This window comes from Clostridium polynesiense (assembly GCF_000820705.1).
GTDB lineage: Bacteria > Bacillota > Clostridia > Clostridiales > Clostridiaceae > Clostridium_AA > Clostridium_AA polynesiense.
In genome coordinates this window covers 1-57,671 of the sequence record NZ_CCXI01000154.1, presented here as the reverse complement: position 1 = coordinate 57,671, position 57,671 = coordinate 1, and the positions used below count along the sequence as shown (strand labels likewise).

At 35.4% G+C, this 57,671-nt stretch carries 59 protein-coding genes (1 of these 59 running past the window's edge); 3 read left to right on the top strand and 56 right to left on the bottom strand.

Annotated features, from left to right (window positions below; translation table 11 throughout):
- A protein-coding gene (locus TA89_RS16740) for a DMT family transporter (RefSeq protein WP_040215039.1) crosses the window boundary here: on the top strand, positions 1 to 693 show its 3' portion. The gene continues 213 nt to the left of window position 1, outside the view; 693 of the gene's 906 nt are visible here — the last part of the coding sequence; its start codon lies off the left edge, out of view; the stop codon is at positions 691 to 693.
- Positions 694 to 942: 249 nt separating this feature from the next.
- Here TA89_RS16740 and TA89_RS16735 read toward each other — a convergent pair whose 3' ends face one another.
- Positions 943 to 1,473 (bottom strand): dihydrofolate reductase family protein, encoded by a 531-nt coding sequence (locus TA89_RS16735; protein WP_040215038.1) that lies wholly within the window; start codon positions 1,471 to 1,473, stop codon positions 943 to 945.
- Between the two features lie 177 nt (positions 1,474 to 1,650).
- On the opposite strand from TA89_RS16735, the gene TA89_RS18430 reads away from it, so the two are divergent.
- Positions 1,651 to 1,821: a hypothetical protein gene (locus TA89_RS18430; RefSeq protein WP_156120049.1), complete on the top strand. Its 171-nt coding sequence runs from the start codon at positions 1,651 to 1,653 to the stop codon at positions 1,819 to 1,821.
- Positions 1,822 to 1,934: 113 nt separating this feature from the next.
- Here TA89_RS18430 and TA89_RS16730 read toward each other — a convergent pair whose 3' ends face one another.
- From TA89_RS16730 to TA89_RS16575, 32 genes are all read right to left on the bottom strand, one after another.
- On the bottom strand, positions 1,935 to 2,261 hold the full coding sequence (locus tag TA89_RS16730; protein WP_040215036.1) for an NUDIX domain-containing protein: 327 nt from the start codon (positions 2,259 to 2,261) through the stop codon (positions 1,935 to 1,937).
- A complete protein-coding gene (locus tag TA89_RS16725) occupies positions 2,225 to 3,061 on the bottom strand; it encodes a potassium channel family protein (RefSeq protein ID WP_242850177.1) in 837 nt (278 codons plus the stop codon). The genes TA89_RS16730 and TA89_RS16725 overlap by 37 nt, the downstream gene beginning before the upstream one ends.
- A gap of 207 nt (positions 3,062 to 3,268) precedes the next feature.
- Positions 3,269 to 3,964, bottom strand: a complete 696-nt coding sequence (locus TA89_RS16720; protein ID WP_040215034.1) for a tryptophan synthase subunit alpha — start codon at positions 3,962 to 3,964, stop codon at positions 3,269 to 3,271.
- A 3-nt stretch (positions 3,965 to 3,967) separates the two neighbouring features.
- On the bottom strand, positions 3,968 to 5,245 hold the full coding sequence (locus TA89_RS16715; protein WP_040215032.1) for a PTS ascorbate transporter subunit IIC: 1,278 nt from the start codon (positions 5,243 to 5,245) through the stop codon (positions 3,968 to 3,970).
- Positions 5,246 to 5,264: 19 nt separating this feature from the next.
- Complete coding sequence (locus tag TA89_RS16710; RefSeq protein ID WP_040215030.1) at positions 5,265 to 5,549, bottom strand: PTS sugar transporter subunit IIB; 285 nt, start codon at positions 5,547 to 5,549, stop codon at positions 5,265 to 5,267.
- A gap of 1 nt (position 5,550) precedes the next feature.
- Entirely contained in the window at positions 5,551 to 7,611 is a 2,061-nt protein-coding gene (locus tag TA89_RS16705; protein WP_052447584.1) for a BglG family transcription antiterminator, read from the bottom strand.
- A gap of 469 nt (positions 7,612 to 8,080) precedes the next feature.
- Positions 8,081 to 9,061, bottom strand: coding sequence for a helix-turn-helix domain-containing protein (locus tag TA89_RS16700; protein WP_040215028.1), 981 nt, complete (start codon positions 9,059 to 9,061; stop codon positions 8,081 to 8,083).
- A gap of 252 nt (positions 9,062 to 9,313) precedes the next feature.
- Entirely contained in the window at positions 9,314 to 9,982 is a 669-nt protein-coding gene (locus tag TA89_RS16695; protein WP_040215025.1) for an MgtC/SapB family protein, read from the bottom strand.
- 27 nt (positions 9,983 to 10,009) lie between these two features.
- Positions 10,010 to 10,780 carry a response regulator transcription factor gene (locus tag TA89_RS16690; protein WP_242850179.1) on the bottom strand — a complete coding sequence of 257 codons (771 nt, stop codon included), beginning with the start codon at positions 10,778 to 10,780 and terminating at the stop codon, positions 10,010 to 10,012.
- Between the two features lie 21 nt (positions 10,781 to 10,801).
- Positions 10,802 to 12,013: a type 2 periplasmic-binding domain-containing protein gene (locus TA89_RS16685; RefSeq protein ID WP_040215020.1), complete on the bottom strand. Its 1,212-nt coding sequence runs from the start codon at positions 12,011 to 12,013 to the stop codon at positions 10,802 to 10,804.
- Positions 12,010 to 13,791: a sensor histidine kinase gene (locus TA89_RS16680; protein ID WP_040215018.1), complete on the bottom strand. Its 1,782-nt coding sequence runs from the start codon at positions 13,789 to 13,791 to the stop codon at positions 12,010 to 12,012. Before TA89_RS16680 ends, TA89_RS16685 begins: the two co-directional genes overlap by 4 nt.
- Before the next feature lie 22 nt (positions 13,792 to 13,813).
- Complete coding sequence (locus TA89_RS16675) at positions 13,814 to 14,608, bottom strand: sugar phosphate isomerase/epimerase family protein (protein WP_040215016.1); 795 nt, start codon at positions 14,606 to 14,608, stop codon at positions 13,814 to 13,816.
- 11 nt (positions 14,609 to 14,619) lie between these two features.
- Positions 14,620 to 15,711 (bottom strand): ABC transporter ATP-binding protein, encoded by a 1,092-nt coding sequence (locus TA89_RS16670; protein WP_040215014.1) that lies wholly within the window; start codon positions 15,709 to 15,711, stop codon positions 14,620 to 14,622.
- Between the two features lie 20 nt (positions 15,712 to 15,731).
- Complete coding sequence (locus tag TA89_RS16665; RefSeq protein ID WP_040215012.1) at positions 15,732 to 16,556, bottom strand: carbohydrate ABC transporter permease; 825 nt, start codon at positions 16,554 to 16,556, stop codon at positions 15,732 to 15,734.
- Entirely contained in the window at positions 16,546 to 17,448 is a 903-nt protein-coding gene (locus TA89_RS16660) for a carbohydrate ABC transporter permease (protein WP_040215010.1), read from the bottom strand. The genes TA89_RS16665 and TA89_RS16660 overlap by 11 nt, the downstream gene beginning before the upstream one ends.
- A 69-nt stretch (positions 17,449 to 17,517) precedes the next feature.
- A complete protein-coding gene (locus tag TA89_RS16655) occupies positions 17,518 to 18,834 on the bottom strand; it encodes an ABC transporter substrate-binding protein (protein ID WP_040215009.1) in 1,317 nt (438 codons plus the stop codon).
- Between the two features lie 393 nt (positions 18,835 to 19,227).
- A complete protein-coding gene (locus tag TA89_RS16650) occupies positions 19,228 to 22,578 on the bottom strand; it encodes a GH36-type glycosyl hydrolase domain-containing protein (RefSeq protein ID WP_040215007.1) in 3,351 nt (1,116 codons plus the stop codon).
- A 40-nt stretch (positions 22,579 to 22,618) separates the two neighbouring features.
- Positions 22,619 to 24,766: a beta-glucosidase BglX gene (bglX, locus tag TA89_RS16645; protein ID WP_040215005.1), complete on the bottom strand. Its 2,148-nt coding sequence runs from the start codon at positions 24,764 to 24,766 to the stop codon at positions 22,619 to 22,621.
- Between the two features lie 26 nt (positions 24,767 to 24,792).
- Complete coding sequence (locus TA89_RS16640) at positions 24,793 to 25,770, bottom strand: LacI family DNA-binding transcriptional regulator (RefSeq protein WP_040215003.1); 978 nt, start codon at positions 25,768 to 25,770, stop codon at positions 24,793 to 24,795.
- 22 nt (positions 25,771 to 25,792) lie between these two features.
- Positions 25,793 to 26,617: a carbohydrate ABC transporter permease gene (locus tag TA89_RS16635; protein WP_040215000.1), complete on the bottom strand. Its 825-nt coding sequence runs from the start codon at positions 26,615 to 26,617 to the stop codon at positions 25,793 to 25,795.
- 19 nt (positions 26,618 to 26,636) lie between these two features.
- Positions 26,637 to 27,536 (bottom strand): carbohydrate ABC transporter permease, encoded by a 900-nt coding sequence (locus TA89_RS16630; protein ID WP_040214998.1) that lies wholly within the window; start codon positions 27,534 to 27,536, stop codon positions 26,637 to 26,639.
- A gap of 88 nt (positions 27,537 to 27,624) precedes the next feature.
- Positions 27,625 to 28,872 carry a sugar ABC transporter substrate-binding protein gene (locus TA89_RS16625; RefSeq protein ID WP_040214995.1) on the bottom strand — a complete coding sequence of 416 codons (1,248 nt, stop codon included), beginning with the start codon at positions 28,870 to 28,872 and terminating at the stop codon, positions 27,625 to 27,627.
- A gap of 411 nt (positions 28,873 to 29,283) precedes the next feature.
- On the bottom strand, positions 29,284 to 30,474 hold the full coding sequence (locus TA89_RS16620; RefSeq protein ID WP_052447583.1) for an MFS transporter: 1,191 nt from the start codon (positions 30,472 to 30,474) through the stop codon (positions 29,284 to 29,286).
- A gap of 320 nt (positions 30,475 to 30,794) precedes the next feature.
- Positions 30,795 to 31,196, bottom strand: coding sequence for a PTS sugar transporter subunit IIA (locus TA89_RS16615; protein ID WP_040214993.1), 402 nt, complete (start codon positions 31,194 to 31,196; stop codon positions 30,795 to 30,797).
- Positions 31,189 to 31,998, bottom strand: a complete 810-nt coding sequence (locus tag TA89_RS16610) for a BtpA/SgcQ family protein (RefSeq protein WP_147590166.1) — start codon at positions 31,996 to 31,998, stop codon at positions 31,189 to 31,191. The genes TA89_RS16615 and TA89_RS16610 overlap by 8 nt, the downstream gene beginning before the upstream one ends.
- The gene (locus TA89_RS16605; RefSeq protein WP_040214991.1) at positions 31,991 to 32,956 is read right to left on the bottom strand and encodes an IF-2B domain-containing protein; all 966 of its coding nucleotides are present in this window, start codon (positions 32,954 to 32,956) and stop codon (positions 31,991 to 31,993) included. Before TA89_RS16605 ends, TA89_RS16610 begins: the two co-directional genes overlap by 8 nt.
- Positions 32,957 to 33,001: 45 nt before the next feature.
- A complete protein-coding gene (locus tag TA89_RS16600) occupies positions 33,002 to 33,727 on the bottom strand; it encodes an amidohydrolase family protein (protein ID WP_040214989.1) in 726 nt (241 codons plus the stop codon).
- Positions 33,728 to 33,756: 29 nt separating this feature from the next.
- Positions 33,757 to 34,590 carry a PTS system mannose/fructose/sorbose family transporter subunit IID gene (locus tag TA89_RS16595; protein WP_040214987.1) on the bottom strand — a complete coding sequence of 278 codons (834 nt, stop codon included), beginning with the start codon at positions 34,588 to 34,590 and terminating at the stop codon, positions 33,757 to 33,759.
- Between the two features lie 14 nt (positions 34,591 to 34,604).
- Positions 34,605 to 35,357 (bottom strand): PTS mannose/fructose/sorbose/N-acetylgalactosamine transporter subunit IIC, encoded by a 753-nt coding sequence (locus TA89_RS16590; protein WP_040214985.1) that lies wholly within the window; start codon positions 35,355 to 35,357, stop codon positions 34,605 to 34,607.
- 20 nt (positions 35,358 to 35,377) lie between these two features.
- Positions 35,378 to 35,866 (bottom strand): PTS sugar transporter subunit IIB, encoded by a 489-nt coding sequence (locus TA89_RS16585; RefSeq protein ID WP_040214983.1) that lies wholly within the window; start codon positions 35,864 to 35,866, stop codon positions 35,378 to 35,380.
- Between the two features lie 80 nt (positions 35,867 to 35,946).
- Positions 35,947 to 36,681 (bottom strand): amidohydrolase family protein, encoded by a 735-nt coding sequence (locus tag TA89_RS16580; protein WP_040214980.1) that lies wholly within the window; start codon positions 36,679 to 36,681, stop codon positions 35,947 to 35,949.
- A complete protein-coding gene (locus TA89_RS16575) occupies positions 36,668 to 37,432 on the bottom strand; it encodes a GntR family transcriptional regulator (protein WP_052447582.1) in 765 nt (254 codons plus the stop codon). The genes TA89_RS16580 and TA89_RS16575 overlap by 14 nt, the downstream gene beginning before the upstream one ends.
- A 130-nt stretch (positions 37,433 to 37,562) precedes the next feature.
- Here TA89_RS16575 and TA89_RS16570 point away from each other — a divergent pair, with 130 nt between their 5' ends.
- The gene (locus TA89_RS16570; RefSeq protein ID WP_040214979.1) at positions 37,563 to 38,768 is read left to right on the top strand and encodes an MFS transporter; all 1,206 of its coding nucleotides are present in this window, start codon (positions 37,563 to 37,565) and stop codon (positions 38,766 to 38,768) included.
- 173 nt (positions 38,769 to 38,941) lie between these two features.
- Here TA89_RS16570 and TA89_RS16565 read toward each other — a convergent pair whose 3' ends face one another.
- The 23 genes from TA89_RS16565 to TA89_RS17855 all read right to left on the bottom strand — a co-directional run.
- On the bottom strand, positions 38,942 to 39,709 hold the full coding sequence (locus tag TA89_RS16565) for a DUF3307 domain-containing protein (protein WP_040214977.1): 768 nt from the start codon (positions 39,707 to 39,709) through the stop codon (positions 38,942 to 38,944).
- The gene (locus tag TA89_RS16560; protein WP_040214975.1) at positions 39,702 to 40,388 is read right to left on the bottom strand and encodes a SatD family protein; all 687 of its coding nucleotides are present in this window, start codon (positions 40,386 to 40,388) and stop codon (positions 39,702 to 39,704) included. The genes TA89_RS16565 and TA89_RS16560 overlap by 8 nt, the downstream gene beginning before the upstream one ends.
- Before the next feature lie 199 nt (positions 40,389 to 40,587).
- A complete protein-coding gene (locus tag TA89_RS16555) occupies positions 40,588 to 40,974 on the bottom strand; it encodes a hypothetical protein (protein WP_147590164.1) in 387 nt (128 codons plus the stop codon).
- The gene (locus TA89_RS16550; RefSeq protein ID WP_040214971.1) at positions 40,974 to 41,411 is read right to left on the bottom strand and encodes a hypothetical protein; all 438 of its coding nucleotides are present in this window, start codon (positions 41,409 to 41,411) and stop codon (positions 40,974 to 40,976) included. The genes TA89_RS16555 and TA89_RS16550 overlap by 1 nt, the downstream gene beginning before the upstream one ends.
- 61 nt (positions 41,412 to 41,472) lie before the next feature.
- Positions 41,473 to 42,066, bottom strand: coding sequence for a hypothetical protein (locus tag TA89_RS16545; protein ID WP_040214969.1), 594 nt, complete (start codon positions 42,064 to 42,066; stop codon positions 41,473 to 41,475).
- A 29-nt stretch (positions 42,067 to 42,095) separates the two neighbouring features.
- Positions 42,096 to 43,805, bottom strand: a complete 1,710-nt coding sequence (locus tag TA89_RS16540) for a Tle-like phospholipase domain-containing protein (protein ID WP_040214967.1) — start codon at positions 43,803 to 43,805, stop codon at positions 42,096 to 42,098.
- A 24-nt stretch (positions 43,806 to 43,829) separates the two neighbouring features.
- On the bottom strand, positions 43,830 to 44,612 hold the full coding sequence (locus tag TA89_RS16535; RefSeq protein WP_040214966.1) for a hypothetical protein: 783 nt from the start codon (positions 44,610 to 44,612) through the stop codon (positions 43,830 to 43,832).
- Positions 44,596 to 44,904, bottom strand: coding sequence for a hypothetical protein (locus tag TA89_RS16530; protein WP_040214964.1), 309 nt, complete (start codon positions 44,902 to 44,904; stop codon positions 44,596 to 44,598). Before TA89_RS16530 ends, TA89_RS16535 begins: the two co-directional genes overlap by 17 nt.
- Positions 44,905 to 44,917: 13 nt before the next feature.
- Entirely contained in the window at positions 44,918 to 45,250 is a 333-nt protein-coding gene (locus TA89_RS16525; protein ID WP_040214962.1) for a hypothetical protein, read from the bottom strand.
- On the bottom strand, positions 45,251 to 45,712 hold the full coding sequence (locus tag TA89_RS16520; protein WP_040214960.1) for a hypothetical protein: 462 nt from the start codon (positions 45,710 to 45,712) through the stop codon (positions 45,251 to 45,253).
- Positions 45,713 to 45,878: 166 nt separating this feature from the next.
- Positions 45,879 to 46,322, bottom strand: coding sequence for a hypothetical protein (locus tag TA89_RS16515; RefSeq protein WP_040214959.1), 444 nt, complete (start codon positions 46,320 to 46,322; stop codon positions 45,879 to 45,881).
- Between the two features lie 16 nt (positions 46,323 to 46,338).
- Positions 46,339 to 46,755 (bottom strand): DUF5082 family protein, encoded by a 417-nt coding sequence (locus tag TA89_RS16510; protein WP_040214957.1) that lies wholly within the window; start codon positions 46,753 to 46,755, stop codon positions 46,339 to 46,341.
- Positions 46,756 to 46,765: 10 nt separating this feature from the next.
- A complete protein-coding gene (locus TA89_RS16505; RefSeq protein WP_040214956.1) occupies positions 46,766 to 47,218 on the bottom strand; it encodes a hypothetical protein in 453 nt (150 codons plus the stop codon).
- On the bottom strand, positions 47,202 to 47,705 hold the full coding sequence (locus tag TA89_RS16500) for a hypothetical protein (RefSeq protein ID WP_040214954.1): 504 nt from the start codon (positions 47,703 to 47,705) through the stop codon (positions 47,202 to 47,204). The genes TA89_RS16505 and TA89_RS16500 overlap by 17 nt, the downstream gene beginning before the upstream one ends.
- Positions 47,706 to 47,728: 23 nt before the next feature.
- Entirely contained in the window at positions 47,729 to 48,925 is a 1,197-nt protein-coding gene (locus TA89_RS16495; protein WP_082023992.1) for a T7SS effector LXG polymorphic toxin, read from the bottom strand.
- Positions 48,926 to 48,954: 29 nt separating this feature from the next.
- Positions 48,955 to 49,134, bottom strand: a complete 180-nt coding sequence (locus tag TA89_RS16490) for a hypothetical protein (protein WP_040214950.1) — start codon at positions 49,132 to 49,134, stop codon at positions 48,955 to 48,957.
- Positions 49,135 to 49,154: 20 nt separating this feature from the next.
- Entirely contained in the window at positions 49,155 to 49,442 is a 288-nt protein-coding gene (locus tag TA89_RS16485; RefSeq protein WP_040214949.1) for a hypothetical protein, read from the bottom strand.
- A complete protein-coding gene (locus TA89_RS16480) occupies positions 49,435 to 50,556 on the bottom strand; it encodes a hypothetical protein (protein WP_040214947.1) in 1,122 nt (373 codons plus the stop codon). The genes TA89_RS16485 and TA89_RS16480 overlap by 8 nt, the downstream gene beginning before the upstream one ends.
- 68 nt (positions 50,557 to 50,624) lie before the next feature.
- The gene (locus TA89_RS16475) at positions 50,625 to 50,918 is read right to left on the bottom strand and encodes a WXG100 family type VII secretion target (RefSeq protein ID WP_040214945.1); all 294 of its coding nucleotides are present in this window, start codon (positions 50,916 to 50,918) and stop codon (positions 50,625 to 50,627) included.
- A gap of 150 nt (positions 50,919 to 51,068) precedes the next feature.
- On the bottom strand, positions 51,069 to 55,598 hold the full coding sequence (essC, locus tag TA89_RS16470; protein WP_040214943.1) for a type VII secretion protein EssC: 4,530 nt from the start codon (positions 55,596 to 55,598) through the stop codon (positions 51,069 to 51,071).
- 12 nt (positions 55,599 to 55,610) lie between these two features.
- Positions 55,611 to 55,865, bottom strand: a complete 255-nt coding sequence (locus TA89_RS16465; protein WP_040214941.1) for an EsaB/YukD family protein — start codon at positions 55,863 to 55,865, stop codon at positions 55,611 to 55,613.
- A 12-nt stretch (positions 55,866 to 55,877) separates the two neighbouring features.
- Positions 55,878 to 56,936 (bottom strand): AAA family ATPase, encoded by a 1,059-nt coding sequence (locus TA89_RS16460; protein WP_040214939.1) that lies wholly within the window; start codon positions 56,934 to 56,936, stop codon positions 55,878 to 55,880.
- A gap of 14 nt (positions 56,937 to 56,950) precedes the next feature.
- A partial coding sequence (locus tag TA89_RS17855; RefSeq protein ID WP_052447581.1) for an FHA domain-containing protein occupies positions 56,951 to 57,671 on the bottom strand: 721 nt, incomplete at its 5' end.

The following is a 57,671-nucleotide window of genomic DNA, read 5'->3' as shown; positions in this document are numbered from 1 at the left end:
GGCTTAGGAGTTGGCAGTCTCCTGTTAACATCTTATTTCTACTTTACTACCTTGACCCTTACCTCCATATCTGTGGCGGTTATATTAATGTATACCGCTCCAACTATGGTGATGATTATGTCTATATTATTTTTCAAAGAAGCCTTTACCTATAGAAAACTAATTTCTCTCCTCTTAGCCTTTGGCGGCTGTATATTGGTTTCAGGAATAGGGACAGGCAGTTCTATAACCTTAAACGGCTTTATCATGGGTTTGGCTTCAGGTTTATCCTATGCTTTATATAGTATTTTCGGCACAGTACTTTTAAAAAAGTACCATCCATATACTGTGACTCTTTATGGTTTTTTTACGGCTGCCCTAGCCTCCATTATAATTAGCGATATCCCAGGAATGGGGAATGTTATTTCTTTAACTTCAAACAAACCCAGGCTACTTATATTAATTATTGCTATTGGGTTTTTTACTGCCTTCGCTCCCTTTCTTCTTTATACCCTAGGGCTTAGAGATGTAGAGGCAAGCAAAGCTTCAATCATGGCTGCCATAGAGCCTATGGCTGCTACTATCATTGGCTTTATCTATTTCAAAGAGCCTCTAAGCGTTTCTTCCATGTCAGGAATATTCCTGATTATTGGCGCCATAATCCTAACCAACATTTCCCCTAATAACGCTAATGCAGAGGTGGTAGATGAATAAAGAAATTATTTTTATATACTACAATCTAGCTACCTTTTAGTAATTTTATACTTATTTTCCATTTTATAGCTAATAGTTTCATGAAAATTGTTCTTGTGTTACTCCCTAATTCGTCGGGATGAAAATAAAAATAATAACCCTCTTCTCAGAAGGTTATTATTTTTGTCACTATCCCTTTGCAAATTTTATAGAAAGTCTTAGGTGAATTGAACTTGTATAAAAGACAGGGAAGTTAAAGTAACATCTTAACTATCTCTTCACATATCTTAATATTACAATTCCATTATCCACGGTATTTTCCACAAGCTTAAGCCTTACAGAAGGATTATCCTTAAAGAATAAAGGTTTTCCGCTGCCTAAGATTATGGGGATTATACCAATAATATATTCATCTATTATATCAGCCTTTATAAAGCTGTCTACCAGTTTTCCTCCTCCAAAAAGATATATATCCTTTCCTTCCTTCTCTTTTTCCTCAAGTATGGTTTTGCATATATCTCCGCTGATAAAATGAATATTTTCATAATCTTCATCTTTCCTAGAAGTAGCAACATATATCTTCTGATTCTTGAATTCTTTGTGCATACCCAGATCATAGCAGTTTCTGCCCATAACCACTATACCTGTGCTATCAAAGAAGCCTTGAAAATCAAATGCTTTTTCATTGCAAAAATCCCTGGAAGCTCCGTTATCTTCTGTTATCCAGCTGTATCCGTCATCCTCTGAGGCTATATATCCGTCAAGGCTCATAGCTAGGTTTAAGATTATTTTTCTTTTCATAAAGCACCGCCTTTTTAACTACTTTTTCTCATTTTACATTATAATTTTAAAATTGTAGTGCTTTCCCACTCTAATTTAGATATTTTACATTATATTTACATTTTAATGATTAAGTCCTAATTAATATAAATTATGTTATAATATCCCTGTAATATTTTATTTTAAGGAGTGAATTTCATGTATACTATGCTTTTTCTTTACCCTATCTGTGCGTTAATTTTGTATGTGAACAGCATAACTATATTAAAGAAGATAAAGAAAGATGAGCCAACCTGGGAAAATACATTAACAAGCTGTATCTGTATATTAGTGCTGATTTTTATCTCATTTTATTTAAGAATGATGTAAAGCTACACAGCATCTTTCCAGAAGCATGTCTTTTATCTTGTTCATGGAAGGAAAAAACTGCTCCCTCAAAATATATTCATTCCACTCTTCTTCATTCTTTATAGAAATCCATATTAATCTAATATTTTTCTATGGCTTACAGTTTCACTTCCGGGAGCTTCTACACTTCCCTCAATAGGGGTCCATAAAAAGGTTATATATCTTTTATACTCATCTCTTCTATTTTCCTTTTCATCAAACAGCACCTCTTTTATTTCTATCTCTAGCCCTGTTTCTTCCTTTATCTCTCTAAAAACACATTCTTCTTCACTCTCTCCCTGCTCCAGCTCTCCTCCTGGAAGCATCCAGTATTCTTCCTTTCTCTTATAGTTATATTGTCTAAGTACAAGTATACAGTCATCCTTTAGAATAACTCCCTGACATCTTGCTTCTCTTTCCATGCATCCTCCTCAGATATACATTCATTTTCTTTTAAGGACTTTAAAGCAGTAAACATATCCTCTAAATCTTTTTCTGTGAGTGAATCAAAATCTCCCAGCTTATTTTTTACACCATTTATTATATATTCCCTGTAGCTCTCTGTATAAGTTTTATTGTGTTTTCTGATAAAATACGTAGAAATTGTTCCTGTCAGCATTCCGACAAAGGCAATTCCCGTAATCATCAATATAGCAGCTATTATTCTTCCCGTAGTTGTAGAGGGTGAAATATCTCCATAACCAACTGTAGTGGAGGTAACAAAGCTCCACCATAGAGCATCTTCAAAAGAAAGCTCTTCTGCTATAGTTATTGCATAAGCTCCTGTAAATATAGTGATTAAAGTAACATAAACTATATAATTAAAATTATTGGTCTGTATAAATTCACTAAACTTATTTTTAAATTTTGCTGAAAATACTAGTACTCTTGCAAAACGAGTGAGCTTGATTAATTTACTCAACTTTATCACTCTTATGATTTTAACTGCCCTAAATGCCTTGAATAAAGAGTTAAAGGGTATTATAGAAATTAAATCTATTTTATTTCGCTTAATGAAAGCAATTTTGTTTTCTGAAGAAATTAGCCTTGCAAAATAATCTATACAGAACAGTATCCATATGCTTGTATCAATAAAATTAAGCATACTGTATATTACTGGTGATATTTCATATAGACTTTCTACAAGCACTATAGAAGCTGCAACTAAAGCAAGCATTCCCATAACTAAATTGTAAATCATTCCCATTCTATAACTTCTCATAATTTAAGACCTCACTTACGGATAAACCCTGACTTTTTCTAATAGTAATCAAAAACAATTCAACTCCTTAAATTATCTTATTATTACAATTATAGTATTTAATTTTTTATAATCCTGTCGGAGAATGTCGCAGTTTAAATTTAAATATCAGCACGTAAAAAAGCTGATATGCATCTTTTGCATATCAGCCTTATTATTTAATTCAATTTATAACACTTCTTTAAGTTCCTTTACATAGTTTCTGCAGCCTTCTAAGCCTTTTTCCTGAAGAATCTTAATAAAGTGAGAACCTATGATAATTCCCTCTGCTCCATTAGAGCATACTTCTATGGCATCCTGTGGAGTTTTTATTCCAAAGCCCACATAAGCTGGAAGATCACTGAAGCTTTTTAGGGTTTTAATGGTTTCTATATACCCTGTAGGTACTCCTTTAAAGGAGCCTGTTTTTCCTACACCACTCATGACATAAGAAAATAATTCATTTTCTTTTGCAAGGCTTTTCATTTCCTCTTCTGTCATACCCTCACTATACAGCTGGATAGGGCTCGGAAAATCCTTTTTGGTAATTAATTTATCTACACATAATAAACCATGGCAAAGTCCTCTTGCGCTATCTAAAAGGTTAAAGGCTTTTACTCCTTCATAATATGTCATTAAAACCACTTTAAAGCTAAAGTTCTTTTTAATATATTCAAGGATGCTTACAAGCTTATGGACATCAGGAGAAGTTTTTAACACCTCCAGATGAGTATCCTTTATAACCCCTCCATCCATGAAGGGATCTTTAACAGGGATACCAAGCTCCACAATATCTACTTTTTCCTCCTCAAGAACCCTTAAGGTTTTTAGAAATTCCTCCTCATTTGGATATAAGAAGGTTAGGTAAATCACTAATTTCTTCATAACCTAAATACCTAAAATCTTAAGCAGGAATCCTAAAATCGGTCCATACAAGGCATAGTCTGTTTCACTTAAAATACGCATTATAGGTGCATAGGAACCTATCATAGGAAGTAAAAGTGCTTGTCCAATAATTAATATCAATCCATTTACAAAGGAACCTATAAATGCTCCTCTTACACCTCCTGTAGAGTTTCCGAAGATAGCTGTTACAGCTCCTGTAAAGAAGGTAGGTATAAGGGCAGGAAATACAGCTACAGGATAATTAAGTGCTCCTAATATTCCCATTCCTATAAATCCGGCCATAAGGCTTACCAAGAATCCAAAGATTACAGAGGTTGGATAGTTAGGGAATAATAATGGGATATCAAGTCCTGGAACAGCATTTGGTATAACCTTATCTGCAATACCGTGGAAAGCTGGTATTATTTCTGATAAAAGCATTCTTACACCGGTAATTATTACTGTAATCCATAAACCAAACTGCAGACCGTTTAAAATTGAGAAAGTTATAATGTCAACTCCATTGCTCACCTGAGACATTACCCAGTAAGGTCCTGATATTAATGAAATAACCAAGAACATTAAAGTCATAACTACGGTTAAAGCTATAGTCATCTCTCTTAAGAAGTTTAAGCTTTTTGGAATTTTTATTTTTTCTAAATCATTTTCTTTATTTCCAAAAATGCCTCCAAGCTTTGCTGCAAGCCATACACCACTGGAGCTGGAGTGAGCTAAAGTAAAGCCTTCTCCACCTTTGACATTCTTCATAAGAGGAGCAATGTATGCACAGCTGAAGGTCATATAAGCTCCCAATAATATTGAACCAACTGCAACTATTGATATGAAGGATAAATTAGTTCCAAATTTTAATAGTGCTGCAATAAGTCCGGAATAAAAGAAGGATACATGAGCTGACAAACGCACATATTTATATTTAGTAATTCTTGCAAGCAATAGGTTCATTGAGAATCCAAAGGTAAAAATCAATGCCATTTCAGTTCCTATTTCTGCAAGGCTCTGCATTTGAGCATCCCCAATTGATTGAACGTTTACATTTAAATTAAATATCTTTATAAGCATAGGCTGCAGCGGCAAAAGCGCTGTTCCTAAAGTTTGTCCACCAGTATTTATCAGCATGAAACCTATCATAGTCTTAATAGTACTTGCAACTATTTTAGTAAAGGATTCCTTCTGAAATAACAATCCAATAAGTACTACAAGACCTATAACAAATACCGCCTGACTGAGGACGTTATTTATGATATACATCAAAATATCCATTATACCTTCCCCCTCTTAATTAAATTGTTTTATTTTGTTCTATGATTGACATAAGTTCTGTTCTTAAGTAGTCCTTATCCATCATGTTATCAATTTTTATAACTTTGGCTGTGGAGCTTCTAAGTAGGTCAGCAAAATCTGATGTTGTAATAACGATATCGTAGGCATCGGCATTTACAGAACCTATATCCGAAGCATCCACAGTAGCCTCTATAGATTCTTCTTTAAGTATCTGCTGAGTAAATAATCTAAGCATCATGCTGCTTCCTACTCCGGCACCACAAACTGTTACAATATTTAGCATATTACTTTACCTCCTTTATAATATTTATAATTTCTTCAGATGAGTCTGCATTTAATATACCTTCTATACAGCTTTCATCTTTTAGAATATTTACCAATTCTGTTAGTGCAGCTAAATGTGTCTGATGGTCTATAGCGCATAAACCTATAACAATCCTTACAGGATCATTGGTTTTATGTCCAAAAACCACAGGATTTTTTAAGGTAACAATGCTTATTCCTATGTCCTTAACTCCATTTTCAGGACGGGCATGAGGCATTGCAATTCCTGGGGCTATAACTATGTATGTTCCATGCTCCTCCAAATTATCAAGCATAGCCTGTATATATCTTTCCTCTACTAAATCATTTTTATAAAGAAGAGTTCCGCTTTTAATTATCGCCTCTTCTCTTGTTTTAACATCTGCATTTACTTCTACTAAATTTTCATTTAAAATCTCAATGAGCATTGGCTCTTTTCTCCTCTCTAAGTGCTTTTTTTCATTTTTATAATGGGGCTGTAAGTATTTAGCAAGTTCCTCTGCTAATCCTGTTTCATCAGAAATATTTCCATATTTTTTAATGATATTAATAATCCTTTTTATATTGAATTTAGATGATATGTTATTTAAAACACAGCTTAAATTTGCTATATCCTCTTGAGACAAAATTGGGTTTACCTTAATTATTTCTACCCCCTCTGCCTCTATATCTACTGTAGTTATTATTAAATCCAGTGCTTCCCTTTTAACAAGCTTGTCTATATTTCTTGAAGAAAAAGCTCCTACAATGTTTATCTGAAACCTGTTCGTAAGCTGTGACAGCAGAATCTGAGAAGTACTTGTACCAGTAGTGCAGACTATAGCAGCTGTGGGAATCTTTTTGTTTTCCCTATTCTTTCTTTCCACCGCTGCTGCAAAATACATGGTGAGAAAGGATGCCTCTTCTTCTGTAAAGGATATATTTAATCTGCTTTCAATAAGGTGAAGATTTTTAATAACGCTTTTGTGTATGTGAGAAAACTGTTCCTTTATCTGGGTGAGTATAGGGTTTTCAAAGCTTAACCCGTTTAGAATCCTGTAATAAGCCGGTCTTATATGCATCAAAAGCCCTTGAAAAAGCTCATTGTCTTCTATAAGTTCCACCTGCAGATCCTTTTCCACCGCAAGAATGAATTTTCTAAGGTTAAGCTGCATATATATCCAGTTATGAAAAATGCCGTCCTGATCCTTAGCTCCTTGGGTACTGCTGCTTATAAGCTGTGAAGATAAATAAATCAATTCATCTTTAGGTATGGAGATATTAAACTGTTTATCAAATCTATCCTTTAAACTGCAAAGTGCCTTGTACTCTCTGGAATCTTCTATTATAAGCTGTTCCCAGTGTTCATCAATAAAACATCCCTTCTGCATACGGCTTAAAGCAATAGCAAAGGACAATCTTATATGATAATAAGAAATATCAGAGATTGGAGTTCTAAGCCTTACCTCTAAAAGATCTATAAAATCCTCTAGACTTTGAATACCATCCTTAGAAAGAAGATTGCCAAGTACAATAACAGAGCTTTTTAAGGTATTTCCTTCTTCAAGGAGTATTTTCAAAAGAGCCTTCCTTATGTTTATTTCCTTCCCAACAATACACAATCCCTTATAGGGATATGTTTCAAGGTTTAAAGAAAAGTCCTTCATCCATTCCTTTATATAAGCTATATCCGTTATTACGGTGTTTCTGGATACCTTCAGAATATTTGATATCTCATCAATGGTTGAATAAGTATTCTGAGTAAGTACATATATACTTATCCTGTTTCTTCTCTCCTCAGGAGATAAATAAAGTATCTGATCCTGCTGCAGGAGTCTAAGAATCTCTCTTTTTTCCTCATTGGTACATAAACACCGTAAACCTTTTCCTTTTACCCTTTCTAAAGGTTTCATATCCTGACTTACAAGAAACTCGTCTATGGACTTCAAACTTGAATATATTGTTCTGGTACTTACAGAAAATATTTCAGCCAATTCCTTTACGGATGTAAAAGTATTATGGTTTATTAGGAATAAAAGTATATCTCTTAAACTGATATTCATATCTCTCCTCCTTGATATCATTATAGTCATTCTACAAATTTCTCACAAAACCAATTAATTTCAACATGATATGAAGTAAGTTAGCAAATTATCTTCAACATAGTGTGAAGTGATTTAACAAATCAAAAAGGGCTGTTATTTTTAAATAATAGCCCTTTAAAAATATATTATTTTTTCATTTTTTTCTTAAGTCTTTATAATTCGCCAGCCTGCTATTATTTTTAATATTATATCAAAGCAACATAGCAAGCAAATCCATTGATTATTAAAATAATATTTTATTCTTGTAATTCATAATAAAACTCATAAAAGCTAATTATATGTCGATATATCTGAATATTAAAACTCGTTGCTTCCATCAGATTTTTCTGTCCCCACTTCCAAGTAAAGAGGATAGTTAAACTATATCCTCTCTACTTCTGCCGCAGGTTTTATTGCTAAAGATATGAGATCCTATCCCTCGTCCTATTTATTTTTGCTTATTAAAAGAACTGAAGATTACTGTAATAGCTGGGTACAATACTCCGGCTACAGGCCATATAATCCAACTGTATCTCCAATTATTCGTTATAAAGCTATATGCTAAATATACTGCAACTATAATGGACCAATATACTGTTGAAATAACATTCCCAGCAGATTGCTTTTCTTTTTTTAGTTTGGAATAATCCCCCTCCTGAAGAAGCTTTTCAAAACTTGCCCAAACTATACCGCCACGGATAAAGAAAATAACACCAATCCCTGCAAGTATAATGGTAATGGAAAGCATAATCGTCATGAATACATCGCTTTCGCTGATAATCACACCTCCAAAAAGCGGAAGTAAAGATAATATACACATACAAGTGCCGATGACATTATTTTTTGTATAGGTATCTTTATACTGTGCTTTACGTTCCTTCACCATTCCGCTGACACCATATTCAGTTTCAAAAATTTCTTTTTCTAAATAATCAAAGGAAGCGGTTTTGCTGCCGCTTGAAATAAAAGTCGCTACAGCTATAGATACAAAAATCAGTAAAACAATCATTCCTATTCCACCTGCTGTATTCTCTGACAATCCATATTTCGGAGTTTCACTCATAGCTCCCAAAATCAAAAGGCAGATTGGAGAAATAATACATAAAAATACCGCATAAGCTATTGATTTTGCTGTGACAGCTTTTACATTAAGGAAGTTGAATGCTTCTTCCATAGATACACTTCGAACTTTTGTTGTTTCCACTGTGTAATCAAGGTGTTCTATTTCTTCCAATTCGTCCTTCAGTAAATAATCTGTGCTTACTCCAAATAATTTGGAGAGGCGTACCATCTTATCAAGATCGGGAACAGATTGTGCTCCTTCCCATTTAGAAACGGATTGTCTTGTCACATTCATTTGTTCTGCCAATTCCTCCTGAGACCATCCACTCTTTTTACGAAGTTGAATTAGTTTATCTGCAAAAATCATAAATATTACCTCACTAACATTATTCCGAATTTTATATACTCGGTGTATCTTAAGTATACAAATTTTTCCCGTTGCACACCACCAATTAGCACTATTCAATATGTCAACCAGCAGTTGCAATCTGTTTTTTTAATAAAAAAACCATTTTCCCCACAGAAAAAAGCACCTGCCTATCACCGCTGCATACAGTGAACTGCAAGTGCTTGTAATTTCAGTATTTCGCTATCTGATTTCTCTACTTAAATTTTACCTTTATTTACATACCTCCACCCTTAATATATCACGTTCCTTTGATATAATATCAAGCCATTTTGACTCATTGTATCCCGGGGGTATTATAATTTCCGCAGTTAGCAGGAGGTTGTCTCCATGCTCTTTCTCTATTTCTATTTTTGAAAGTTCTATATTATTGTATCTGAGGTTTTCCTGAATTTTCTCTATCACACCTTCCCGATTTTTCAAGGTTATGCTTATAATTTGCAAAAAAGGTCTCCTTGTGAAAACGGTTTCTTTATGCATGATAACTTGGGTAAGTACAATTAACAAAGTGGTGAGTATACCCATTATGTACATACCTGCCCCTACAGCCATTCCTATACCGGAGGTTGCCCATATCCCTGCAGCGGTGGTTAAGCCGCTTACAGCCTGATTCTTCACAAATATTATCCCTGCCCCAAGGAAGCCGATTCCGCTTACAATCTGAGAAGCAATACGGGAAGCATCAGTGGTGATAGTATCAAAAAAACCATATTTTGATATTATCATTATTAAAGAAGAACCTATGCACACAATAGCATGGGTTCTGATTCCCGCTTCCTTATTTCTGTTTTTTCTTTCATAGCCGATAATACATCCGCAGATACAGGAGATTATAATTCTCAGAAAAAGCTCAGATTGCCATAACAGCTCTTCCATTGTCATTTATATTCCTCCTTGTCGAGATTCATATTAGGATCTCTTTTGAAATTCCTTTGGATTAACTCCTGTAATTTTTTTAAAAACCAAACTGAAGTATCTATAGTCGCTGTATCCTACCTCTTCAGCAACCTGATATATAGGAATAAGCTTATCCTTTAGAAGCTCCAGTGCTTTTCTAATCCTTACCTGAGTGAGAAATTCCACAAAGGTTGTATTTATTTCAGTTTTAAATAATTTTCCTAAATAACTTTCACTTATATGCAGTTCTCCCGCTACATCCTTTAATGAAATGTTTAACTTATAATTATCTGTAACATATTCTATAGCTTTTCTTAAAAAAGCATTAAGATTTTTTACATCAAAGTCTTCCATTAAATCAATATTATTACTGGCTAACTTTGTTCCATAAGCTTCTTTTCTTTCCAAGCTTCTTTTGCTTTCAATATTTTTAATGGTCTTTTTAATAGTCATTTCCATTTCTTCATCATTGATTGGCTTTAATATGTAATTTTGAACCTGAAGTTTTATAGCGTTCTGTGCATATTCAAATTCTCCATAAGCAGATATAACTATAAACTCTGATCCTACTCCCTTTTCCTTTAAAGCTTCAATGAGCTGCAGCCCTGTAAGGCTTGCCATTTTTATATCCGTTATTACAATATCCGGCATTATATCCGGTATTTCCTTAAGAGCAGTCTCCCCATCACCTGCTTGTCCAACTACAACACAGTTCCACTTATCCCAAGGGTTAGTAAGTACTAATTCCTTTCTGAGAAGGCTTGAATCATCAACTATATACACCTTATACAAGCTAATTCCTCCTTATTCCCATTCCCCTTCTATTACAGAATTTATTTTATCCTGAAGCTCCTTAATGCTTTCTTCTGCATCCTCGCCGTTTTGCATTATATTATTAATAACTGTTTCCACAAGAAGCTCCACCTTGGAATTCTGTGATACCGCCATGGAGCTGAAGCTGTTATAGGGATATTCTGCTATATGATTCTTAGAATCAGAATTTTTTATTAAGGGAATGCCTCCCTGCTGCTCACCATTTTTAATTGATATTTTCAAAAGTTCAGTAATAACCCTCCAGATGCTGTCATATTCTTCTTTTGAGTTTTGGCGAAGCATATATAGGTTGCTTCCCTGAAGGGGGAAGGATTTATCCTCATTTATCTTCAAAACCGCCGTACCTATTGGAAAGGAGGCTCTGGTGTTTATTTTATCCATATAATAACTGTTTGCAGCTATTATTGGGATTTCCCTTTTTAAAAAAGGCTCCAGAGATAACACCCCATTTTCTCTGTAAAAAACAAAACTCCCATTAGCATGCCTTTCCTTTATTTTATTTATCATTTCTACCTTATATGGCAGGTTAACGGTAACACTTCTATACTTACTGCTGTTTTCATCGGTGGAGTAGGGTTCTTCATAAACCACTAAATCTGTAAACACCTGACCGGAAGGAAACAAAACCGGATTTTTTTCTGAAAGCTCCATTAATTCCTCAAAGCTTATATTATCTTCAAGCTGTATCCTGCTTTCATCATAAAATATAACCTGAGAATTTCTTATGTATGGCACGCTGTATATATTTCCATTATCCGAAGTATGAGCCATAAATATAGGATCTATGCTGTTTAAGAATCTGATATCAAAATCCTCAAGAAGGTACTCATCCAGCTCCTTGACCAAATCAAGATTCCTTAAGGTATGTAGCTGTTCTGCTCCCATTGATACTATATGATACTGCATATTAACAGACTTTGAGTATATTAGCTTCAATATAGCATGGGAATCGGATAGAGCAAAGCTAGGCTTAATATAATATTCCTCAGAGCCTTTATTAAACTCTTCTATGGCACTCTCCATAAGCTCTTTTTTTCCATTATCTCCGTCTAAGGATACAAGCATAGAGATTTCTTTTTTAATAAAAACCTTTGATTTTCTTTTATATTCCAAATAAAATAAAGAGCTAAAAGCACAAAGTATAAGAAGTATTATCATTATGACTTTATTTCTTTTCTTCATGCTTTATCACCTCTGCTTAACCTTATATCATCCTCTTTCCGGTAAGGAAGTGTAACTGTAATCCTTGTATAATTACCTTTTTCACTTTCCAGATGAATTCCATAGTCCTTACCGTAAATCAGCTTTAACCTTTTTTGAACGTTAATTACTCCAACGCCTTTATATATTTCCGATTCCTCAGAAAAATTATTAACATACTCTATGTATCCATCCTCCAGGCCTACTCCATTGTCATATATTTCGAAAACAACCTTGTTATCAGAGGTTTTAAAGCCCTTAATAATAATGATATTTTCTCCGTTTTTTTCCGCAAAGCCATGGATTATAGAGTTTTCAACGAGAGGCTGAATTATCAGATTAGGTATCCTTGCCTCCATTATATCCTTTTGAATATCCATCTGTACCTGAAAGCTGTCCTCATAGCGTATCTTTTGAAGTTCCAAATAATCCCCTGCAAAATCCATCTCTTCTTTAACAGAAATGAAGGCTTCATTGTAAGTAATGCTCCTTCTCAAAAGATTCCCAAGATAAACTACAAACTTAGATATTTCACTATTTCTGTTTAGCTTTGCCAGCGCCTTGATTTCATTGAGCATATTATAAAGAAAATGAGGATTAATCTGTGCCTGAAGAGCTTTTATTTCTGCTGTTTTTTGAAGGCTGCTTTGTTCAACCACTTTGCTTATAAGGCGGTTTATCTCATCTATCATCCTGTTAAAGCCCCTGGTTAACAGCGACATCTCATAGGTTTGTCTATTATCTTCCTTAAGCCTTAGGTTCATGTCTCCCTGAGCTATCTTTTCCATAGCTTTAACCAGAACATCTACAGGATTATACATCCTTTTAGCAAGGAAATAGGCAGCTGCCATAGATATTAAAGTTACAATAAACATAGCTATACAGGATATAGTGATGATAAGCTTCATAGAAACATAAAAATCCGAAGTATCAATATAAACATAAATTGAATATCCATAGCTTGAAGCGCCAAGAGCAGATTTATAGTGAGCTTTACCCTCATCCTTAATAAGCTCCCAAGTCTCTGACCCCTTTGCCCCCAGCAACTCCTCTGGAAGCACTTTTCCTTCCTGAATAAGTGAGGAGGTGTCTAAAAACACTATATTTTTTTCGCCGGTTAAAACCACATGGCTTTCTATATCCCCTAAGGAAAGCTCTTTAATTAAAGTGCTCCTTAATATATCGATTATGGCATAACCTATTATATTTTCTCTGTCATCTTGAATTGCTCGTCCAAGACTAAGGCTTATATTTTTTCCTGAAGCCGTATTTAAAACATTAGGAAAAAGAACCATAGAATCTTTATTTCTTCGGATTAAATGAAATATACCCCATTCTTTGTACACAGTGCTGTCATATATATTAATAGATTCTGTACTTCCTAAAGTCTTTGAAGAATCAGCATCTATAACCCTTATCTGAATCTTCCCTTCTCTTCCTGTCATTAAAGAACTTAAGATACTTTCTCCTTCAGCAGAAGAATTTCCCTCTTGATTAATCAAAGCCTCCTTAATGAAAGGGTTGTGAGCTATATTATCCAGAACATTTTCATATTCCTCCAGGCTTTGATCCAGCTTTACCTGTGATTCCTTAAGAGTATTTTCAAGGTTTATTTCATAGCTCTCTACTGACATAGCATAATTTATATAAAGTATTATCATTATACAGAGGGCCAGGGGTATAATCGCTATTAATAAGAAGGCTGTAAAGAGTCTTTGAAAATAAAATCTTCCTATTTCTGATTTTCTCCGAAGTAGCATGGATCTTTCTCCTTAAATGTGCTTATGCAAACATTTTTTTAAGTAATTTTAATTGTTCTTTTAATTCCTCAAAAGTTATTTTTACATGAGGCTCATATTCAAGAACTATGTCGGCATTTGGCGTATTCTCTTTATATTTTACAACAAATTCTTTATAGTCAAAAGTCCCTTCTAAAAAACTGTTGTGCAGATCCTTTTCTCCGTTATTATTATGAAAATGATACGCTTTTACCTTACTTCCGTGGTTCTTAAGAAAATCATCTAAATTTAATCCGTTCATATTAGCATGTCCAATATCTATTATGGATTTAGCCTCAGGAAGTCTTTCAAATAACTCTGAATACTCCTCATTAGTGTATAGAGGTATCTTTCCCTTAGGTATTGGAAGGTTTTCTATAAGCATATTTACTCCGTAATCTTCAGCCATCTTCATAAGGGTTTTTATATTCTTATAGCTTATTTCCTGAACTGCCTTCCTATCTTCTTCACTGTAGAATTTTTGAGTGTAGTGGAAAACTATATGATTCACCTTATGCTTTTTTGCAAGAGCAAATACCCTGTCATAGCTTTCTATCATCCAGTTATATTCTTCAGTTCCTTCAGGATAAGTGGCTTCAACCCCAATATAAGGACCGTGAAATGTAACTGGACAGCTTATATTATCTAATACCTTTAAAAGCCTTTCCCAATATGCTTCATTGTGGGTGAAGGCAATTAATTCTACACCCACATCCTCCATGGCTTCATTATTAATCCATTCTGCCAGCTCCTCCATCTTAGACATGCCCATAAGCAGTGAACTAACATAAAACTTCATTTAATCATCTCCTATTTGATTTCTGATGGATATCCTATAGAATTAGTTGTTTCACTATCAAAAAAGTGCAGCTTATTTACCTTTACATTCCAGTAAACCTTAGCATTACGGCTGAAATCTCCTTCAGACATTATGGATATAACCTCATCCTCATGAATATTAAAATAGAAACCTATACGATTTCCGTAATCCTCTATGTATTTTATCTCTACAGGCAATGAATATTCTCCCGGTGTAGCGCTTAAAACCACATCCTCCGGTCTTATACCCATTTTCAGTTTCTTTGAGCCAGAGTTATTTATATGCTTTAACCATATCTCAGGAAGCTTTATTCGGTTGTCCCCGATGATAAGTTCATTTCCCTCTATATTTACAGGAATTATATTCATAGAAGGAGAACCTATAAAGGTTGCAACGAAAATGTTTGAAGGTCTGTGATATACGTTATGAGGAGTATCAAGCATCTGAAGATCTCCCTGATTCATAAGAGCAATTCTGTCCCCTATAGTCATTGCTTCCACCTGGTCGTGAGTTACATATATGAAGGTTTGCTTGTACATTTCGTGTATTTTTACAAGCTCCTTTCTGGCATGTCCTCTAAGCTGGGCATCAAGGTTTGATAATGGCTCATCTAAAAGGAAAAAGTCTCCTCTTTTAACCAAAGCTCTTGCCAGAGCAACCCTCTGCCTCTGACCTCCGGAAAGTTCTCTGGGGTACCTTCCCTCCAGACCTTCTAAGTTTAAGATTCTAACAGCCTCATCTACCCTTTCCTTTATTACCTCTTTTTTCTCTTTATTTATCTTTAAACCATAGCCTATGTTTTCCGTAATAGTCATGTGAGGGAATAAAGCATAGTTTTGGAAAACCATAGCTATACTTCTGTCACCGCTGTCAATGTCATTAGCTCTTTCCCCGTTTAAATATAAATCTCCTGAGGTTATAGTTTCAAGACCGCTTATCATCCTTAATATAGTAGATTTGCCGCAGCCGGATTGTCCAAGGAGGATCATTCTTTCTCCTTTTTTAATATTAAGATTTAAATTGTTTATAACCTTAGTTTTTCCAAAGCTTTTGCTTACATTTTCAAATTTTATACTATACATTAGTTTAACCCCCTTATTATCTAACCCTTGATGCCTGACTGTGCAAAGGTATTAATTATGTATTTTTGGCAGAATGCATATATAGTAAGAGGCAGAATCATGGTTAAAACCGATATAGCCATAGCTACAGGGATATCAGTACCGCCCTCTGAACTTACAAACATCTGAAGTGCTAAAGATAGAGTGTAGTTATCTGTACTTTTTAGGATAAGTGCAGGCCATACATATTCATTCCATGAATTAATAAAGAAAATAATACCTATAGATAATATCGCAGGCTTGATAATAGGCACTACAATACTTCTTAATATTTTAAAATGTGAGGTTTTTTCTAGCTTTGCCACTTCTAAAAGGGACTTTGGTATTCCTCTCATATGCTGTCTTAAAAGAAATATTCCCGTAGCATCTGCAAGCTGAGGAAGAGCAACCCCTAATATGTTATCTCTAAGCCCCACTTCAGCTATAGTGATAAAGTTAGGAATCATAGTAACGGTAAAAGGTATAAACATGGTACTTATAAGAATAAAATACATGATTTTCTTGCCTTTGAATTCAAAAAAGGCAAAGCTGTAAGCAGCAAACACTCCTGTTATAAGCTTAAATACCGTAACTATAGTAGCTATGATGAAGGTGTTTAATGTGATCTTCACCAAAGGTATCTTTTCCAGCACATTTTTATAAGCATCTAAAGTAAACTCCTTGGGTATTACAGATAAAGTATTGCTAAAGGCATCACTTAAGGTTTTAAAAGATGTACCAATGGCATATATAATGGGATAAAGAGATAATGCTACAATAACCATAAAAATTAAGTGATAAATAAATTCATGTCTATTAGTTTTCATAGTATATACCCCTTTCAACATATTTGAATTCTAGAAATAAAAGTATAAGGAAGATGAGCATAGCCATAATGGAAAGGGCAGAAGCTCTTCCGGTGCTATAATAGGTAAATGCTTCCTCGTAGACTCCATAAATTATGTTGGAGCTTTGATGATTTGGACCACCTTGGGTAAGAACCTTTGTAGGTGTAAATACATACTGCATACCTTGAACTACACTTATTATAAGTACATATATAGCTGTTGATGATGTCAAAGGCATTACTATCTTTGAAAATATTTTTCTCTTTGGTGTCTTTTCTAATCTTGCAGCTTCAATAAGCTCAGGAGATACAGAGCTCATTCCGGAAAGGAGCACCAAAAAGTTATATCCAAAGGCTTTAAGCACCGCCACAAGGCTGATAACCAAAATAACTAGACCTGCAGTTTTAGACCATGAGGGCATGGTAATTCCAAAGCCTCTAAGTATTGTACCTATAGGTCCTGATATAGGGTTAAAAATAAACTGCAGTGATATAGCTCCTACCACCAAAGAAATCAAGCTTGGAATAAAGAGCAGTGTTTTATATATTCCCTTTCCTTTATTCATCACAAAGGTATTGATATATGCAAGAATATAAGGAAGGACAAAGTTTAAGCATATAAGTATAGCTACAAAGATTAAAGTATTCCAAAGCAGCTGATAAGTAAGAGGAGAGGTCAGCAAATCTATATAATTTTTAAGACCAACCTGCTGCTTATTAGGTGACACCATGTTCCATTTAAAAAAGCTTAAGTAAAAGGTATAAATGAGTGGCCAGAACATAAACACCACAAAGGCTGCAGTTGCAGGGAGTATAAAGCTCCAGCCTAAAATAGCTTCTCTTTTTTCCTGTTTAAATCTTTTGTGCTTCATCAGGAATTATTCTCCTTTCTACATGAAAAGGCAGGTAAACCTGCCCTTTCTTTATTTTTATTATTGTAATTATTGTTCTTTAAGCAATTTATTAAGCTGATCCTGGGCAGAGGTTAAAGCATCTTTAACGGAAACGCTGCCATCTAAAATCTTATCTCTGGTATCTGCAAAGAGCTGTTCTGCCTGAGTTCCTACATCTCCTGGGAAGGCAACCCATGAATAAATACCGCTCATTTCCTTAAAGGCTATTCCCATAAGCTGATTTTCTTCTATATAAGTTTTAAGACCATTAGGATCATTAGCTACATCTTCTCTTGGTGGAAGATATCCTGTATTTTTTGACCATTTAGCTAACCATTCAGGCTGCATTATGAATTTAATGAACTCCCAAGCAGCCTTCTGCTCTTCTTCCTTTTGTGCCATTATTGGAAGGAAGTTACCACCTGCAGGGATTCTTCTTTCTTGACCATCAAATAAAGGGAATTCTGCTCCTCTTAAGTCAAACTTAGCTGCTGTTGAAACTGTTCCGATCTTTGCACTGCTTCCGCAAAGCATACCAACTTTACCGTTTATGAAGGCTTGTATACCTTCATCTGCAGTTATGTGAAGAGCACTCTTATCTTTAAGTACCATGTCTGCTAAAAGCTGATAAGCTTCTACTCCTTTATCAGATGCAAAAGCGGCCTTTCCGTCTTTAGAAAGTATTTCAGCTCCATTACCTTCAAGTAATCCCTGAACAGCCCAGTTATCTGCATATTCCTGCATGTAGAAACCATATTCACCTGTCTTTTCAGTAATCTGCTTAGCTGCAGCTCTTACTTCATTCCAGGTTTTTGGAGGATTGTCAGGATCTAAGCCTGCTTTTTTGAAAAGCTCAGCATTGTAGTAGATTATTGGAGTACTTATGGAGAAAGGTATACCTATCTGCTTATCATCTACTCTTGCAAGACTTAAAATATTATCTAAATATGTATTTTTCAAATAGTCCTTGTCCTCTGGGAAATACTTATTAACTATTTCTTCAGGACTTGTATAATTAAAGTTTGCTGCAAAGTACTTTAAATAGTTGTAGCCTATCATTACGATAGATGGTGAATTCCCTGATGCCACTTCTGCCTGAAGATTCTGCATTAATCCGGGATACATGTCAGGATTATAAACTTCCTTAACAACTATCTTATCTTGAGATTTATTAAAGGCATCTACCATTTCAGTGATTACTGGAGCACCGAAATTTTCTGAGTATACATGCCAGAAGGTGATCTCAACAGGCTTATCGGAGCTTGCTCCAACATTTCCCTGTTGTTTTCCGCAACCTGTTAAAGCAGTGATAAAAATAGCAAAAACAGTTACCAATGATAAAACCTTGAATGTTTTTCTCTTCATAAATCATCCACCTCTTATTAATTCAATTAGTAATATACTTACTGAAATAAAGTAATTATGTTTTTTCTGTTACTTTGTTCAGTAAACATTTACAATTTAATTATAAAATATATCAACAGGATTTAAACTGCATTTTTCAGCAAATTTGTACAAAATTCAGCATAGTTTTTGTGATTATTTATAAAAATATAATATTTTCTTATATTATTTTCCATATTTATGTGTATTATATAGATATGTTGTATAGCATCATTACGAATTATATAGGTTTATTGTATACATATTAGTTTATTATCCATAAAATCTGAAAGACCAGTAGAGCTTAACACAAAGTGCAGGATTTCTCCTGAGAAAAATCCTGCACCATAATTTAATTCTTATATTTTCATACTCTTATGATATATATATTTCTATTATATTTTCTTGAACAATATATTTTTCTATAGCTTCTCGTTTAAATAACATTTCAGTCTTACCATAAATATTTCTGTGCTCCATTCCGGTAATTTCAAAACCATTTATAAGGACCTTATATATACTTCCTTTTTCCTTCCCAATATTATATTTAAAGCAAGATTTTTTACCAAATATATCAAAATTAAAACTCATCCCATTAAGCTTTTTAGGAAGTGTAGGGGATAGAATAAGAGACTTTTCACCAATCTGAACACCTAAAAGCTTTGTTATAAGCTGATTAATATATATTCCCGGTCCGCTGGAATATATTCTCCAGCCCCCCTTAACACCTATTTCTCCTTCTTTAACAGCATTATAATTTTCCTGAAAGTCATAGCGGTTGTTAAAGTCGGCATCTGAGCTGCTGAAGTAGCAGTTACTTTGACGGAGTTCGGCATTTTTCACTTTAGATTGAATAAGTATAGGATTTATAGTTTCTAATGCATCCCATCCTCTTTCCCCTAAGCCGAGCTTTGCCATGGCCTCGATGTACCTTATGTGAGCATGAACATACATAAGTCCTATTTCTCTTCCTACATTTGCAGCCTGTTCTGCCCGTTTAAAAATAGTGCTTACACCGCCTTTGTAATTAGCCGGATTACTCATGAGCCTTACTCCGTCAGGACACATAAGATTATCATCTATTATCCTTAGGTTTTTATCAGCCTGTTCTTTACTTGCCAGCTCGCTTATAATGCTTCTGATCATTGGAAGCAGTCTATATGAAATACCTGTAACCCTATCTTCCGGGTGAAGCATATATTCAAGACTTTCATCCTTCCGTACCCTTACAAACCCAGGAATTATTCCATTCCTTATAAGATACTTATTAAAATCTCCTTTTATATTTTCCGCCATTTTTGATAATTTTGAGGATATTTCACCGTTATAGCTTTTCAATTGCTTTCCTAGGATATTTAATATCTGATAGGTTAAAGCTACAGTCCAGCTGCTTACAAGTGATTTTTTCAGCTCATCACTGATCGGCTGGAGGGTGTCATCCCAATCACCTCCGGCATAGGATATTAAACTCGTTCCTTTTATAAATCTATCTTCAATGCTTTTTAAAGCTCCCTTCATATGATTAAATAGACTTTCTTTATGGAGAGATCTGCTGCCATCTTTATCATTATGATAGTGGATCTGTTCATCTAATATAGAAAAATCCTCCGTTACCCTCAAATACTCTCCCAGAATTTTTAACGGCCACAACACCACATCTCCATGGGAATCAAATTGCCTTATATTATAGCTATCAAACATAAACCACTGAGGCCACTCTCCGCTTTCTAAAAACTGATTTTCATAAACCCTTAGTATTACCGCTCTGGCTAACTTAAAATGTCCCATGGCCATAAAATATTCAAAGGGTCCCTGGCATACATCCCTAGTTCCCCAAGCTGCTCCCCCAGGCTGCTCTATTCCATGGGGACTGATAAAATGTATCATAGCATTATGGGAATACCACCAGAGAATCTCATTGAGCTTATTAATGCTCTGATTTTCCTCATTGGTTTTTAAGAAGAAGTGGTTCATAAGCTCTGAATAGTAATCAATATACATATCCCTTTCCTCTAAAAAATCCGGCACTGTAACAGCTGCATCTTCCTTTCTTTTAAGGTATCCTGAAATCACAACTTTAACCTTATTGGCAGCATTTGTTTTTATAGTCATAAGAGCAGGATTAAAGCATTTTTCCTTTTTAAAAAAAATCCTGTCATCGCTTAAGGTAAACTCTGTCCCTATTACCTTCATCTCATAAAAGCTATCAGGGTATACTTTCTTCATAATGTTATTCTCATCCGCCATTATCATTATGGAGTCTTCTTTCTTTTCCAATATAATATTCTCCTGAAACTCCATTTCTCCCATAACCAGCTGTTGGGTTATTATAAATTCATAAGCAATCCCTTTCTCCGATTCTATGACTAATGTAATATCCGTTCCTTCCATTGAAGAAAATACCGTAACTATCACTATATCCCCTGAAAGTTTGTAAAACCATCGGCTATAATTTAATCCCATCTCATATAGGGAAGGAAGAGCCAAAAGATGATAACTCCCTTCATGGTTTATATATATCCTTTGTCCAGAATTTTTAAATATATTAAGTAAACCTCTTGATACGGATAGGAGCTTGTGACTGCTTGTATTCCCTACAACCAGCTGAGAATTAAACACACCGTAAATAAAGTTTGTAGAAGCAATAATCTCCTCATTAATTCTCTCTTTGTTTATTCCCGTTAATATAATATGTCCATGAGGCCTCTCCATGAGAAGCTCTTTATCTTTCAGCACTACATGACTATGTTTATCTGTAAAGAAGGATAACAGCTTTCCTTCCTTCTCCTCCAAAAGCTTTCTTGCAGGAAAATATTTATCAATATCATCTTTTTCTAAATCCAGAGAAATAAGAGGAAGTCCAAAGTCCTTAGACCTTTCTATTTTCTCCTGACTCATTAGAGAACTTTTTTCATCTCTCTTTTGAAAAGTCTTATAGAAATTGCTTATTTCCTCCTGATATTCCGGTTCTCTGACAGCAGTCTCATGATTCTCTTTGATACATCCATAAAAGGTTACAGCTTTCTTTTTTCCTTTAAGAAAAAGTTTTTCCGTCTGAAGTCCAATGTATCCCATTTCAAACTGATAAATTGTTTCCGGAAGGTCCTCCTGCATTATAATCGGTTCATTGGTGAGTTTATATTGCTTTCCAAAAAACTGCATGGCATCAGTGCTGTACTTTATAACTTTTGCTCCTATTGCTCCCATCTGACTGTAAGGGTATCTTCCATTCTGCTCCATATTTTGTCTGGAACATAAAATATAGCTTCCATCTTTATTAAATACAGAATGACCTAAATATTGACTCACATACAGCTCATTGGTTAAGGTTCCTGCTTTTTGAGCAAGGCTGAGATCCTGTCCATATATCAGATCTACTTCCTTATCATTTCCATCAAGCTCAATATTATAAAAATATATATCCTCTTTGAGAGTAAGGTTTATGTTATATTTCACTCCTAGAAAATCGCCCTCATATGCCACTTCCTCTTCACCTATAGAAAATACACTGTTTGAATGAATTCCTAAAAGAGGAGCAGTTCTTTTTTTTCCGTCTTCATAAACACGGAGAAAAATATTATTAATAGAGCCATCAATAGAATTTCCTACATATTGATTTACTAAAATATCCTTCATTAAAATTTGATATATATCTCCTGAAGGAAGAAAATCAAATTTTAACTTTTCACTCTTTAAAGTTAAAACTTCAATATTATTATTTATCATGTGTAAAACTCCTAACTTATACTTAAATAGTTTTTACAATCTAAATCAATTTAAAGCTTTTCCATAATACCTTTGAAGAATCACCGCCAACACTAAGGATAAATTTCCCTTTCTGTGCTTTGAAATTTCCTTGAAGGTCATGATATTTTAGCATTTCCTCATCAATTTCAAACTCTACCCTTTTTTCTTCTCCTGCTTTTAACCTTATCTGCTTAAAAGCCTTAAGCTCCTTTACAGGTCTTGCCACATCTGCTGCAACATCTCTTAGATAAAGCTGAACCGTTTCTATCCCTTCCATTTCTCCTATATTTTTCAGCATCAAGAAAGCCCTTATACTTTCTCCTTTACTCATATATTCACTGCTCAGCTCTAAATCAGAATACTCAAATTCTGAATATCCAAGTCCATATCCGAAGGGGTATAAAGGTTCATTTGGGATGTCTAAGTATTTAGATGAATATCTGGAATTTTCCCCCTTCACATAAGGTCTCCCTGTATTAAAATGATTATAGTATACAGGTACCTGTCCTACAGAATAGGGAAAACTCATTGATAAACGTCCTGATGGATTTCTGTCTCCAAATAAAATATCCGCCACAGCATGTCCTCCTTCTGTACCCGGGAACCAAGCCTCTAATATAGCGGATGCCTCTTGATACCATCCTGTAATTTCTAAAGGTCTTCCATTGAACATTACAATAACCATAGGTTTATTGAGCTTTGAAAGAGTATGGATTAACTTTTCCTGTACACCTGGAAGCCTTATATCTGCTCTGCTCCCTGCTTCTCCGCTCATGGATTCCTCTTCCCCTAAGGCAAGAACAATAACATCTGCCTTTTCTGCTGCCGCTATAGCATCCTTGAAAAGTGAGGTATCCTGTGATGCTACATCACAGCCCTTTACCCTTATAATCCTTTCTTTAGGAAGCTTTTCTAAAAACCCTTCTAAAACAGAAACAGTCTCTTCAGGTTTTCCATATATAGACCATGGTCCAAGAATATTTTTTTCATCTGCAAAGGGTCCTATAAGTGCAATTTTTCTCTCTTTATTAAGAGGGAGCACTCCATCATTCTTTAAAAGCACCATGGAGCTTCCTGCTGCTTCTCTTGCAATTTTCAAGTGTTCTTCACAACAGCAGGTTTCCTCAGACTCTTTTATGCTGCTGCTTCTGAAGGGATTCTCAAAAAGTCCAAGCTTATTTTTTAGCGATAGAATTCTGAGCACCGCGTCATCGATAAGCTTTTCTGAAATTTCTCCATCCTCTATAAGAGACTTAAGGTTATTAACGTAATTGATGCTCATCATTTCTATATCTACGCCAGCTTCCATGGCTTTTTTTGCAGCTTCCCTGCCATCCTCTGCCACGCCGTGATTTATAAGCTCATCCACTGATGTCCAATCGGATATCACTACACCATCAAAGCCCCACTCTGATCTTAAGATATCTCTCAAAAGCTTAGAATTACAGGTAGAAGGTACCCCGTCAATGATATTAAAGGAAGTCATCACCATTTCCGCTCCTGCATCTACTCCAGCTTTATAGGCGGGAAGGTGATTTTCTCTAAGATTCCTATTGGATATATCTACGGTATTATATTCTCTTCCTCCCTCCGGCGCTCCATAAGCGGCAAAATGTTTTACACAAGCAGCTATATTACATTCTTCATTTAAATTTCCCTGATACCCCTCCACCATAGCTTTAGCAAAAAGGCTATTTAAATAGGTATCTTCTCCTGTGGATTCCATAACCCTTCCCCAGCGGGGATCTCTTACTAAATCAACCATAGGAGAAAAGGTAACCTGAACTCCTGATAAAGCAGCCTCTTTAGCAGCGATTTCTGCTGTTTTCTTAACCAAAGAAATATTCCATGAGCAGCTTAATCCTAGAGGTACAGGAAAGATTGTCCTATATCCATGGATTACATCTGCCATAAAAATCAAAGGTATCTTATGCCTGTTATTCTCCATGTATTTCTTTTGGATTTCAATCATATCCTCAGCATTTGCTATCCCTAAAACACTTCCTGTATTCCAAAGAATTTTCTCATCAAGCTTTGCAGCTTTCAAAGGTCCTGTAATCTCTCCTTCAGAAGCTTCTTTATAAAAGCTAGGTATAAGCTGCAAAAGTTGTCCTATCTTTTCTTCAATGGTCATTTTATTTAAAATATCTTTTATATTCATCGACATATTATAATCCTCCTAATTCAGGGATACTAACAGCTCTCACGAATTATAAGCTCAGGACTTAGAATCACCTTATTGCTGGTAGTTTCTCCCTTTAGACTATGAATTAAATTATTGGCAGCAATCATTCCTGATTCATAGGATGGACGCCTTAAAGTAGTAATTTGCGGACTTATATATTCACAGATAATGATATCATCGAAGCCTATTATTCCAATATCTTGAGGGACAGATAAACCTTTATCTCTGCAGGCCTTTATAGCACCAATTGCCATTTCATCATTGGCACAAAAATATGCATCTGCGTGATTACCGCTTTCTAAAAGCCTTAGCATAGCACTATATCCCCCATCTTCAAGAAAGTTACCGCAGCTGTTCCATGAAGGATTATTTTCAAGATCCAGCTCCTTAACTGCCTTCTTAAAGCCTTCAAGCCGCTTAATACTGTCATAGGTATCTTTTGGCCCCGTAATAATACCCACTCTTTTAAATCCCTTTCTATTCATATGCTCTACAGCCTGATAAGCTCCCCTTACATTATCAATAAGAACACAGGAAACATATTCATTAGGTAAATTTCTGTCTAATACCACGATTGGGAAATTATCCGACGCTAAGTCAGCAATCATTTTATCCTCAATACTGGCAGATAAAATAATAGCTCCATCAACAAGAGACTGAGACAGTATTCTTGAAACTGCATCTTTACCGTTACCGCTCTCAATTATAATCACCTCATATCCCTGAGCCTTAGCTACATCCCTCATACCTCTCAGAATATCTTTATATACCAAGCTGTCGAAATCATATAGTACAAGAGCTATTATTTTACTCTTTTTAGTCTTTAGGTTCCTTGCATGTCCATTAGGTCTGTAATCCAGTTCTTTAACAGCTTCTAATACTTTAACCTTTGTTTCTCTGCTTATAGCCCCTTTATTATTTAATACATAAGATACTGTTGATATTGATACTCCCGCTAGTTTTGCAACATCTTTTATTGTACTCATTATAATCCCCCGTTTTTTCTGATTATTTCATTCCCGTTATAGTTATTCCCTCCATAATTTGTTTCTGGAATATGGAAAATATTATAAGTATAGGAACAACCATAACAGCTGCTCCTGCCATCTGCAGTGCAAAATCCGAACTATTCTGTCCCTTTAATAAGGATAATCCCACAGAAAGAGTATAGTATCTTTCATCATTTGCAATAATTAACGGCCAAAGAAAGCTGTTCCATGCCCCTATAAAGGTCATTATTCCCTGTACTGCAAAAAATGACTTTGAAACAGGCAGAATTAGCTGAAAAAAGGTTCTGAATTCACCTGCACCATCTATACGAAAAGCTTCAATAAGCTCTGAAGGTATACTCTCCATAAATTGTCTAAACAAAAATATACCGAAGGCTCCCACCAGACCGGGGAGCACTATTCCTGTCATTGTGTTTGTTAAACCCAAAATATTTAAAATCAAATAAATCGGTATCATTGTTATCTGAGATGGTATCATCATCGTTGCCAGTACTATAACAAAAAGCCCTTTCTTAAAGGGAAATTCATATTTTGCAAAGGCATATCCAGCCAGGGCATTCATAAAGAGACCAATAAAGGAGAATACGACAATTATCATAGTATTTTTTAAGTATGTAAGAAATTTCATTTTAGTAAATAGTGTTACATAATTTTCCACAGTGGCATTCTCGGGAAATAAAGTTATAGGTATTTTCATAGCCTCTGCTTCCGTTTTAAATGAGGTTAAAATCATCCATAGAAACGGCCATACCATAATTATCCCGCCAGTCAAGAGTAATGCTATGAGAATGGCTTTTTTAATAGATTTTCCTTCTCTTTTCATTCATTTTCTTTCCCTTTCCTTAGTATTCTACAGTTTTTTTCTTAGTCTTAAACTGTACAGCTGTTGCAATCATGATGATTGCAAAAAGTACAAAGGATCCCGCTGCTGCATATCCAAAATTACTGTTTTTAAATCCATTCTGATAAATGAGAAGCGCCAGGGATAAGGTAGAATTTAATGGTCCTCCCTTTGTCATTACCATAGGCTCTTCGAAAAACTGTATCCATCCTATTAACGTGGTTATAGTTACAAAAAATACAGAAAAACTCAGCAGAGGTATCGTGATGGATATGAGCTTCTGCCATCCGTTGGCTCCATCTATTTCTGCTGCTTCATAATAAGACTTTGGTATTCCCTTGAGGGCAGCAAGAAATATAAGCATATTCATTCCTATAGCCTTCCATACAGCTAAAATAATCAAGGAAAGCTTTGCCCACTTTGAGTTCAGCAGCCAGGGAATCGATGGTACTCCGAAAAATCCTAATACTTGATTCAAAAGTCCATAACTATTGTTATATAAATATCCCCAAATAACTGCAACAGCAACAATATTAGTTATTGCAGGAGCATAATAAAGCATTCTGGCAAATCTAAACAAAAAATTTGTACCATAATTCAGCAGAATTGCTATTCCAAGTGAAAATACTATAACAAGCGGCACTCCTACAACCACATAAAAAGCCGTGTTATACAATGCCTGTAAAAAAGATTTATCATTAAAAAGCTTAAGATAATTTTTTATTCCTACAAAGTCTATATTTGAATAGTCAGCCAAGCCCTTTAAATTCATATCTGTAAAGCTTATCCCTAATGCTAATAAAATTGGAATAATAGAAAACACAAATAGTAAAATAATAGTAGGTGCCAGAAATAAATATGGATACTTATACTTATTTAATTTTTTTAAAAAGCTTTTCATTATTACCACCTCATAGAATCCCATAGCAGTATAGGGAGTACATTGGGTTAAGGTATAAATCCCTCTGCCTCCCTGACTTTAGCATAAATTACTGTTTTAAAAGTTCTTCCGCTTTTTTATTTACCTGATCCATCTCACTTTTTACATCTGCTCCAGTCACAGTAATCTTCTCCATTGCAGAAATGAGTTCTTGTGCTATACTTTCCCAAGAAGTAATAGCAGGAGCTGACTTAGAATCCTTCATCTGTTCTCCAAAAGGTGCAAGCAACTCATTGTTCTTTAAAGCTTCCTGTTCCCAGGCCTCAGTTCTTGAAGGCAGTGTATTAGCTGTTTCCAGCCATTTCATTTGTGTAGAAACTTCTGTCAGATAATTAATATAAGCAGCTGCCTCTTTAGCATTATCAGTGGATTTAAATATAGAAAGATTAGAACCTCCTACATAAGAAGTATTAGCTGTATTTCCTGGAAGCACCTTAACTTTCCACTTTCCTTCTAAATCTGCAGCAGTTTTATTTATACTGTTTATCATCCAAGGTCCACCTATAAACATTGGAAAAGTACCATCTTTAAATCCCTGAATAGCATCATAATCGCTCTGTGCAGGAGCATATCCATCTTTTATAAGTCCTGTAGCAAAGTCTACAGCCTCTACGTATTTAGAAGAATTAAACTGAGGCTTATTATCCTTAGAAAGAGGTTCTGCACCATTTTGCCATGCAAAAATTAAAGAAAACATCTGATCCTTAGTATCCAAAAGTATTCCATATTTATTTTTACCGGAATCAGAAAGCTTTTTTGCAGCTTCTTCTAACTCTTTCCAGGTCTTTGGTCCTTCAGGATATCCAGCTTCCGCCAGTAAATCTGTTCTATAAAATAACACCCTAGTTTCCACATACCAAGGTACACCCACATATGTATCATTGTAATATCCTGTTTTAATTGAACTTTCGAAGAAATTATCAGGGTTTAAGTTTTTATATTCTTTAGTTAAATCAGTTAAATCCATAAGTACACCAGCATCAGCAAATTCTGTAACCCAAGAAGTTCCCATTTGAACTACATCAGGCCCACTGCCTGAAGCAACAGCAGTTAAAAGCTTATCATGAGCTTGATCCCAAGGTATCGCCTGAACATCAACCTTCATACCTGGATTTGACTTTTCAAAGTCAGGAGTTAGCTTGTCCAATAATTCTCCTTCAGTACCCATTGCCCATACTGTAATGGTTTTGTCTCCGGAAGCTGCTCCTCCCTTTTTACCCGTATTAGAACTACATCCACCAAGGAAAACAGCACCAGCTAAAAAAATCGGCAGCAGTTTAGTTATTTTATTTTTCATGAAAGACCCTCCTTAAATTTTATAGAAACGTTTCACTAAAAAAGCAGTTTATTCCTTTTAATAGGGTTATATTACCATATGGATTTTCAGCTTTCAATAAACTTACTTATATGTTCAGTAAATGTTTACATTTGTTATTTTATTAGTATACAGAAACTTGATTAAATATATTTAATTATATTTTGTATCTATTAATTACAATACATTCAACCGAAACGTTTCATCATTTTCATTAAAATCCACCTTTCTTCATGGGAAATAAAATTCACCTTAAAATTAATTTTCCTCTTCAGCTGAAATAAATAAAGAGGACATATTAAATGCCCTCTCATCCATAATTCTCAATTATTTTCTCTCCCTTCCGACATCTGACCTCTGACCCCTCATTTCTGCTCTCTCCCATCTCACCTCTCACTTCTGACTTCCGACCTCTGCTCTAGGTTCTCCCTCTGCGGTCACAAAAAATATAAACATCCCGCTCACAGAAAATAAAATGCACCACAAAAGCATCATAGATACTCCTCTGTAATCTATAATATAGCCTCCTAAAAGATTACCTACCACTCCTCCTGCTGTAAGGGCCGCAGTTAAAAGAGCCTGTCCTTTAATTTTATGCTCCTCCTTCATTACCTCATTGGCGTAGTACACTGAAGCAGGGATATAAAGGGCAAAGGATAAGGCCTGAAGAAGCTGGCTTACATGTATCATCATCACGCTTCCGGCAAAATAAAAAGCCACAGATTTTATAGTAAAAAATACACCAGAAATCTTCAGAAGCCTATCTGCACTAATCTTTCTTACAACTTTGGAAAACAAAAACATAGCAGGAAGCTCACACATGGCAGCAATAGCTATGGACTTTCCCATATCCTCACTGTCTCCTCCTACGTGAGCCATTATCTGTACAAGATATGTATTTATCATGTTATGAAAGGCAAAAAGGCAAACCACACCAATAAGCATAAGGGTAAATCTTTTATATTGCCTAAAAAAATTCTTTCCTTTGTTGGAGGAGATATTTTCATTATTTTCGTGAGCCTCTTCTCCTGTATTCATCTTAAACATTATAAGAACTAAAATAATAAGAGCATATAAAGTTAAGGCAGCAATTAAAACTATATTTTCTCCCTTTATCTTTATAAGGTAGCCAAGTATATATGAAAGCACTGCAAAGGAAAGAGATCCTATACCCCTAGCAAGTCCATAGTTTACATTATATCCTTTATTTTCATAATATACGCTTATACTATTTATAAGAGGCATTAAAACTCCTGCAGCGGTGATTACTATAGCAAACAAACCTGCCACAGCAACCTTTACATTGGGTATAAAAAGTAAAATAACAAGAGGAACTAATCCCCCTGCTGCTATTAAAGCAGATAATTTCTGAAGGGTTATTTTTTTGGATTTATCTGCAAAGTCTGCTATTACAGGCTGAAGTACCACAGAAAAAACATTTGCCCACGCTATAAGGATACCTATTTCACTGGCGGAAAATTCTTTTGAAAGCAGAAAAACCGATGCATAAACTACCACAGAACAAAAAATCATCCAGTAATTACCCTGAAGGATTGCATATTTTAATGTTATTTGTTTTTTCAAATGAATCCCGCCTTTCTAGTTTTACATCTTTGATTACGCTTATATTACATAGTTATAAGCATCTATTAAGCTGATAAATTAATAATATCATATATTTTATTCCTTATAATCAATATATTGGAATTAAATCTTTAAATCATTCTATTTATCGTAATCTATCATATCTATATGGATAAAATTTAATACTTCAATGAAGTAAGATAAGCTTAAAAGAAGGGACTGTTGATATAAGCTCTTTCAAAGTTTCTATTATTCAAAAAACTTATAAAAATAAAGGACGAGATGAGCGTCCTTTACCTTTAATTATTATTAATTTTATTTTAATGTGCAGGATTTAGCTGTACTTGATACATTGTTTCCTTTGCATTATTAAGTGCTGAATTAATCAGAGATTCTGCATCCTCTGCAAAGGCTTTCCCTAATTCTAATTCAAGGAGTAAAGGGAAGTTAGTACCTGTTATTGCTTTTACATTGTGGTTTCCGAAAGCTGCCATAGCTGCTGCCTTAAAAGGTGAGCCTCCAGGGATATCAGTGAGGATAATAGTTTCTGAATCACCATTTTTGCTAACTTCAGCATTGATTTTTTCACAAAGCTTCTCGAAGGATTCTCCTGCTGAGAAAGCTAAGCTTGTTACACCTTCACTGTCTCCGTTTAAGAGACGAAGAGCACTGTGTAAACCGGGACCGAAATTTCCATGACCTACTATAATAATATTAATCATTATTACCCCTCAACTTTCTGGCTCTGTGTACGCCCTCCATAAATATTTTAGCTCTTTCAGGATCAATAGGATTTCTCATGTTACCATTTTTCACCCATGTTCCTACACTTACTCCATCAAAATACTGAAGTATTTTGTCTATGTTTTCACCGGTTGCTCCGCTGCTTAAGAAGATTGGAATGCCGTTTCCTATTTTTTTCCTAACCGCTTTGATGATCTCAATGCTTTCCTCAGCACTATGTCCTCCAACAAATAAACCATCTGCAAAGGCATTCATCACTGTATCCCATGCATTGTCAACGATGGATTTACCGCAGAGCTGCTCATAATGTATTTCCTGAACATCTGCATAAATAGGAACTTTAGACCCTATCCTCTTCTTAAAGTTCAAAATATCTACACACTGAGCCTTCATCAAACCTGCATAACCTACCTCACATCCGGTATAGGTATGTTCTACTCTGATAAAATCGGAATTTGCCGCATCTGCAACCGCCAAGCTTGCTACTCCATCCCAGTTTATAAGGATACCTTGAATCATATCTGGATATTCCCGCTTAAGTTCAACTGCAAGCTTTGTCATATAAGAAATGGTTTCAGGATTTGCTATCTGCTGAATTGGAGCATCATTTCTGTTTTGGATGATGTATCCGTCAAATCCGTTTTCTTTAAGCATTTTAACCTCTGCTTTTGATGCTTCTATTATTTCATCTATACTTTGTCCATTGTTTTTATAACTTCCGGGAGCGGGTTCAGGCTGTATCATGGCCAGTGCTACCGGAAAATTCATCTTATCAGCCATTTTGATCTTCCAACTTTCTATTATATTTTATTGCTGTTTCAAACATTGATTCTGCAGGTATAATTCCTTCCTCACAGATAATTGCAGTAATTAAATCCGGAGTTATTGATACTAATTTAATACCGCTGAAATCAATCTTTGATTTTGTCTCTTCATCCCAATCTGCTGCCAAACGTGCTGAATAATCATAAGGCATTGGAGATAGCCTCTTATAGCCATATACAGGTCTTACATCCACCTTAATCAGCGGGGTTAATGCATAAAAAGGAATATTTAAATACTTGCAGGCAACGGCAACCAAATCAGATCCTATGGTATTAAACACCGTTCCATCTGGATAAATGGTTTCAGCTCCCATAAATGCAGCCTGGCACTCTTTTAAATAATGCATCAGTGTGGTATCAGGAATGAATCTAACCTTATGTCCTGCTTTTAAAGCATCCTTTACAAAGGGCTTACCACCGTTTAAAGCTCTGCTTTCAGGTATGTATACAGTCAGCTGATGCTTTAAATCCTTTAAAAGCTGATTTACTGTGCTTGAATAATCGAAAATCATGATGGTATCCATGTTTTCACACATGCTCACAGTATATTGGATGAGTTTATTTGTATTTTTTTCTGATTCCTTTTCATAAGAAAGGATTGTCTGCTTAAGGGTTTTTCTTGCTTCCTCCTCCTCAAGCTTTAATAAAGTATCTATGTTTAAAATATAGATATTCAATGCATTATAGATTGCTCTGCTGTTCTGCCCTCTTGTTGATTTAAAGAATTCCGCTACAGCCTTTGTTTTTCTTACAATTTCATCCTTTGTATTTGAAGGATCATCTGCAATTGCTATAATCATTTCTCCCATTAGTTTTATTTGCTTGTTTGCTCCCAATACTCTGCTCAAAGTAATATCATCAAATTTACTTTGGACACTTTCAGGAAGCAGGGATCTTACTACTTCTTTTTCCATAATTCCTCCATAATTTTAGGGGGAGCCCTTAAGACTCCCCAAATATTAAATACCTAGAATTTCCTTTGCGTTATCACTAAATAACTGCTGTCTAAACTCTTGTGATAGATTCAATAAATCAAATGTCTCTAAAGAGCATTTGGTAATCTTATGAGGATAGTGTGTACCGAATATAAATTTAGAGTGATCTATATTGGCAAATGCCTTTCTAAGGATAGGAAACTCATACATACAGCTGGTTTCAACATACAAATTATCATGTTGAGGTACAAGCTCTACGCAGCCATATCCAAAATCGGTGGTTCCCATATGCAAAAGTACCATCTTAATACCAGGATGCCTTTCTGCATAGAAGGCCCATTGAGCAGGCATTGTCCTGGGACCCCAGCCGGTGAACACATTAACCAAAAGATTGTGTTTTTCTGCAATATCTAATATATTGTCTATTAACGGTTCTGTTTCAGGATAGTAGTTATGTACAAGTGAGTCCAGCTCTATCGCTTTTATACAGCCTGATTCTATTACTCTATGCAGTTCTTCAATACAATCCCTTTCTTTAGGATTTATTACTGCACAGCCTATTAGTTTGTCAGGATATTTTTTTACTGCAGAAATCATCGCATCATTTTGTTCTTTGATTGAGTAGCCGTCTATTGCTGAGATCATTCTGATATCTATATTATTTTTATCCATGTCAGCTATAAGCTGTTCTACTAAATATTCATCTTTTTCTCTGTCCCAAGGCAAATGACAGTGATAATCAATAACCATATGTACCTAACCAACTTTCTTATTATTTATTATCCTAAGAATCCTACTGCGAATCCTACAACTCCAACCAGCATTGTAACAAGCATTAATACCACTGGAGACATTTTCTTTTTATCCATTAAATATAGCATTAACAATGTATACAGTAATGGTAGTAAGCCCGGTATCATTCCATCCAATACGCTTTGTATAGCAACGGTAGTCTCACCTGCGGTGTATGCAAAAGGTATTTTGATAGTAACGAACTTATAAACGAATCCACCGATAACTACATATGCAGCGATGCTGGCAAGTCTTGTCATCTTCTGAAGTAATCCGCCGGATTGGATTTTTTCTACTAATTCAACCCCTTTTTGATAACCCTTCATAATACCGAAGTATCTCAAAAGCTGACCAACTACTGCCATTACTAATAAGAATAATACTGGTCCAACCATGCTTGTATAGTTACTTCCAATTACTAAAGATACAGCCAAACCTGCCATTATAGGTCTTAAAGTTCCGTGATACAGTGAGTCTCCAATACCTGCTAAAGGTCCCATTAATGCAGCCTTAATAGCATTTATGGAAATAGGATCTATGTCCTTATCTACAGCATTTCTTTCCTCCATGGCTGCTGTTATACCAAGTACAAAGTGAGACAATCTCGCCTCGGTTAAAAATAATTCTGTGTGTCTTTTATATGCTTCTATTTTTTCCGGCTCATTATCGTATACTTTTTCAACAACAGGAATCATTGAAAAGGTAAAACCGGGAGCCTCCTGTTTTGAATAGTTAAATCCGCTTACAAACGCTTGAGAATAAATGTACATTTTTAGAAGATCTTTTTTGCTCAGCCTTCTTAAATCATTTTTTTCACTCATTTTAGCTCTCCTCCTTATACGCTGGCTGCTTCTGATCTGGTTTCATTGTAAAATGCCATAGCTACACAAATTACTGCGATTAATGTTATACCGATAGGGTTTATGTTTAAGAAGCTTGAGAAGAAGAAGCCTACAAGGAAATACTGCCATATGTTCTTAACATTGATTGACTTAATAAGGATTGCAAGACCTACAGCTCCTATCATCTTACCACCTACAGCTAAACCATCAATAATAACTTTAGGAATAGAATTTATAATAGCTTGTACCACGTCAGCTCCAAAGTAAAGTCCAAGGAATACAGGTACTGCAAATAATACTAAATTGAATAGGTTTGGCAGTATCAGGCAGTTCATCCAGATTCCTTTACGGTCTCCTTTTGCTGCTGCTCTTTCTAATCTATTTTGTGTCCAAACGCATAATACCATATTACGGAAATACATACCCATCTGGCCTAAAATTGCTAATGGCAGTGCAGTTGCCAGTGCTATTTCCGTTGAACCAGAAATACATGCGAAGGCTGATGCTAAAATAGTTGAGAAGGTTTCCTCCGGTGGAAGTGCTGTACCTACAAACACCTGTCCTAAGAACATAAGCTCTATGATACATCCTACCTCCAGGCCGATCTGAAGATTTCCCATTAATAATCCCACAATAGGTCCTACTACAATAGGACGATAGGTAAAGAACTGAGTACAATATTTGTCAAAGAAAGTGATCCATGTAAATATTGCTACTAATATTGCTTTAAATAATAATCCTTCCATTCTGATCTTTTCCCCTCTTCTTATAAGTTTTTAATTAATTCAAGCCCATCAATGCTCTTATCATTAGGTACAGCTCTTACATCCAGAGAAATTCCCATGGCTGCAATAGCTCTTAAATTCTGAACATCTGCATCTTCAACATAAATGAATGGCAATAAACGTTTTCTTCCTGTAGTTGATTGACTGTTGCTTATGTTGCCGACATTTAAAGATGAAACCTTAAATCCCCCATTAAATAAGGCTAGCGCTGACGCTGCATTTCTTACTATGAGCAGAGCATTTTCCTCAGTTGCATCTGTTTCCAGGAATTTAACTGTGTCCTCAATAGATTTAATGATTAAATTAATTCCTGCAGGCACTGTAAGCTTCAATACCATCTGCTGCATAGAGTCTTTTGCTGCACGATCATCAGCAACTATGATGTTTTTAGCCTTGGATGCTGCAATCCAAGCTGTTACTATCTGTCCGTGAATCAGTCTGTCATCAATTCTTACGTGTGTTACTTTCAAATTCTCGTCCTCCTTTTAAAATTACATTTATTCTATATTAAAGAATCCTCATGCCTTCTTTAAGAAGATCTGAGGATTCTTTATAAGCGTCTTTGCCACAACTTTTCTGCGTTTTTATAAAATACATCCTCTAGTTCTGCTTCAGTAAAGCCTAAATGATATAATTTTTCTATTTCGATATTTGTAGGTTTATAGGGCCAGTCTGTTCCAAAAAGTATTTTCTTGCTTCCCAGCACCTCTTTTGCTTTTAGTAAGATATCGTATTCCATATTAGCGCTTGTTTCCACATAGAAGTTTTCTATGTTTTTAACAGCTTCTATGCATGTTGAACCAAATTCTCTTCCACATATATGTGTGAAAACAAAATTTGTATCAGGATATCTTTTAGCATATTTTAACCATACAATTGGAGTACACAAGGGACTTGCTCCTCCATGGATCTGTATGTGAACCCCGTATTTGGATATCTCGTCTATAACCTGATCCAGCTGTGGGCAGTTTTCAACATTATATCCATGCTTCCAGCTCATGAATTTAACTCCATTCATCTTCATTTCTCCTAAAGTACGATGAATTTCGTCCATTGCATGAGGATCCTTTGGATCGATATCCGCATAGCCTTCAACAAAATCCGGATACTCCTTCATAGCAGCATAGATGATATCATTGTTTGCTATCATGCTGTCAGCGGATAAGCTTACTATTCCTACCTTCTCAATCCCAAAGGCCTTTAACTCTTTCACCATCTGATGTGCGCTGTTTCCATCACCGGATCTGGTCTTTCCTAAATGGGAGTGAAAATCATATCTTTTCATTTTTATCACCTCTTACATTTACAATATGAACATTATATTTAAAGCTGTCAGCTACGTAAGTGTTTTCACTAAATTCAATGGGCCTCAGGTCACAATCATAGGTAACACGTTCTTTATAGACCACCGGTTGATTTTCATCTAAGAATAACTCTTTTTTTACTTCCGGCGATATCATTTTTGCTTCTATGGATTCATCTGCACTGCCAAGCTCTATGCCGTGGTTCTCCAGGTACTCATATAAGCTTGTTGTTGCATCAAAATCATCATTCTGTATTTGAAAACCCAAATCGCTTCTAATATATGTTTCGTTAACTCCGATGAGTCTTCCGTTAAGCAATCTTAAACGTTTTAAAAAATAAACCTTTGAGGTACTAGGTATCTGAAGCTTGGCAGCTACCTTAACAGTAGGTTCCATTATCTCCAGCTTTAATATAATAGATCCGGGGCTGTCACCTTTAACTTTTGCATCACCGCTGAAGCTTGCAAAGGTAGATAATTCCCTCTGTTTTTTTATATGCTGAACTATGGTGCCTGAACCTTTTCTTTTCATTACATATCCGTCATGCTCTAAATCTGCTATAGCTCTTCGAACTGTAACCCGTGAAATTTCATAAAGCTTTATCATTTCGTTTTCAGAAGGAAGCGCTTCTCCTTCTTTAAAGATATTTTTCTCAATGCATTCTTTTATATACTTGTATAATTGATGATGCATCGGCACTGAACTATCTTTGTTAACTTTAAAATCATTCATTTTTAACACCCCTTGCATTTTTATCATAACTTGTTATAATAAGTTTGTCAATACATTTTTCTTAATATAACAAGTTTATGATACAACGATTTCATTTAAATGGTTGTTATAACAGGATGTGAGGTTTATTATGTCAAGAAAAGAACGTAACTTTTTTATTATCTTAGCAATTCAAGGATTAGCATTTAATTTTGCCCATCCTGTAACTCCTACTTTAATAAAGTCACTGAATTTAAATAGCTATATGTTTGGTATAGCCTTTGCTTCCATGGCTTTAACCAGTTTTCTTTTCAGCCAATTCTGGGGATATATGTCAAACAAAAGGAATGAAGGCTTTATTTTTATGATATGCTGCATATTATACTCCTTTTCTCAGTTTATGTTTTTAAAATCTGTCAGTGAATTAGATATTATAATCGCAAGATCAATAGGAGGCTGCTTCATCGCAGGAATTAACGTATCTTCATTAAACTATATAGTTAGGATATCACCAAAGGAAAGCAGAGCTCAGAATATTACACTTTTTGCCAGTATAACTGCAATTACAGCAGCCTTTGGCTATCTTATAGGAGGCTTTGCAGGGAACTCTGATATTAAATATTCTTTTTATCTTCAAATAATAACATTGATTGCAGCAGGGGTAGCATTTAATATAATAGGCATAAAAAGAGATACCTGTCCTAAAATCCGCTGCAGAGAAATGATTAACCAAAGCAATCCCGCTTTTTTTCTCTCTAAAAATATATCTATAAGTAAATCCTTAGTATTTACCTTAACCCTTGCTTTAATTTCTACCATTGCAGCCACTGCTTATGATCAAACCTTTAATTATTATATTAAAGATATATTTGACTTTAAGCCCTCCTCCAATGGCTTAATAAAGTCTATAATAGGAGCAATAACCATGGCTGTAAACTCAACTATATGTATTTATATAGAAAAGAAGGGGATAATCAGAAAAAGCCTTATATACATATTCTTAGGATGCGCAGTAAATCTTATTCTTGCGATTTTATTCGATAATGTAGTTTTGTTTATGCTATTTAACTTTATATTCGTTGCCTTCAACGCCCTACATGTGCCATTAATCCAGGCTATGCTCACCACCAGCAAGGACAACAGCTTCAATGTACTTGGGTTTTACAACACCATGAAATCTCTGGGATGGATTATAGGTGGAGTTGTTGCAGGCATTACCTACAGCTTCTATTACAAACTGCCCTTTATAATTGCAATAATATGCTTTTTCATAATATTTGCCATATCCCTTCCTTATAGAAATGAAGAAGGTCCCAAGAGTTATAAGAAGGCAGGGAGTCCAAGCTATAAAGGATAAATGGATAACAGTTAGGTTATGAATAAAGCAGATAATCACCAGAAAAAATAAAAATTACTGCAGATGCTGTTTTCTGCAGTAATTATCAGGTTGTAATAAAGGCATGAAGTCCTACAAGAGAACTTCATGCCTAAAAATGCTTATCACTATAGCCTATCCCAATCAATCTCTCACTAAATCAAAAAACCTGCAACAATGACAAAGGCCGTGCTTATAAGGGTTCCCAGCAAATAATATTCCGCAAAATCTCTTTCCTTTGAAATCCTGTCATAGCGGGCTATGGATTTGGCGGTTAGCACCAAGCCTATAGCAGAATATTGTCCTATGGATATAAATATTAAAATAAGTATTCTCTCCATGGTACCTATAAATCTTCCTGCATTCTTATCCTTTTTGCTTTCCTCGTCTTTATTATCGGGCCTGTAGGCAGCTAATAGCTTTGAAATGGTAATATTAGCAGGCTTGGTAATCAATAATAATGCGGTGACCCATGAAACAAAGGTCATTACAGGTATTCCTATAATATGAAAGAAGTCTTGTATTTTCAGATTAATTGATATGTGATAATAATCAACATATATAGGTGGATAGTTCACAGTAAGTATATATGAAATCACAACCAGAGAAATCATATGTATCATTTGGTCCAAAAGGAATAAGTTCCTGTCCTTTATAATTGATAATCCCTTCTGATTTTTAATATAGTAATATTTCAAAAGATCAATAACTCCATGTATTGCTGCATAGATTGTTCCTATGAAAAGCACTTTCCAAAAGAGGAGCGGCACCATTATAATCACCGTAGTCAGCCAAAAGCAGATAAAATGTATAAACACCCATTTTACACTTTTATCCTTTTTTCTGGCCATAAAGCTTGTTTGAAAATAATAATCACCAAGAACATGCACTAAAAGAAGCAATACAAAATATTCTTTAAACATCTTTTCTCCTTATCTCTTTTAATATCTCATTTATAGTATCTGTAGCCTCTTTATAAGCATAATAATTTCCTTTTGTTAATCCTCTCTGTACCGATGACTGAGCTATATTCAGTCTTTCAGCACTCTTAACCTGCCCATCCTGATGCCTCATTACATCCCAGATTATTTCTCTCTGCCTGTCCGTCCAGCTTCTTTTTATAACAGTAAGGAGGGATAAAATGGTATTAAGCATAGCAGCTGCAGCATCATTGTCTCCATCTGTTTCTATCCTTATATCTGCTGCAGAGGTTTTATTTTTCTGCTCATTTTCCTTCAAAAGCTCAACAGCCTTTCTTGCAAGATAATACGCCGGTCCATCTGCTCCTATAGCCCTTTCTGAATCTATAGAGGTTGTTATAGCCCCTACCCCTATACCAAATCTTATTTCTACAGGGTACATATCTCTCCGGATTTCCTCAATAATATCCATAACATTATTCCCTGAGGACAAAAGTCCCTGAAATTCATCTCCCAAGGTAATAATAAACTTTGACGAGATGTCCTGCTGAAACTTGTTATTAATGTTATCCAGCGCTTCCTTTAAACTTTCCTGTACAGTTTTTCTATATTCAAGTTTTTTAGATTTTTTTATATCTCCGATAATGGCAATATAGGGATCATAAGAAAAGAAAAAAAGCATAAATATACCTCCAGGGTTTTTATTTTATTTTACATGAAATTAATACCAAATTCAATAGTTATGCATATATAAATGCATAAAATAATATTATGCACTTATATATGCATATCATTATTTTATGCATCATTTGGACATATACATCAGTGCAGTAAGATCACCCAGCTCTTTGTAAGCTACAGCCGCCCTAATAAGCAGTGATTTATCTGTTTTGTCGCTTGACATAATGGAATTCACTATAATGACTATATTCATCAGTTGTATAGCGAGTATAGTTATATTTATTGACATATTTCAAATATCCGCCTTTTAACAAAGCGATTTGATATTCACCATAAAGTCCGTGCTCTTCAAGCCATTTTAGATAATTTTCACGAAAAGCATGAAAATCTTCTTCTGATACAAACTCTCCATCTATAAGTATAGAACTTCCGCCTTCAACGGAATTTTCTAACTCCTCCATATCTTTTGGCATAGATTGTAGATTTGTATATGTTATTTCAGAAACCACCTTCACATTTTTTTCTCCTAACTGTTCTTTTGGAAACTTGGCTATATAGGATGAATACATAGGAACAAGTGCTACCATTATATAATTATCAAAATACTCAGTTTTACCATTTTTTCACTACGCTGCACTGAAAAGGAGTCAGTTGATGGATCTCCACCTTTTGGGTATGCCCATAATGTTTCATTTTCTAAAGGAGTTGCATCTGTATACCCAGAGTAAGCAAATTCCATCCCATATTTCTTTTCTACAGCTTGCAGCATTTCTTCAATAGCAATAATTGCACTCTTTTGAGATTGAAGCAATGAATCATAATCAGTGGATAAGCCGCTGTCATATAGAATTTGCTTTTGTCTTTCAGTAAGAACAATCTCTACTTTTTCTCTTTCAGAAGGTCTGGAGAAAGCCTCCCCTATCTCTTTAATGATACTATCACAGCCGGATAATACTAAAACTGAACCAATTAGGATAATTCCTAAAATAAATTTGGACAAAGAAGCTAAAGTCTTTTTATCCATAAATCTTTACTCCTCACTAATTTCGATTCCCATTGAAGGATTAGCTGATAGACTTTTTCTGTTAATCGTAGCTCTTCTTCCACTCCTCTGCTCCATAAGAGATTGTATCTTGAGGCAAATTACCTTCTGCCACCTTTTTTCCTGTATGGTAATTATATATGGTCAAATGAACTGACCAATCAGTTGAGTTATTTTCTAATATATAGTTTAAACCATAACCTATAGCTGTGCCATAAATCGTCTTCAGATGAACATTTGCAGGAAGATTTTCATCTATATAAAAGAATAACTCTTTGTACTCGTCGTCACCAGTATATTTATACTTTGAGTTTATATCAAGCAATTGGCCTACTAATTTATCTATATAATCATTATTCCTTTTAATTAGGTTTTTTCTTTGTGTATCGGTTACTTTTATAATTAAATTTTTACCACTAACAATTGCATCAGTGCAATAAGCATCACCTAGTTCTTTACTTGTTTTAGAATCCTCTGAGGGATCTGTCCCAGTATAGGTGTAATAGGATTCAGGTATTGTAATGGTATATAATTTCTCATCTGTATTCGGTTTATTCCCGTTAACAGGTTTATTATTACATCCATAAAATAATGCAAATAAAATCAACAGAACTAAGGTTACTATTCTTTTCTTCATTTTTCTTATCCTCTAATTATAATTATTTCTTAGCCAATGTTTTCGGCTATATCTGAAAGGTTAGTATATATACTCCTAAGACGCTGGCAACGATTTGTAATTCGAGAGGCACTGGTAGAGTCAACTTGTCTAACATTATTGAAAACTGTATCTATCTTCGATTTGCATCTTTCATTCGTTTCTGTCACCCTAGAAAAGTACGCACTTATACCTTTAATGGCAACTCCAATAAACAGTGGTGAATACCATTCTTCTCCTGAATAACTGCTCCAAGAAGAAACAGGAGAAAATGACATATTCTCAATTCGAGAAATTACATCCATCAAGGTATCATAAACATTTAATGAAAAATTTCGAATTTTCCCCGTCCTAGCAATTGCATTAGCTGTTCCCCCGGATGTATTAATGGTTTTAACCTTGCTGTTGATCTTTTCCCAAAAATCAGTGACATCTATATGATAGTCTCCGGCAAACATTGCTTTGAGCGTGGGCAGCAGTAAATTTTTTAGAAGCCTATCATCGTTTTTATCCGTTAATTGTTCTTTGATATAGTTTATTATGTTAGCTAAATTTAAATTCACATCCACATGAAGACCAAGTAAGTCAAAACCCCCAAGGTTAATTAATTCGTTCAGCGAATTTAAACCAAGTACTTCCAGAAGCTTATCAATATCTTCTGCATTCAAATTATATTTTTCCATGTATTTTACCAAGTAAGCAATTATCATTGCTAGCTTGTCAGGATTAGAAAGAACATAGTCTCTTATTTTATCTGCACCGCTATTCGATTCACCGAATACCATTGCCAACAGCTGAGAAACAAAATAAACCATCTCACCCTTTTCATTGCCATCTGCGTTATTGATAATGAAGGTGGTAAAATCGTGCAACATCACCATGGATGGATCCTCTTCAATAATTACAATTTGAGGTATGCCATTCTCATCAAGAATCAAATTCCCCTTTTCATCTGTCACAAATAAAGAATTTGGACTGTGATGATGCTTAATATTTTCAACCCCAAAACCTTGGCAATAGACTTGATTTGAATTGGGAACCGGGAAGAGCAATACATGAACATAATCCGTGGAAAGTGAATAGTTCGTAATTTTTTTTCCTCTTACCCCTATTTCAGCCCAGTATTTATCAATAAATTCCTGGGAAAAACCCTGACCATCGTAAGCCACACATCTGTCAACCTTGTCAGAAGCAATAGTCACAAACATAGCCTTATTACCCCCTTTTGAGTGACCGGTAACGGTTACCTTGTCAAAGGGGATACTCTCAATAAAATCCAGCGCTTCTTTTTGGCTTTTTGTATCTGAAGCATTCAACCCCTCAACGTTATCTATCCATTCAGCTCCGCCTGATGTCCCTTTAAATGCAACAATAGCCTCTGAGCTCTTCCCTTTTTCTGCGAAACACAACGCTAATGTTGTTTTATCGGAGCTTGTCATTGTTTCATATAAGACTAACTTTCTTAAATCGCTGGATTTCAAATATCTAATTATACTTGCCCATTCAGCACCGCTTGCATAAGCACCGCCTATCTCAGCAGTATGCCCTTCAAGCCTATTAAGGCTTTCTTCATTAAAACTGGCTAAGATTTCTTCAATGGTCATACCCTGTTGTATACTTTTAATACCATTAAAAGCAGTAACCCCTGCAGTTTCAGCCACATCATTATTTAGGTAGCATAATTGTTCTATCATACCTAATTCATTATCTGTAAGAAACACACAATCACCTCATATAAAAATATATTACTTATTCAAATAAGAAAATTCTCTACGAAGATAGTATTTCTCAAAGAGATAATCTGTAAAATTATACTTTGTTAAGCGTATCAAAATATCCGGCTTCAGCAGTATAATTTGAGTGCTTCCAAAAAGCTGGTGTTCCTTCATCCACTTTTCATACTTATTAATAAAGCTTGATAATTGGTCTTCAGAAAGCTCCTTACTATCAATGAATAGACTGTTATTTGACTCAACACTCCCATGAAACTTTGAGAAATCTTCTGGAACAGCTTCCAGCGATGTTGCTGTAATTTCGGAAAAAACCTTCACAGCATCAATTTTCATCTCCTTTTTTACAAACCCTTCAATATACGAACTGAACAAGTGGCTTACAGCATGATTGATATAATCATCCTTATAAACAATTTCTCCATTTCTTTCAATTCGGGTTACCGTAAAGCTATCTGTAGCTTTATCCCCTGAAGCAGGATAAGCTCGCAATTGTTCTTTTTCTAAAACATTTTCAGCAATATACCCTGAATAAGCAAATTCCATCCCATATTTCTTTTCTACAGCTTGTAACATTTCTTCAATAGCAACAATGGCATCTTTTTGGGATGAGTTTAATTTATTATACTCGGTAGGCAAATCATTTTTAGAAAGTATTTCTTTTTGTCTTTCATTAAGGGTAATACCCGAATCGGTATTGTCTTTTGATAAAGGTTTATTATCCATTGAACAACCCCACACTCCTATCATTGTAAGAATTATGACAATTAAAATTCCTATACTATTTTTCCTCTTCATATAAACCCTCCGATCCATAGAACCATTTTGCAATCTGCCCATCTGCATCTGTAAACGAAATTATTGTATTGGTGACAGCAGTTTCAGTTTTTTTAATCAAATCAGCCAATACAGTACCAATTTCATTTAACTGTTCTGCTGCAGCAACAATACTATCAGCAGCAGCTCCTTTTGAAGATGAAAAGGTCACTTTAACCTTCCTTCCTGCAATGCTTTTTGATAAAGCAGCCAGCTTCTTTTCGCTTTTCTCCAATTCTAATATATTCACTCTAATTTCTACTGAACCAGCCATTTCTTCACCTCATTTATAAAAACTGAGCAACAAGGGATGAGAGCTTGGACGTCAAGTCTGCAGGAAAGTTGAAATTATCAACCGCTTCAACACCTGCAATATTATCCTTAATGTCAACTGCTATAGCTTGACATTCATTAAATATAGAAGTCTTAACAGGCATTAGCGATGAGGCAATGGCAGACAGCCTTGAAGATACTAAATCATCTTTGATGCCCTTTTCCTGTACTTCAGCAAGAATTGCTATATAGGATTCTATACTTCTCGATAGAAAATCAGCATATCCCATAATATTATTTGCAGCCATAGACATTTCATCCTCAGCACATATTATATCAACCCTCATTTACAGCCCCCCTCTCATTATCCATTTAGATAACTCATCTGTCTTATTTGCTTCCTCGATCTGACGTTCCAAATCTGCAATTTTCCGCTGGTAATCATCAATCTTACCTTCATAAAAATCAATCTTGTTCCTATAGTTCCGTAATTTTACTGAAATAGACGCTAACAACGCAGCATACACAACTCCAACAACCTTAGGACCTATACCAGATAAAATATTGTGCATCCCTCCATAATACCTTTCTGCTGTAATGCTATTTTTCTTCACATTTACAACATCAGATAAGATTTTTGACTTATTGGAGTTTATAGTATGAAAATCCTCTTGAGACTTCGTCACAGTAGACTTGAATATACTTAGCGAATCATAGCTTCTCTCGCATTTCTTAATCTGACTTCGAGCGTTAACTATTTGAGTCATATAGGTTTGCTTTTTTGATTCTAAATACGAAACTATGCTCATATTCCACCTCCTCTATGGGCGCTATTCGCTTTTTAACTTTCACACACTGACTATCATTAATATAGTAGATTGAACTTGTACTATTTTAATACAACTTTTGTATATTCATCAAAACTGCCAAATCAAATTTCACTTGGCAGTTTTGAAGTTATACTTAAACAATATTTTATTCATCATATGTTACTTTAACGCCATCAAAGCTTCCGCTGATATCTTCAATAGTAAATTCCTCATCCTGCTTCAGGCCTTTTACGGGAATATTGAGGTGGACGAGTAATCCATTGTCCGCAGGAAGCTTACCCATAAAACTTTCATCGAAATCCAGGGTAGCTTTAGCAATTAATGCATTTTTGTTATTAAATTTCATATTCAGGTCGCCATGGAGCTCTTTAAGGGGCTTATCCATCTTGTTTACAAAAAGACACGCTGTAACCATTTTTCTTTCTTTATGATTGTAGATGCCTTTCAGGAATACAAAATTTACAGTATCCTCCTGGTAGTCAATGTGAACATTATTTATAGCCTTATACACGCTCTCATATTCTTTTTTTATGTCTGGATCTGTCAATTGTCCCTGATGAGCCTTCGCCACCATAACCTTGATAGCCATAATACAACCTCCTATATTAGTTAACCCAATTTTCAATTCTATGAACAAGAGAGTTAACAGCTGATTCAAAAGACCCAATCAGGCCATAGCACCTTGATGCTTTGTTTTCATAGTTTGCTTTTTCCAGGTTTAAGGCATCCATATTAGCATCAATGTTGCTAATTACCTCATTGTAATTTTCAACTAAGTCACTGACACTATTTTGGTATGAGTTTTTATATAGATTGCCTTTAAAATCATCATAGCTTTCTTTTGAGAAGTCTTTTACACTATCTCTATAGCCCTTCATGATTTTTTTATCCTCTGCAAGTCTTTCGTAAACTGCATCTATATCAGAAGCGATGGCAAGATAGCGTTTCCTTTCTTTTTCCTTATCCTTTAACTGAGATTTTATTTCCGCCAAAGAAGATTTCAAATCATCTAAAGTTGCCATAACTACCCTCCTATCTCTGCTTACCAATTTTCCTTACAGAAAGAGTAAGGAAGTAAGCTGTTAATATTGTAAATACAATGGTTAATATCATTGTAATCGTATCAAAATTAATATTTGCCTGGGAAAATGGGAAATTACCTAAGGTAAAAATAATCCCTATGTATACAAGTACTATAAGTATCGCCATCACCCAAAGACAGAAAACCAGTAAGTTATTATATTTTCTTCCACGCACTATATTAGTAAGAAAAAAATTAGCGTTATGAGCTGCAGGTCCAGTCCCTTCTGCAATTTTCTTCATTGACATTATCATAATAGCAATAATCAAAGCAGAAAGAACCTGGAACATATTTAAAAACACTGCCCACCATGAAATATACTGATTAAGTACACCAAAAATATTAGCTGAAATCCAGCAGAATACTGACGGCATACCTACATGAAAGCTAATTTCTTTCTCCATCATAAGCCTCCATATATTCATTATTGCTGCTATGGAATTCTCTCTTCAAAAGCTGATTCCGTCTTATAAATACTAAGACAGTGGTTAACAGATTAAAGAATATTCCGGCAATAAGCAGCACTGCACTATAAACCTCAATTTTATCCTCCGGAATCACATTGAAAGGCATCATAATAGTAGCAGCTGAAGTTAATTTACCAGAGGCTAATGCCCATACACCAATGCTCATTATAGTATATGTTATAAAAAGAATTACAGAAGAAGCACACCAAACATTGGATATACCTTTTCCTGATTTTTTTAAATTCCTTGTATAGTGAGATTGCTCTCCTGATCCAAATTGGCTAATTTCTAATCGTTTATTTACATTAATATCAAAGGAAAGATATATAATAAACTGAACAATTGTAGAAATTCCAAATAAACCAACATAAGGATTCAAGAAGGTACATAACAGCGATAACACTAATGTAAACATCCAAAGCATTATTAATTCCCCCCTACTTACCACTACCAATTTATATAAGGCGTCGGAACAGTAACATTAACTTCAAATCCAAGCAGGGCCTGAGCCTTTACCTTAAGGGAAGTGGCATTTATATTTATTATATCAGTCTCAATTGCGGTTTGACTTTCCGCATATATAGCAAAGTCAGCACTTACCCCAGCATCCGCTGCTACTCCAAAACCAAAGAGATCCTTTTGGGTGTTATTGTCTGAATAAGACAAAATAGTAGTTCCAATACCCGCTGAAGCTTCTGCTGCGGTGGCAGAGGCATCAACTCCAAGAGCAAATTGTCCATCTTTTTCAAAGGCAAAGGCTGCTTTTCCATCGGCACTTAACACCTTAGCCTCGCCGTTTACAGCGACATTTAATTTCTCTGAGCCAAGGACCGCGGAACCTTTTGCATTTATCACTCCTGCCCCTCCAGCCACATTGAAGCCTACATATTCCTCTGAAAAACCTGCTTTTGCCTCACCCTCTCCATAAAGTACTTTGGCGGAAGCTCCTAATTTAAGATAATCAGTAAACTGAGCATGACCATTGGCCGCTGCAGCTGCAGCCTTCCCTTTTGCAAAAGCCGCTCCATCTTCAACTCCTGCTTCGTAGGATGCTTCTAAGAAAGAATAGCCTCCATAAGCATAAACATCGGAAGCAAGTCCAGCGGCCCATTGATCTTCAGAAACAGTTACCTCACCGGCACTATAGGAAAAGGGATCCTCCTGAAGCATAAGATGAAGTGCTAAATTAGAGGACTTTGTGTACCAGGGCTGAGATTTCACATTCCCTATATTATCGGTGTTTAACTTACCATCATCGCTGTAGCAGTGGCCCATGGTATTCTTAATCAAGGTTTTAAAAGCTGTTATTCTCTCCAATAACTCCTGGGCATTTTTAAGTGCATCATCATCAGCTGCATACAAATCTTCTCTAATCTTCGTTAAAGCCTTATTTGTCTTTTCGTAGCTGCTATGAACGCTGTCCAGATTCAGTGCTTTTACTGAAATATATTTTTCTGCCTGCTTTAGTGCTGCATTAAGTTCACTTTCTGCACCACTAAAGGTTGACTCTTTAGACTTCAGTGTCTTACCTATATGATCTAACGCCTTTTCGGAAACCCTACCATCCTGGGTGCTTTCATACTGTGAGAAGGTCTCAGTAAGTACCTGTGCTATTGATGTAATTTCTGAAGAGACATCCATCATTCCAGTAATAATATTTATCGCACCATCAGCTATATATTTTTAAAAGCATCTGCAGCATCGCCTCTAAAATGGTTTGAAAGTGATAGCTTATAAGTATTTTTATACTGATTGTATAATGCTTCTAAGACAGTTGCTTCATAACTTTTAGTTTTTTCATATAAGCTGTTTACCTTATTATTATCTAAAAACAAATCACCTTTTGAAGCCATATTCATTCTCCTTAATCATTCTACTTAAAGATAAGATCCTTAAGTGTTTTTGCTGCTATTTCACCGTCTGTATTCATCCATTTCCCTTTAATCAGCTTCATGCTCTGCGTATCCAAATCAAGCATTTCACCAAATAAGGCAACGGTTTTATTAAACTCTTCAATACATTCCATATATTTGTCAATGCTTTTCAGCTTCAGCCCCTGGGCCTCTAAATTATACTTCAGCTTCTTAATCTTATCTGCTCCAGATTCAAAGCTATCAATCTGTTCCTGGAATTCTGCAGGACTGAGATACACCTTAGACAAACTCCACCGCCTCCTTTTTCAAAACAACCTGTGCTTCTGTTATCTTAAAATGTGATTTCTCACATAGTTCACAGTACAGCTCATAGGTACAAGAACCAATAAAACTTATGTATTGTGCCAGGGATATATCATTAACCATCATGTCAGCTCCCATCATCGTAAAAAGCTCAGGGTATTTTTTAAGCAGCGTAAAATACCTTTGTAAAATTTTTTTCTTAAGTAACTGAAACTGCTCCTTTAAAATTTCTTCATAGATTAAAGGCTTTACCGGCTGCAGAGTTTCATTTTCAAAAATAATATTAGCATCCAGGGAATCTACATATATATCTACATTAGAATAAGGTAAATAGGCAGCCTTGAAATCCAGTATAACCTGCTTTGTGAAATTCGTAACCCCTGGATGTAAAAAATCAAAGGTTACAGCACTTAAGCTAAAATTTTCCCTGGCAAGATTTAAAAGATGTGCATCCTGCTTTAAATATGGATCGTAGTAATTGTTTTTCACTTCAACGGAATGGTTCCTTCCTGGCAGCACTGATTCCACTGCATCATATATTAATTCCGCTTCGTGAACAGCACCGTTTATATATAAATAAATATTACCTGGTACAAGAAGTGTTTTAGCACAGCTTATAAAGGTATCAAAGTCAATTCTTTCTATATCATTTATCAATTCTCTAAGCTCAAATTTTTTATTTAAATCAGAAAACTCAAAGATCTTCAGCTTGCCTCTAAATTTACCGGATTTATATCTCCTTTCAAAAGTATCCTTGGAGATATTTTTTGCCTCTTCAAAGTCCTGCTGATTATATTCATCATAAAAAAGCTTTTTTAAAATATACTTTAGCTTTTCAATATATTCTCTCTTCTCTTCACTAAAAGATATAATGGATTTTCCTCTTAAAACATCATACCTAATTCCACCGTGACTGCAGGTAAGACGCCAATACTGAAATAGAATGTTATAAAAGGCATAGCTCCCGGCAAAAGTTATCTCATTATCTATAAGGAAATCCTTTGTTATAAAGCCGCCACCAAGTGCTATGGAGGCAAAGACACTATCCTTGTCATAAATCTCGTTATTCAATTCAATTTTAATTTTTCTATTTACCATAATGTCATCTCCATAAATTATTATCAGCGCCCCTCAGCCTTAAAGCGAAGGGGCACCAATAATAGAATTTAACCCCTAAACTGATTTGCTATGCTGTTGTCAGTTTCTTCTACGATCTTCGCAGTAGAATCCAGGGCTGCTGCTATTTCACGGATGAGCTCTTCTGCCTTGACAAAACCAGGCTTTAATTCCTGATAACGAGCTGCATAGGATTCACTTGCTGCCCCTTCCCATTCTCCCTGAAGCATCTGGAGAAGAGAATCCATCTTGTTAATTACTCCATTAACAGTACCAGCTTCAGTTCTATACTGAGCTGCTCTCTCCCTCATTTGATCTGGGGTGATTCTAATTTGGTTTGCCATAAACAATTCCTCCTTGGATATTTTTATAATTTTACTTGGTTTACCAAGCATAATTACCATAATTAATTTTTTGGGTATAAGCCGTGGTTATACGGTACACTTAATACCCAAATTTTTAATAACATTAACTAACTTGCCTATAAATCTCAATTAACTTGTCCTAGACTCCCTTATACATAGAGGAGTTTTAATCTTTGTACAATTATTCTCCTTGATGTAATAGCAATCTCCAAGCTCTATAGGCTTCTTGAAATTCCTTATCATTGCAAGAGGAATATCAAAAATTTTCATATTAGCCATATCGTCAAAGTATAATAAATGACGACCATCACGAATATTTTTCAAAATTTCCGGGGCACTATAAGGAATATTCGCATTTTCCACCCCAGCTACTATAATGCAGACGTTCATATTCTTATAACGGCCAAGGATATTTTTATATGCTGTAAGGGCATCCATATCATTACTGATAGCTATAAGTGAATCTTGATTATTAATCACAACCATCAAAAGCTCTGAAGCAGATAAAACCTCATCCTTTCCTGCAAGCAAAGCATCATATCGGTCTTTAAGCTGCACCTCAACATTTTTAATAATAGTAACAGCATCTTCAGAAACAATTGAATAGGCTTCAACGTTGTCCTTCTTCTTGAGAGAAGACAGCTTTTTGCTTATGCCATCAATGATATATACCTTGCTCTCCCCAGGGTACTGGCTTTCCAGCATCCCTATGGAATATTTAATCCAGTTGTGCTTACCTGACTTCTCTCTACCGGTAACAGCAAGGATTCCTAATGCTGCAAAGTCCACAGACAAAGGAGTAACAGTGCCATAATCCAGCCCCATAACAACGTTAAATTTATTCTGCATATGGCTGCTAAATTGTTCACTGACATAGGCATCTGTAAGTGAAGCAGGAATGAGAGGTATGTTTCGTGCAGTGATATTTTTGTGCTTACCATTAATCAAAGTAATATATTCTTTAATTTCTTTAACCCTATCAATTTCTTTTTCACCTTTAAAGGCCAAATACGCCTGACATTCAAGATGCCTATTCTCCACTTTGATAATAGCTCTGCCAGGAATGTTATCTATTCGTTCACTGCAGTGATCAAACAATGCGCTATATTCATTAGAATCATTAGAGTACATGGCAATCCTCGTAGAGAAGTTTGATAAGTATCTGTAGCCAATACCCGCTGTGTGAGAATTAGCTATAACAATGCTGATACCTACAGAAAGCCCTTCCCTGCATAAATTGAGAAGCTCATCATCATCATCCTTGAAATACATTTCCTTTAAGGCAGTCAAATTATCGATGATAAGTACCATAAGAGGTATGTCTGTTCCTCCAGCTTCTTTATAAGCTGAATAAGAGCTAACACCGAGGGATATAAGCTTTTCCTTTCTGCTTTCCACCTCAGAATACAGGAGCTTAAATAGGTTCTTAAGCTTTTCATCCTCTGAGGGACAAACCACTCCTCCAACATTGCTGAGATTCTCAAAGTTCTTTAATACCATAGAAGCAAAGTCTACGATGTAAATGGATGCTTCAGCAGGAGAATACTTTGAAGCTATACTCCTTACTATATTTTGAAGAAGATTGGTTTTTCCGCTTTGAGAAGAACCAATGATCATTATATTGTTGCTTTCAATATCCACGGAGTAAACACCCTGATATTGATTTTCCGGATCATCGTAAACCCCTAATTGAACCTGAACACCGCTTTCATTAATCCCCTTTTGTATCTCAGGGTAATTTATATTTTCAGATAAGGGCGGCAGACAGATATCCGGCAATTTATATAAACGGTTATCCTCACAGAACTCTCTTACATATCTTACTATTGCATCCAGCTGGGTAGTATTGTCCTCGCTGTTCTTTTTCTTCTTCTGCACATAAAGTGGAACTCGCTTACCAGCTTCAGAGTAGCTATAAATAGTAAATTCTTTTACATTTGCCTCATCACCCTTTTCAGAAGCACCGCTATAAGCAGATTGGAAAAGCTCAAAAATTTCATTGTTGCCCACCTGCAGGTATGCTCTGCCGGGCTCTTTAATTTCTGCTGCAAGAGGAGATTTAAGCACTTCATTACTGTCTTCCTTGCTTTGCACCTTAAGGCAGAGCTTAAATCTGGAGTTACTCCAAATCTGTTCATTAACCTGACCGGAGGGCTTCTGAGTGGCAAGGATCAAATGAACACCTAAGCTTCGTCCAATACGAGCAGTGGAAATAAGTTCCTTCATAAACTCCGGCTGTTCAGCCTTTAATTCAGCAAACTCGTCCACAACTATTATAAGATGAGGAAGGGGCACAGCTGCTTCACCAGCTTTATATTTTCTAATGTACCTGTCAATATGGTTCACATCAGCTTCAGCAAAAAGTCTTTGACGCTTAGTAAGTTCTGCCTTAATGGATTTTAAGGACCGATTAATTGCTTTACCGTCAATATTGGTAATTGCACCAAGTAAATGGGGTAAATCCCTGAACTGATTAACCATTCCCCCTCCCTTGAAGTCGATAATAACAAAGGCAACTTCATAAGGGTGATAGAGGGCAGCCATAGACAAAATGTAGGTCTGAAGTATTTCAGACTTACCAGCTCCTGTGGTACCGGCAACCAAGCCATGGGGACCATGAGCCTTATCGTGAAGGTCTAAGCTTACTACTCCGGCTTTAGAAACACCAATAGGTGCCGACATTGAATTATATACTTGAGAGCTATTCCAGTTATTTTTCAAATCCATGTCATCTACAGAAATTATATTTAAAAGCTCAAAAAGGGAAATATTCTTAGTAAGGGAGCTTTCCAGGGAGATTTCCTCAGTATATACCGGTGCAAGAATCCTAACGATGTCACGGGCAATCTCATTGCTTATCCTTGGATATACAAATTCTCTGGCATCCCTTTGGTCCTCTACATTGGTGAGGACTCCCCTCTCCTTATGAAGAAGGTTTATGATATATCCACAGCCAAAGGGTATATCAGCCTTTTCTCTGCCGAAGAAGAGGAAGGTAACTCCGAGGTCCTTAGCTTTATCAATAAATTTAGAAATAGGATGATTCTTAAAACCATATTCCTTATAAAAAAATACAACAATGTGATGGTCAAAGGACTTGCTTTGTTCTCTTTCTGTAAGCTCCTTATAGAGATACTCAAAGACAAGATTCTTACTTTCATCATCCCATACGAGAGTTCTTCCGGAGGCTTCCTCAGAATAAACATGGGGAAGCATTCGGAGCCAGTAAATATCCTCTTTATGCTCTTTATCTGATACAAAGACCATCTTCACATCAGAATAATATTGGCGTGCTGCAATATCTATCACCATATTCTTAAACATTTCAAAGCGGAATTTTTCTTCACCCACCACAGCTACGGCATTTACTGACTTAAGATCACATATAACGGGAGCATCAGGTATATATTTATACTCTTCACTGATTAGCTCCGGAATCTGCTGAAGCTCATCTTCCACCTCCAGCCGTTCCTGCTTTTTATAATTAACTGCTCTCTTAGCCTCCACTGCTCCGGTCCCCAGGTACAGGGATAAGAAATCTTCATCGCCGCTCATGCGGTCAAATAAATCTGAAGAAAATTCTAAAATCCTCTCTTTTTCAATTTCCTGAGATATATATATTTTTTCTAAATCCTCATGCTCTTTAGCTCTGTTCTCCTCAATTTCTCTTCTCTTTTTGGCAATGTAAGCATTATACTTCTCAATACGGTCAGCAGAGTCTTTTTTGAATTCTTTATTATTATCTCTTACACTGATGATTGTGGTTAAAATTGCTATACCACCGGTAATACCGCTGAAAATAATCATAGTGGTGCCGCCCATAAACCACATAAAACCTGCTGCAATAAGCATTCCCATGGAGGAAAGCAATCTGGTGAATAGATTATTCTTAGGCTTTTTAGGCTTTGATGGAGGATCTAAAACTTCAATCTTCTCATCGTCAATTACAGTTTTCACTCTTGTACTTCTATTAAACTTCGGATAGGATTCTTTTGTTATTGAATCAATATAGCTTAGTCCTTTAATACTTAAACCCTTTCTAACCTCTGTCCAGAGCTTTCCCTCCTTGTAGTAGAAAAAGAAATCTGAAATTGAGAAAAAATCTCCGCTGTCAATTACCTCCTTATCAGAGGCTTTATTTCCATTATGATAAACACCATAAGTGGTTGATTTAATTATGAGTTTCAGCCTCTTATCCTTATGCTCAAGGGCTATAGCATCCTTCTTCACAAATTCACTGCTTATGACAATATTATTAGAGGAAGCAGTACCTATGGTTATCACGGAGGAATTACTGATATCTATCACTCTGTCATACTTCCTTTTACCGTTATCAAAATCAATGAGAAAATCAATATTGAAAACCTCATTATTAAAATCCTGATACTTAACCTCAAAGGAATCACCATGGCTTAAGGTTTTAGTCATCAATTTCCGTACATCGCCAAGATTAAGATACAGATTATCGGAACAAAGTACGGACCAGCCATCTCCGTTTTTTACAAATACTAATTCAATAGGTCCGAAAAAAAGCTCTTTTCTTAAACGAATATCACAGTCAAGGTTTGTACCAACCTTAACTTCCTTCATATCAGAGGTCAGTTCAATCTCTTTATATATATTTTTATTTGAAATTATTATCTTATATCTACTTTCCACCGCACTGTACTCCTATTCAGTGTAATTTATAACGCTTCCATTCCATAACCCAAAGTCAGCTAAGGTCTTATTGCCTCTAAGCAGTGCAATAGGGTTTTCTGCCTTCAAATAGCAGTTCTTAATATTTGAAATATCAATATCAAGGTTATAGGCAATATTCAGCGCAATAACTAATTCATTAGCAGTAATGCCTAAGGGCACCTCCAGGTCAGTCTCAAAATTTCTTTTTAGAATTTTAAAGGTTATAATTGCTGTTTCTCTTTCCATAAAAATTGCCTCCTATAATATGAGAAAAGCTGCTTTCTGCATTCCATTAACCTTTGCCAGGTCATTGCACTTCATACCATCATACTCGTTGTAATTCTCAATATAATCGTTCACCGTAAATTTCATAGAACTGTTAGGAGAAATTAAAGCATTATACTTTTCTTTATCAAAATTGTTACATACAAATATATATTTCTCACTGCTCACTCCATTAATATTGGATACAAGTAGGTTGGTAGCAAATACAGAAGCTGCTGTCTGCTCCGTTACCACAACCACCTTATCAGCAATGTTAAAAAGCTGAGCCTTGTCTTCGTCGAAGGTCACATCAGCATCAATTACTATATAATCGTAATCCCTGGACTTCTTTGCTGAGTGGGCAATCTTTTCATATATAGAATACTTTAAGCCTAAAGACATTAAAGCTGCTTTAAAGGGTGGCAGATAGCTAAATTCTTCTTTACGAATCACATGCTTTATATCTTCATAAAGGGACCTCCCCGGATTTGCAAGCTTAGAATAGACATCTGCTGCAGCAATTGTACTTGGATTATCCAGCATTCTCTGGAAGGTCTGCAGCCTGTCTGCACCTATATACAGCACTTTTTTATAAAGCTTGGTAAGGCATGAACTGATTCCAAGAGCAACGGTGGTTTTACCGGTGCCGCCGGAAGCAGAGCATATAAGGACAATTTCAGGCTCTTTCTTAACACCATCCTTAAGGTTTAAAACCTCTGAGCTCTTTCCTGTAATTTCATTAAATAATTCCCTGATGCTGGTATATTTAAAAAGACGATGGATGCTTAGATCATCTGTGTTTCCTTCTTCATACTGCTCCATCATTACAAATACATTGCTTATATTATGTCTGCTTAAGCTTTGGTCGTACAGCTCCTCAGAAATTATAAGTATTTCTGCCTTCTGAGGAATTGAAAATAGCTCTCTAAAATACTTTTCATCGCTAATTATTTCCAGATCTATCTTTTCAAAGAATTCCTCAGCAAACTTCTGCTGCAGCGGAAGCATATAGTTTTCATCAGTATCTGCAATTATTATTCTTAGTCTTCTCATCCTGTTCACCTTCCTTACCTAATTGATACCTGAAAATCGCTGTTGGCTAGTCTAATCACATCTCCATTTTTTAAGGGATGAGGCCGGTTTGCCGCCAGTCTTACCTTATTGACAAAGGTACCATTGGAACTGCCTAAATCCGTAATGGTATATGCTCCATCACTCCTGTCAATCTGACAGTGAATCCGGCTGATAGCCTTATTGAAGGTGATTGCACCATCCACACCGGATACATTCTTCCCTATTACATATCTGTCTTTAATAACCTCTAATTCCACATGTAACGGTGCGTTTATTGAAATTATAGTAAGTTTTTTATTCCCAGAGGCTCCTCTCTGTGCTGCTCCACTTTTCATTCTGCTATAAATAGCTTCAAGTGAAAGTACACCGCTTGAAAGATCTGCAGCCAACTCCATGGTTTTTGAAGAGGACAGTGACTCCATACTATTAATCAATTTAATGATGCTTGTCCTTAGTTGATTTTCAAAAGCAAAATAATCTGCAAAAAGTCGGGACCCTATGGGGATATATACCAGGCTCACCTTAAAGGTAGCCGGGTCTACAAATACCTTTTCAAAAGATATATCAATATTTTCACAGGATAAAAACCCATTATTTTTAGCATCAATTATCTTTGAAAGCAGGTTCCTTATAATAGTGAGAAAGCTATCAGTATCAAGAGCAGGGAGCATTGCAATAAGAGATTTTTGTCCATTTGTAAGATAATACAGCTCC

What these genes read in the sequence shown, in the direction of transcription:
- TA89_RS16700 (WP_040215028.1), bottom strand. Translation starts at nt 9,061, where the DNA reads ATGATTTTTGCAGATAAACTAATTCAACTTCGTAAAAAGAGTGGATGG.
- TA89_RS16615 (WP_040214993.1), bottom strand. Translation starts at nt 31,196, where the DNA reads ATGATTAATATTATTATAGTAGGTCATGGAAATTTCGGTCCCGGTTTA.
- TA89_RS16665 (WP_040215012.1), bottom strand. Translation starts at nt 16,556, where the DNA reads ATGAAAACTAATAGACATGAATTTATTTATCACTTAATTTTTATGGTT.
- TA89_RS16515 (WP_040214959.1), bottom strand. Translation starts at nt 46,322, where the DNA reads ATGGCTATCAAGGTTATGGTGGCGAAGGCTCATCAGGGACAATTGACA.
- TA89_RS16630 (WP_040214998.1), bottom strand. Translation starts at nt 27,536, where the DNA reads ATGAAAAGCTTTTTAAAAAAATTAAATAAGTATAAGTATCCATATTTA.
- TA89_RS16605 (WP_040214991.1), bottom strand. Translation starts at nt 32,956, where the DNA reads ATGGAAAAAGAAGTAGTAAGATCCCTGCTTCCTGAAAGTGTCCAAAGT.
- TA89_RS16565 (WP_040214977.1), bottom strand. Translation starts at nt 39,709, where the DNA reads ATGTTTAAAGAATATTTTGTATTGCTTCTTTTAGTGCATGTTCTTGGT.
- TA89_RS16590 (WP_040214985.1), bottom strand. Translation starts at nt 35,357, where the DNA reads ATGGAAGGATTATTATTTAAAGCAATATTAGTAGCAATATTTACATGG.
- TA89_RS16625 (WP_040214995.1), bottom strand. Translation starts at nt 28,872, where the DNA reads ATGAAAAATAAAATAACTAAACTGCTGCCGATTTTTTTAGCTGGTGCT.
- TA89_RS16730 (WP_040215036.1), bottom strand. Translation starts at nt 2,261, where the DNA reads ATGGAAAGAGAAGCAAGATGTCAGGGAGTTATTCTAAAGGATGACTGT.
- TA89_RS16555 (WP_147590164.1), bottom strand. Translation starts at nt 40,974, where the DNA reads ATGGTAGCACTTGTTCCTATGTATTCATCCTATATAGCCAAGTTTCCA.
- TA89_RS16580 (WP_040214980.1), bottom strand. Translation starts at nt 36,681, where the DNA reads ATGAAAAGATATGATTTTCACTCCCATTTAGGAAAGACCAGATCCGGT.
- TA89_RS16635 (WP_040215000.1), bottom strand. Translation starts at nt 26,617, where the DNA reads ATGAAAAGAGAAGGAAAATCTATTAAAAAAGCCATTCTCATAGCATTA.
- TA89_RS16695 (WP_040215025.1), bottom strand. Translation starts at nt 9,982, where the DNA reads ATGACAATGGAAGAGCTGTTATGGCAATCTGAGCTTTTTCTGAGAATT.
- TA89_RS16575 (WP_052447582.1), bottom strand. Translation starts at nt 37,432, where the DNA reads ATGAATGATTTTAAAGTTAACAAAGATAGTTCAGTGCCGATGCATCAT.
- TA89_RS16610 (WP_147590166.1), bottom strand. Translation starts at nt 31,998, where the DNA reads ATGGCTGATAAGATGAATTTTCCGGTAGCACTGGCCATGATACAGCCT.
- TA89_RS16560 (WP_040214975.1), bottom strand. Translation starts at nt 40,388, where the DNA reads ATGCTTTTTTTCTTTTCTTATGATCCCTATATTGCCATTATCGGAGAT.
- TA89_RS16595 (WP_040214987.1), bottom strand. Translation starts at nt 34,590, where the DNA reads ATGAGTGAAAAAAATGATTTAAGAAGGCTGAGCAAAAAAGATCTTCTA.
- TA89_RS16500 (WP_040214954.1), bottom strand. Translation starts at nt 47,705, where the DNA reads ATGCTTTGGATGTTTACATTAGTGTTATCGCTGTTATGTACCTTCTTG.
- TA89_RS16705 (WP_052447584.1), bottom strand. Translation starts at nt 7,611, where the DNA reads ATGAATATCAGTTTAAGAGATATACTTTTATTCCTAATAAACCATAAT.
- TA89_RS16570 (WP_040214979.1), top strand. Translation starts at nt 37,563, where the DNA reads ATGTCAAGAAAAGAACGTAACTTTTTTATTATCTTAGCAATTCAAGGA.
- TA89_RS16480 (WP_040214947.1), bottom strand. Translation starts at nt 50,556, where the DNA reads ATGGTAAATAGAAAAATTAAAATTGAATTGAATAACGAGATTTATGAC.
- TA89_RS16600 (WP_040214989.1), bottom strand. Translation starts at nt 33,727, where the DNA reads ATGGTTATTGATTATCACTGTCATTTGCCTTGGGACAGAGAAAAAGAT.
- TA89_RS16735 (WP_040215038.1), bottom strand. Translation starts at nt 1,473, where the DNA reads ATGAAAAGAAAAATAATCTTAAACCTAGCTATGAGCCTTGACGGATAT.
- TA89_RS16720 (WP_040215034.1), bottom strand. Translation starts at nt 3,964, where the DNA reads ATGAAGAAATTAGTGATTTACCTAACCTTCTTATATCCAAATGAGGAG.
- TA89_RS16650 (WP_040215007.1), bottom strand. Translation starts at nt 22,578, where the DNA reads ATGATAAATAATAATATTGAAGTTTTAACTTTAAAGAGTGAAAAGTTA.
- TA89_RS16655 (WP_040215009.1), bottom strand. Translation starts at nt 18,834, where the DNA reads ATGAAGAGAAAAACATTCAAGGTTTTATCATTGGTAACTGTTTTTGCT.
- TA89_RS16725 (WP_242850177.1), bottom strand. Translation starts at nt 3,061, where the DNA reads ATGAGAAGTTATAGAATGGGAATGATTTACAATTTAGTTATGGGAATG.
- TA89_RS16675 (WP_040215016.1), bottom strand. Translation starts at nt 14,608, where the DNA reads ATGAAGTTTTATGTTAGTTCACTGCTTATGGGCATGTCTAAGATGGAG.
- TA89_RS16550 (WP_040214971.1), bottom strand. Translation starts at nt 41,411, where the DNA reads ATGGATAAAAAGACTTTAGCTTCTTTGTCCAAATTTATTTTAGGAATT.
- TA89_RS16505 (WP_040214956.1), bottom strand. Translation starts at nt 47,218, where the DNA reads ATGGAGAAAGAAATTAGCTTTCATGTAGGTATGCCGTCAGTATTCTGC.
- TA89_RS16685 (WP_040215020.1), bottom strand. Translation starts at nt 12,013, where the DNA reads ATGAAGAAAAGAAATAAAGTCATAATGATAATACTTCTTATACTTTGT.
- TA89_RS16660 (WP_040215010.1), bottom strand. Translation starts at nt 17,448, where the DNA reads ATGAAGCACAAAAGATTTAAACAGGAAAAAAGAGAAGCTATTTTAGGC.
- TA89_RS16545 (WP_040214969.1), bottom strand. Translation starts at nt 42,066, where the DNA reads ATGAAGAAAAGAATAGTAACCTTAGTTCTGTTGATTTTATTTGCATTA.
- TA89_RS16680 (WP_040215018.1), bottom strand. Translation starts at nt 13,791, where the DNA reads ATGCTACTTCGGAGAAAATCAGAAATAGGAAGATTTTATTTTCAAAGA.
- TA89_RS16490 (WP_040214950.1), bottom strand. Translation starts at nt 49,134, where the DNA reads ATGGCTTCAAAAGGTGATTTGTTTTTAGATAATAATAAGGTAAACAGC.
- TA89_RS16640 (WP_040215003.1), bottom strand. Translation starts at nt 25,770, where the DNA reads ATGAGTACAATAAAAGATGTTGCAAAACTAGCGGGAGTATCAATATCA.
- TA89_RS16465 (WP_040214941.1), bottom strand. Translation starts at nt 55,865, where the DNA reads ATGGAAAGAGAAACAGCAATTATAACCTTTAAAATTCTAAAAAGAAAT.
- TA89_RS16525 (WP_040214962.1), bottom strand. Translation starts at nt 45,250, where the DNA reads ATGAGGGTTGATATAATATGTGCTGAGGATGAAATGTCTATGGCTGCA.
- TA89_RS16535 (WP_040214966.1), bottom strand. Translation starts at nt 44,612, where the DNA reads ATGAAGAGGAAAAATAGTATAGGAATTTTAATTGTCATAATTCTTACA.
- TA89_RS16520 (WP_040214960.1), bottom strand. Translation starts at nt 45,712, where the DNA reads ATGAGCATAGTTTCGTATTTAGAATCAAAAAAGCAAACCTATATGACT.
- TA89_RS16510 (WP_040214957.1), bottom strand. Translation starts at nt 46,755, where the DNA reads ATGGCAACTTTAGATGATTTGAAATCTTCTTTGGCGGAAATAAAATCT.
- TA89_RS16460 (WP_040214939.1), bottom strand. Translation starts at nt 56,936, where the DNA reads ATGAGAAGACTAAGAATAATAATTGCAGATACTGATGAAAACTATATG.
- TA89_RS16495 (WP_082023992.1), bottom strand. Translation starts at nt 48,925, where the DNA reads ATGATGGATGTCTCTTCAGAAATTACATCAATAGCACAGGTACTTACT.
- TA89_RS16670 (WP_040215014.1), bottom strand. Translation starts at nt 15,711, where the DNA reads ATGTATAGTATAAAATTTGAAAATGTAAGCAAAAGCTTTGGAAAAACT.
- bglX (WP_040215005.1), bottom strand. Translation starts at nt 24,766, where the DNA reads ATGTCGATGAATATAAAAGATATTTTAAATAAAATGACCATTGAAGAA.
- TA89_RS18430 (WP_156120049.1), top strand. Translation starts at nt 1,651, where the DNA reads ATGTATACTATGCTTTTTCTTTACCCTATCTGTGCGTTAATTTTGTAT.
- TA89_RS16475 (WP_040214945.1), bottom strand. Translation starts at nt 50,918, where the DNA reads ATGGCAAACCAAATTAGAATCACCCCAGATCAAATGAGGGAGAGAGCA.
- TA89_RS16530 (WP_040214964.1), bottom strand. Translation starts at nt 44,904, where the DNA reads ATGGCTGGTTCAGTAGAAATTAGAGTGAATATATTAGAATTGGAGAAA.
- TA89_RS16715 (WP_040215032.1), bottom strand. Translation starts at nt 5,245, where the DNA reads ATGGATATTTTGATGTATATCATAAATAACGTCCTCAGTCAGGCGGTA.
- TA89_RS16710 (WP_040215030.1), bottom strand. Translation starts at nt 5,549, where the DNA reads ATGCTAAATATTGTAACAGTTTGTGGTGCCGGAGTAGGAAGCAGCATG.